The sequence below is a fragment of the Pseudoalteromonas sp. BSi20311 genome, assembly GCF_000239875.1.
Classification (GTDB): domain Bacteria; phylum Pseudomonadota; class Gammaproteobacteria; order Enterobacterales; family Alteromonadaceae; genus Pseudoalteromonas.
The window spans coordinates 1-57,671 of record NZ_BADU01000088.1 but is presented as its reverse complement, the minus strand read 5'-3'; the positions used below and the strand labels follow the sequence as shown (position 1 = coordinate 57,671).

Sequence of the window (57,671 nt, the reverse complement as noted above, 5' to 3'; positions counted from 1 at the left end):
CCGTGCTGGGTATTATCAAAGGTGTACGAAGAAGTGTTATAAATCGGCACCGCCGCCGACTTAGTGGTGGCTTCAGATTCATAACCATGGTGCAACGCTAAAGACTCAAGTTTCATAATTTATTCCTTCAATATAGTTACATCTAACGTAGCATTTAATGGTTACAAAATGCACATGAAATATACTAAAGAATATTGAAGTAATTTGATTGAATGCTGTATTTAACTAAGTGTTCAAACTATCGTTTGCTCATATATTCAATAGAATGAGCCAAGCGCGCATATTACTCCTCTAAGTATTTATTAAAGACAATAAAAAACTTATTGATAGTAATATGTTAGCTAATTTGTTAAAACTATGTATAAAAGAAAAATGAGCGCAGCGCTGGTATAAATATGCGAGATGAGCGCACTATTAAAGTATTAAGTGCTAAAGGAGTATGCGTGAGCCCCTTGAGTTATTTATTTAAGAAAAAACAGCCATCTTTAAAGAAAAAAGATGGCTCTACAAAAACCAGTGGCGAGCTAATCTCTGAAGTAACAGAAGGGGCTAACTTGGTCGACGGTAAGCAAACATGGGAGTTGGTTGAAGAAAATAAAGATGATCTCGATACCATGAAACGTTGCTGTGATGCCGAGCTTAAAACAATGAATAAAGCAGGATTGGTTCCTGCGCCTTATTATTTTGAACGAGTTGCTATTCTTTCTAGAAAAAGCAAAGACTACGCTCAAGAAATATTTTACTGCGAACAGTATATTGAGAAGATCGAATCCTTTTATTCTAAAAACGGCACTAAAGGTATTGCTGATGTAAGAAAAGGCCCAAGATTTAAAGCCATTGTAAAGCGGCTACCAAAAGCAAAAGAACTCTACGCCAAGCAAAGCACTTAACAAGTGCCTATAAACCAAAGGACGCAAAACAGCTGGCTTGCGCTCCTTCGTCGCTAATTTTAGCCTGCTATTTCACGACGGTTAGGCAAGCGTTAAAAGTACAAGGAAATTTATGAGCCTATGCCCTCGCTGTGAACATAAATTAGATGTTTTCAGCTTTTCTTTATCTGCATTCCCGTTTTATTTTAAATGTGCCAATTGTCAGACAAGATTGAAACTTATCAGCTCAAAATTATTTTGGGCTATATTTTTATTCTATTTGGCAGTCGTGTTTACATTGATAATGTATATTCCGATTCTTAACGAATACGGTTTAGGCGTAACATTAGCCGTATCAGGCTGGCTCTTTGTTTACTATAAATCGTCACCTTACATACTCAGCAAAGATAACGTTGCACTATATGGTAGTGACTAGCTAAAAACAGCTTTTTTTTATCTCTTCCTCTAAAAGCGCAGCGTCTCTTCCCCCTCTTTGTGCATAAATCACTTAAGGACTTAATTTAAAAAAGAAAAATGATTGGTAGGCTTCGGGCTACGAGGCGCGAGTAAAATGCACATGCCTATAAATACGCGATATAAAATCGCTGCTACCAAAGACGTTTACTACTGAAAAACAATTTTTGCACCACAGAGAACCCCGAGGCGCTTTGCGCTGGATTTATATCTTTTAAGCATTTCTCTGTGAACTCTGTGTCCTCGGTGGTAAATACTTATTTAGGCTTAACTCTTACGGAATATGAAATTGCTGCTACGAAAGACGTTTACTGCTACAAACAATTTTTGCACCACAGAGGATCCCGAGGCGCTTTGCGCTACACCGAGGTGGATTCATATCATTTAAGCATTTCTCTGTGAACTCTGTGAACTCTGTGAACTCTGTGAACTCTGTGTTCTCGGTGGTAAATACTTATTTAGGCTTAACTCTGACGCGATTTAAAATCGCTGCTACTAAAGACATTTACTGCTAAAAACAATTTTTACACCACAGAGAACCCCGAGGCGCTTTGCGCTACACAGAGGTGGATTTATATCTTTTAAGCATTTCTCTGTGGCCTCGGTGGTCAATACTTATTTAGGCTTAACTCTGACGCGATATAAAACCGCTGCTACGAAAGACATTTACTGCTAAAAACAAATTAGCTCCCCCCGCAACCCGAACCTCGTAGCTCTTAGCCCGAAGCCCCTACCCCTTAGCCCGCATCCCGCAGCCCGCAGCCCGTACCTAAGTTAAATTAATCCAAAAATGTTTAAACCAAAAAAAAGGCGCTTCCGGTTAAGGTGAGCGCCATTTTATTAGTTTAACTGCTACTTATTTTACGATTTTCATTTCGTCTAATAAGTTTTGGGCGTTATCTACTTTATCCATTACCCATAACATGTAGCGTGAATCTACATGAATTGAGCGATTTAGTTCTGGGTTGTAATCCCAATCACCAATAATGCTTTCGTACACACCGTCAAACAGTAAACCCACCAGCTCGGCATTGCCGTTAAGCGTTGGCGAACCTGAGTTACCGCCTGTTGTATCTACATTTGATAAAAAGTTAACCGGAACAGTATTCATGCCACCAGTGTAATCACCATAAAGCTTCGCTTTAATTTGCTCTTGCAGCTTTTTAGGCGCATTAAATGGGTCAACATCGGTGTTTTTAGCCAGTAACCCTTCAAGTGAGGTAAACGGCGTAGCCACTAATCCATCTTGCGGAGAATACCCGCCTACCTTGCCGTAAGTTACACGTAATGTGCTGTTTGCATCGGCGTAAACCGGTTTGTTTTGCGCTTTGTTAAAGGCAATAATTGCACTCATTAACTCTGGGCGAGCAGCTTGTAACTTACCTGCCAAGGCTTTTGACTTATCTTCCTCAGCTTTCATTACTGTGAATATGGCTTTTGCATATTGCATGAACGGGTCTTGGCTTTGGTTAAGCTGGCTAAGTGTTTGTTCAAATAATGAATTACGTACAATTTCGTTATCAAGCGTTGATTTGGCATACATTTCATCTAGCAATGCACTTTGTTTTGCTTTATCAAAACCGTTTTCTAAAGCAAAAGCTTTATCAATTTCACTAAATCGCTCTGCTTTAGGTAATGCTGCATATTGCTCTAAAAAGTGCAGTAATATAGCTTTATCTACATTGGCATCAAAGCGACGTGACATACGCTCAAGAGAAGATTTTATACGCGGTAAATCGCGTTCTTGATAACCTGATTCGCGCTCACTATTTGGCTTTTGTTTTTCAACCGCTAAGCGGTATAAACGACGTGCCGTGCTGATCATTTGTGAACGATGAACATAGCCTACCATACGGTCGCGCTCACTGTGCTCTTGCGATTGAGCTACTAATGCCGATAACTCATTAAGCACATTCCCGTAGCGCTGTTTACGCTCGCTATCGCTGTTTATCCAGCTTGTAAGCTCTTGTTCAAACTGTTTTTTACGCTCAAACATGGTGCCTTTTTTGAAGCTTTCAATCATCGAACCATAGTTTTTAATGTAGTTGTTGTAACCTGCTATGGTGCTTTCGTAAGCAATACGGGCTTTGCTGCCATCTTCTGAGTTTTCTTCAATCAGTGACACGTATTTAGTATTGTGCATGCGCGCTTTAGGGTAACTGTCGTTAAATACGTAATCAACCTCTGCGGCAATACGGTAACGATTAGTACGCCCTGGATAGCCAGTTACCATCACAAAGTCGCCCTCTTGCACGCCTTTAGCACTTACACTTAAGTAAGACTCTGGCACGTAAGGTACGTTATCTTCGCTGTACTCTGCTGGCTTGCCGTCTTTACCTACATAGGCGCGGTAAAAACCAAAATCGCCTGTATGGCGCGGCCACATCCAGTTATCGATATCGCCACCGTATTTACCTACGCCCATGGCAGGTGCATACGCTAAACGTACATCTTTAATTTCCAGTGATTTAATGAGGTAAAACTCTAAACCACCATGAAACGAATACACATTACAACGGTAACTAGCATCAGCTTCACACTGTGCAACGAGTGCTTTTTGATTTTTTTCTAACGCATCATAGCGTGCTTTTGCGCTTAGCTCGTTAGTGCCGCTAATCACTTTATCGGTCACGTTGGTCACTGTTTCGGTTACGTACACACGTGAACCTGGCGCAGCTGGTAAGTCTTCAGCCGGTGTTTTTGCTAAAAAGCCATTTTCTAAAATGTTATTTTCAGGCGTTGAATTATATTGCACCGAACCATAAATACAGTGATGGTTAGTTACAACTAAGCCTTTTGGCGAAACAAACGAGGCTGTACAACCGCCTAAGCTGATAACCGCATTCATTGGAAATTCGGTTAATTTTGAAATTGAATCAACGCTAATTTCAAGCCCTTTGGCTTTTAAAATTGACTCGAGCTCTGGTAGTTGATGAGGTTGCCACATGCCTTCATCGGCATGAGCCGCAAAAGAAAGTGCCAGTGAACAGGTTGCTACCAACGTGGCAACAAGAGGTTTTAAACGCATTATAGAATCCCTTTTATTATTGAACCAGCAGATTACTCATTAAGTATGAGTCAGGTCAACTGCGCTGAGATAAATTGTTACAATATAGCGCCCAATAAACAAAAAAGGAGCCTAAGCTCCTTTTTAAACAATATGATATACGATGTTAGTCGTCTTTTTTCACATCATTTGGATGCGCTACACCCATCCATGCTTTAAACAGCGCTTTTTGCTCAGCAGTAGCATTTTTATTAGCGACTACTTTTTTAGGTTTGTCAAAATCTTCAGACAACACAAGCTCAGTCGACATTAATGCATCACGGCGAATAAAATCAACAGTTACCTTGTCTCCTATTTTAAAGGTTTCTAGGCTCGCGGTTAAGTCTTTCCCTACATGCTTTTTGTTAATAGCGACTAGCTTATCGTCGGTGGTTAAGCCGCCCTGCCATGCAGCACCATCGCGGCGAACATGGGTAAGCGTAAGTAACTCGCCAGTATTTTTAGTAAATGCATCTAAGCTTGGTGTGGCTTTGGCTTTTTCAGGTAGCTCAAAGCTCAAACCTACTTTTGCTAGCAGTGCATCAAAATCTAGGCTAGCTGGTGAGCTAACATTTGTTTGCCACCAATTGCTGTAATCACGCCCTGTTAACTGCTTTAAAATAGCTAATACGTCTTGCTCAGTAAAACCCGCTGGTAGCTTATGCTGCTTATAAAGTTCGTTATGTACATTTTTATAGCTTATTTTACCTTGGCTTTTTTCTAGTAGGTCGATATCTAACGCCATCGACAATAACGAGCCTTCAAGGTAGATATTAGTGCCATAGTTACGAGCATGATCACCACCTTGATTTATCCATTTATCAAAGCTGGTTTCGCTAGCACTTTGCACTTCACGCCCAGGGGTTGTGAGGTGGCGATTAATGGTTTTACTAAAGTTCTTAAAAAACTCATCGGTGGTTTGAATACCTGAGCGCACTAATAAATGGTCTTCAAAATAGCTGGTAGACCCTTCAGCAATCCACAGCAGTTTTGAATAATTTATATTGGTGTAGTCGTATGGCGCAAGCCCTTTAGGACGGTACGCTTTTACATTCCAAGTATGAATAAATTCATGTGCCGCTGTGCTTATAAAAGCTAAGTAATCTTCACGTTTAGCAAAGCGATCGCGTGGGCGTTGAATAATAGTTGAGTTTAAGTGTTCGGTTGCGCCGCCCGCGCCCGATGTAGCATGTACCATAAATACATAACGCTCATACGGGTAGCTGTCCCAAATTACATTGCCCGTTGCTACTAGCTTTTTTAAATCGGATAGCATCAGTTCTATGTCGTAATTACCTTCGCCCCACACCACTAGTTCGTACTCTCGGCCATCAACTTCAAAAGTACGTAGCTCGTTAATACCGGTTTCTATTGGTGAGTCTACCAACACGTCGTAGTCGCTGGCTTTAAAGCTGTGTTTGTTTTTATAGTTTTCCATACCCGACACCGAGCGCCATGCTTTAGGTACGTTTAATTCAACCGTAACTGGCTCTTGGCGAAATGATTCGCTAAACATAAAAAAGCCTGAAGCATCAACAAAGGCATGGCTGTCATCAATATGACGAGCGCGCTTACCTAGCTCATTAGCATACACTTGGTAATCAACATTAACTTGAGTTGGCTCGTTTAAATGAACACGCCATGTGCTGTGATCTATTTTTTCCCACTTTAGTGCATTACCTTCATCATCGCTGGCTTTAAAATAACGTACACCATTAGCAAGATTTAAAATTTCATAGCGGCCAGTGCGCCATGCTGGCAGTTTTACATCTAAATAAGATTGCGCCGTTTTAGGGAATTCTACATTTACATCACCTAGGTGATGTTCTGGCTGGGAGATGTTTAAAGCGTAATTAACGTCGGCAAATGCTGGTGCTGAACAGGCTGCTAAAATTGATAAGGCAAGTAGCTTTTTCATGAGGCTCTTTTTTATATAAGGTATTATTGTACCAAGATTAACAAGACCCTTTTTAAAAGTGAATTAAAAGCGATAAATGCACTTATATTCAAGATCGTTCGTATTTTGTTATTAAAAACATTAAGTTTTTGATCTCATCCCTACTATTAATATGTTTTTGTTGTAAACTAAAACAATAACGGTACTAAAATGATGGTGTGTAGGTGTCTAGGAGCTCCAATACGGTGGAACAAAAATTAAAACAAGCAATCGACAGTAGAAAAGTAATAGAAAGTGCGCGTCAACATCAAGTGAGTACGCTTTCTAACTTTGCAGCTAAGTTATCTTTAAGCTGTAAGGGACTTGATACTGAGCTTGATAACCGTCTGGCCAAGTTCCGCAGTGCACTCAACAAAGGCATGAGTTTTGAGGACTTTTCGCCTTTGGTAGATGATATTTTAGCCTTGCTAAAAAACCAAGAAGCCATTCAACTCGCACATCAACGTGACCTTTTTACCAGCGTTCAAAATGCAGGCAAACAATTACAACAAACTAAAGGTTTGCCTGACGATACGCGCAGAACGCTTCGCCATTTGCTCGATAACGAGCTAGACGATATTCAATCGGTACATGGTTTTATACCCGTATTAAACCAGCTAATTACTTTTTATCATCAAGCCTTAATTGCTAAAAGTAATACCACCTTTGAGCCGCCTAATTTAACCATTCTTACTGACAAACTGTTTAAGTTAGTCAGCGAGTTAGTGCTTGAAGAAAAAGCAAACGAAGCGCTGTATTTAATTAAAAAACGTATTGCTAAAAATAGAGCGGTTGATCAGCTACTTGATGCAGCAATTGATGTAATTGTACTTATTGTACAAAGCATCCAAGTTGAACGTGAATCAGCGCAAAGCTTTTTAACCTCTTTAAACCAAACGCTTGAAGAGCTACATCGCTCATTGGTATCGACCAGTGAACATTCTGAATCGATGACTGTTGAGTTTGACTCAATTAATCAACGAATTGGTGAAAAGCTAAGAAATTTAAATACACAAACAAATAAAGCAACATCAATTACAGAGTTAAAGCAATTGGTTGAAAATGAGTTACGCTCATTAAGTGCTGATATTTTAGAAAAAGAGCAGCTAGAACAAAAAGATCGCCAAATTTTAATTTCTAGCTTTGCACAAATAAACGATAGAATTGGCAGTTTAGAAAACAAAGTTAGTAATTATAAGAAACGTTTAAATGAACAACGTTTTAAAAGTTTACTCGACAGTCTTACCAAATTACCTAATCGCGCAGCTTTTGATGAACGTTATAATCACGAAATCAATGTATTTAACGAACGCCCGTCAGACATAACCTTAGTGGTTATTGATGTTGACCATTTTAAATCAATTAACGATCGTTTTGGCCACACAGCGGGCGACATTACCTTGCAAGTGATTGCCAAAGCGCTGCAAAAATCGATTAGACAAACTGATTTTATTGCCCGTTATGGCGGCGAAGAGTTTGTGTTATTAATGCCGCGAACTTCACTTGATAGTGCAACTGAACACCTTAATAAATTGAGGCAGTCGATTAAAAAGATCCCGTTTAAATTTAAAGACCAGCAAATTCAAATTACCGTTTCATTGGGTGCAACCCAATTTAAAGTGGGTGACACCCCTCTAAAAGCGTTTGATAGAGCCGATGAAGCTCTATACGATGCTAAAAACTCAGGCCGGGATCGTCTGTGTATTAGTAAATAGTGTTATGCACTTTTACCTTTGAGTATAAGGCATAACTACGCAGTAAATTTACCCAAGAAGTTTCAAGGAGAATGTCTATGCTAATACAATTAAACCCTACGGGGGTATTAGATTTATTGTCGCAGCTAGAAGTAGACTTACTCGAGCAATCATCAAACAGCGAACGCTACAGACTATTTAGAAACTGTGTATTGGCCGTGCTTAATGTAGGCAGCCACACCGACGTAAGTAACGATATTTACGATAAACACAAAGATTTTGATATACGTTTGGTTAGCCGTGAACGCGGTATAAAAATTGAATTAGAGAACCCTCCGCAAACGGCCTTTGTTGATGGTCACATAGTAACAGGTATACATGAGCACATATTTTCGGTTATTCGCGATATTTTGTTTATTTGCCAAAAGTATGAAAAGAACCTGCAAGAAACTAAAGCTATTACCCACATGGTTTTTGATATGCTCAGAAATGCCGACGCACTTAAGGTAAATAGCGAACCTAACATGATTGTATGTTGGGGTGGCCACTCTATTAACGAGGTAGAATATAAATACACCAAGCAAGTTGGCTATGAACTAGGTTTGCGTGGCTTAAATATTTGTACCGGTTGTGGCCCAGGTGCAATGAAAGGCCCAATGAAAGGCGCGACCATTGGCCATGCAAAGCAACGTATTACCAATAATCGTTATTTAGGTTTAACTGAGCCCAGTATTATAGCGGCAGAGCCACCCAACCCAATTGTAAATGAGCTGGTGATTTTACCCGACATTGAAAAACGACTTGAGGCATTTGTTCGCACCGCACATGCTATAATTATTTTTCCAGGTGGCGCAGGTACAGCTGAAGAGTTACTGTATTTATTAGGTATTTTATTACACCCTGAAAATGACAAACAGTGTTTACCGGTTATTTTAACAGGCCCTAAACACAGCAAAGCTTACTTTGAAGAACTGTGTAAGTTTATTCAATTGACTTTAGGTGATGCTGCGCTGAGTAAGTTTGAAGTGATAATTGATGACCCTCAATTAGTTAGCCAAAAGCTTAAATCTGCCATGAACGGGGTTCGCGAATATCGTAAAAGCCAAGGCGATGCCTATTACTTTAACTGGACCTTGAAAATAGAAAATGATTTTCAGCAGCCTTTTTACCCTACCCATGAAGCCATGGCATCACTTGATTTACACCTTGAACAACCCAAACAACAGCTCGCCGCTAATTTACGCCGTGCGTTTTCGGGAATTGTTGCAGGTAACGTAAAAGAAGAAGGCTTAAATGCCATTAAAGAGCATGGCCCCTATGTGCTAAGTGGTGAGCCTGATTTAATGAAAGCAATGGACAAGCTTTTACAAGCATTTGTAGAACAAGGTAGAATGAAACTTCCCGGAAGTAAGTATATTCCTTGTTATACAATAAAAGCGTGAGTTTATAATTGAATCCCCATTTACTCCTTATTGATGCGCTTAATTTAATTAGGCGCATTTATGCTGTTGATGCAAACCAAAGCCATCACAGCGAAGAGCACATGTTAAAAGCCTGCTGTGCACGGGTTGCACATGCATGCAAAAAACTTTTAACCACCACCAATGCAACCCATGCAATTGCGGTTTTTGATGGTGAAAAAAGCTGGCGTTACCACTTTTATAAAGACTACAAACATTCCCGTGCCCCCATGCCAGAGACCCTAAAAAGCGCGTTACCACATTTTAAAGCGGCCATTGAAGAAACCGGTATTGTGGTGTTTGAACCGACTAACGATGAAGCCGACGATATTATTGCGACTTTAGCGCATAAAGCCGCGAATAATCAGATAAACAACACCATTGTCTCGACCGATAAAGGCTTTTTACCTCATTTAAATGAGCATATTGAAGTCTACGATTACTTTAAAAAGCAGCACCTGAATGAACAACACATTCAAGAGCGCTTCGCCGTTGAGCAGCATAAACTAATCGACTTTTGGGCACTTGCAGGCGATAAAACCAACGACATTCCTGGTGTTAAAGGCATTGGTGTTAAATCCGCGCAGCAATTAGTTAATAAATATAGCTCTATTGAAGATGCGCTAATTGATGAATCGTTAAATGCGCGGTTACAAAAAAAGCTTAATGAGGATATGGATATGTTTGTTATTTCTAAGCAACTGGTGAGTTTGCGTACAGATATCCATTTAGGCTTTAGTTTAAAGCAGTTAAGGCTTAATTAGTCGCAAGTTAATAGCACTGTACACTAGCAATACGTATACTAGCGATAGTTATTTTGGTCTGGGTAGGCAATGTTTAAAAAGTTTTTTAGGTATTTAATATTAGGATTAGGCTTATATGCACTAGTAGCCACGTCGGTTATTATGTTTTATAAAGACGATCCACAAGCTATGATTTGGCAAGACAGAGAAGCATTTAATAAACGCTATATAGAAAAATTGCGCTTAGAAGATACCTTTACGCTAAATGATGTGCTTGAATATTTAGGTAGCCCAGATTTAACCTATGCTAAACGTGATGGCGAGCAAGTGTGGCAAGTGATTTTTTATCGTACCCAGCACAAAACCTCAGACGGCATCACCACCATGGATGAATGTACTGGGTTGTTATTTAAAAATGGCCAACTATTAATGTGGGGCCCTAGTGCTTATGAAAAATACCTTGAGCATAATGATGGAAAAATTTAATGGAAGCTCCACTGTCGGGTAAATTAAAAAAGCTACTCGAAAGCACGCAACTGCTTTTAAACTCCCATAATAATAAAAGCCAGTGGCATACCTTTTACCCTCTTGTGTGTAAACTATCAGAGCAATACGCAGCGATATACAAACAAAACCCAGCAGCGTTACAAGCTCAGCTTAATCTGTATAAAACACATTATAGCTACGCAACCAATTTAGTCGTTAATCAGTGTGTATTAACCTGTGCTCTGTGTAGCAGTCAAAACTACGACAGTAATTTAACCGAGCTTTACATTAGCGCCTCGTTGGTGGAACACCTTTGTGTTGCCAAGCAATTAAATAAGTTAGCTCAACATCAAACGTTTAACGAAACCGATACAAAAATGTGGCAATTACGCCATAAGCTCGCAGCCAAAGTAATATTAACGGCTAAACAACCCGCGCATCAAATTGCTCATATTTTGGCAAAATTAGGCAAATACAAACACGCATTATTAGATACACCTAAAATTATGCTTTATGACGGTGCCAGTGTGTTGGTTTCTTTAGCTAATATATTAGCACTTAACGTTACTTGTAATGAAAAACAACAACACATAAATTTTTATAAAGCAGTCGCCGATTTATATATAAGAACCCCAAACTCATTTGCACAGGCGTTATTAAAAGCGCTAGTTGCCCACCTAGGGCAATACATACCTGGCAGCCAAGTCGTCTATGCTGACCAAGCCATGGTTTATTTAGCCACTGATAGGCTAGAACGACATATTATTGTTAATAACGCCAATACTAAAATGGCATGGTATCGTATTAAAGCATCACTCACCGATGACTCTAAAGCATGGGAGTGCAATGATAACCGCTTGTTTTTAAAAGTATGGGACAGTGAACATGTTAATATTCCACACAGTGAACACTCTGCACAAACGCCTTTGTACCAATTAGTAAAACAAATAAAAGCTCAAAAAGAATACAGTTTTAAGGCTTTAAATACCTTACTTACCCCCTACCCTGATGTTATAAAGTCAGTATGCATAGCGGTGCAGCACTACAATAAAGAGCGATTACCGGCTAAAGACTTAAGACATAGCTTATCTATGGTGGGTTACGATAAAGCACCGGCTATTATTCAAGGGGTGCTGTTTAAGCAATTAGTAAATAGTATCGCTCATCCTTTACATGCCTTTTTATGCACCCGTATCAGCTGTTTAATTAATATTTTAGCGCTACTAGTAAAACATAATCCTCGCGTACAAAGTGAGCGCATTAGCTTAAGCTTATATGCTTACTTATATTATGTGTTGATACATTACAGCCCAAATATTTCTAGAAAAATTACCATTGACAAAACACCGAATAAATCGCTCGATACACCGTTTAGTGCATTTTTTGGTGTAAACAAAATAGATGCTCCTCATTTAAATAACGAGCTTAACGAATTACTTAGTGGCGATCCGTGGGCATCGGCTTTATTAAATGCTGAGCAACTCCCTAAAAAGCAGCTTAATGATGCCGGTCAATTATGGGCGGCACTAAAGGTAGTGGCACAGCGTATACTTCAACCTAACCTGCCATTAACAGCATGGCAACAGCAAATATTGAATCAACAACTTAGTCGCCATGGTTGGCAAAGTGAAGCCGATTTTAATCAATCGCTGCTGCGCTTAGGGTTACACAATAGTATTTAGCTGACTTATTATCGTTATAACTTAAAGTTATACCCTGTATTGATACTATAAACTGGCAAAATGTCTAATAAATTGGTATAAATGCCGGCTTAAATTTAGCACCCCTGTCATATAAGTAGTCTAAACTCTGTAAGTGTTTATTATTTATGTGTGTATCCAAATCTTTAAAGGAAAAGTTCATGGCCAAACAAACCATAACAGTGATCAAAGGCGACGGCATCGGCCCAAGCATTATCGACTCAGCACTTGAAATACTAAAAGCCGCAGGATGCGATTTTGATTATGAATTTGTTGACGCTGGCCTTGCTGCGCTTGAAAAAACGGGCGAATTGCTTCCACAAGAAACAATTGACACAATTGCTAAAAATAAAATCACCTTAAAAGGGCCATTAACCACGCCAGTAGGCGAAGGTTTTACATCTATCAACGTAACGCTTCGTAAGCAATTTGGTTTGTATGCCAATGTACGTCCGGTTAAATCGTTTGCCGGTACTAAAGCACGTTACGACGATATTGATATCATCACTATTCGTGAAAACACACAAGGTATGTATTCAGGTGCAGGCCAAGTTGTATCTGAAGATGGTACTGAAGCTGAAGCAAAATCAGTGATCACTCGCGAAGGCGCAGAAAAAATTGTAACGTTCGCATACGAACTTGCTGTGCGCGAAGGTCGTAAAAAAGTAACTGCTGTACATAAAGCAAATATTTTAAAATCAACCTCTGGTTTATTCTTAAAAGTGGCGCGTGAAGTAGCTGAGCGTTACCCAGAAATTGAATCAACTGAAATGATTGTTGATGCAACATGTATGAAGCTTGTAATGACCCCTGAAGAGTTTGACGTTATCGTTACAACGAACTTATTTGGCGATATTTTATCTGACTTATGTGCAGGCTTAGTAGGCGGTTTAGGCATGGCACCTGGTGCAAACATTGGTGAAGATGCTGCTATTTTTGAAGCTGTTCATGGTAGCGCACCTGATATTGCTGGTAAAAACCTTGCAAACCCTACGTCAGTGATTTTAGCCTCTATTCAAATGCTAGAGCATTTAAACATGGGCGATACAGCTGAGCGTATTCGTAGCGCAGTGGCTGATGTAATTAAATCAGGCGACCGTACTACCCGCGATTTAGGCGGCAGCCACGGCACTACTGATTTCACACAATCAGTAATTGACCGTCTGTAATTAGGACTGTTAAATTAAAAGCCAGCTAATGCTGGCTTTTTTTATGCCAGAAACACAGCATTTAAATTTTCTCTCTGACCATCCCCAACCCTAAGTGAACACGCAAAACTGCATAATTTCTGCTTATAAAGTGAAAATAACTCATATCAAATAGATTATTAGATTAAAAAACATTTAAAAATGAATTTTTAATCCAAAAATCAGTTTAATGGGTTGACATGTGCGTTCAAAAGCCTTAAAAATAACCACATACAAAAATTGTTATTTAAACAGCATTTTATTTTAAAGAGCAAAACATCATGAATACACAATTTCGCCTTTTAGTCTTACTCGTACTGGTCTTAGTGATAAGCCCAGCGGGGATGTATTAAAAGGTGAAAAATGCTTTTTAAAACCCTCGCACTACGCGGGGGTTTTTTTTTGCATGTAATCAACAGAGGAATGAGGATGAGTAAACAAGAATATAATGGCTCTGAATTGGTTGTTAAGTCATTAAAAGAGCTAAAGGTAAAGTATATATTTGGTTATCCCGGCGGCTCAGTATTAGATTTATACGACGCACTTTTTCAGCAAGACGATATTGAGCACATTTTAGTACGCCATGAACAAGCGGCTACACACATGGCCGATGGCTATGCAAGAGCCACCGGTGAGGTAGGTGTTGTACTTGCTACATCAGGCCCTGGTGCAACAAATTGTGTAACAGGCATAGCAACTGCGTATATGGATTCAATTCCTATGGTGGTGTTATCAGGTCAGGTACCAACAAACCTAATTGGCGATGACGCGTTTCAAGAAACCGATATTGTTGGCTGCTCTCGCCCCATTGTAAAGCATAGCTTTAATTGTAGAAGCGCTAGTGAAATACCTAATATTCTTGCCAAAGCCTTTTATATTGCCAGCACTGGCCGCCCAGGCCCGGTGGTAGTAGAACTTCCTAAAGACATGCTTAACCCAGAACTGACTTTTGCTTACAACTTCCCGCCAGCAACCGAACTTAGAACCTATAACCCTAATACCAAGGGTCACTCTAAACAAATTCGTAAGGCCGTTACTGCGATTTTAGAAGCGAAGAAACTGGTTATCTATTCTGGTGGCGGTATTGTGCTTTCAAACACCTCAGAGCAACTAACTCATTTAGTCGAATCGCTTAACGCCCCTATAACCAACACCCTAATGGGACTGGGCGGTATATCGGGCATACACCCCAACTTTATTGGTATGTTGGGTATGCACGGTACATTAGAAGCCAATAAAGCAATGGCCAATGCCGATGTTATTTTAGCGCTTGGCGCACGATTCGATGATCGGGTTACTAATAACGTTCAAAAATTCTGCCCTAATGCCACTATCGTGCATGTTGATGTTGATCCAACCTCTATTTCTAAAACCATTAAATCACATATTCCTGTTGTTGGCTGTTTGGCAACGGTACTTGAGCAATTACAAACTGCCATAGATAAAAGTCCAATTAAAATTGATCGCAGTGCACAAGAAGATTGGTGGCGACAAGTGATCAGCTGGCGTGAACAAAAATGCCTTAGTTACAATAGCGATGGTGACAAAATAAAACCTCAGGCAGTTATAGAGGCAATATATGAAGCGACCAACGGAGATGCTTATGTCAGCTCTGATGTTGGCCAACACCAAATGTTTGCCGCGCAGTATTACCCATTTAAACACCCTCGACAGTGGATCAATTCCGGTGGTTTAGGCACTATGGGCTTTGGTTTACCTGCAGCAATGGGCGTTAAACTGGCTTTTCCTGAAAAAGAGTCTTTATGTGTAACTGGCGACGGCTCTATACAAATGAACATTCAAGAGCTATCAACCTGTTTACAGTATAACTTAGCAGTAAAGGTGATCTCCTTAAATAACCGCTCACTGGGGATGGTAAGACAATGGCAAGACATGATTTATGGCGGCAGACACTCTTCATCGTATATGGAATCTTTGCCTGATTTTGTAAAGCTTGTTGAAAGCTATGGCCATGTGGGTATCAGAGTAAACACCCTTGATGAGTTACAACCAGCGATAGACAAAGCCATGTCGATCACCGATAGATTGGTATTTTTAGATATTTTAGTAGACGAAAAAGAACATGTTTATCCGATGCAAATTAAGCACGGTGGCATAGATGAGATGTGGTTAAGAAAAGGAGTGAAGGCATAATGCGTCGTATATTATCTATATTATTAGAAAATGAACCCGGTGCGTTATCACGTATAGTGGGACTATTTTCTCAGCGAGCCTACAATATTGATAGCTTAACAGTGGGTACCACAGACGATGAATCACTTTCTCGCATTACGGTAACCACTAAGGGCGATGACAGAATTGTTGAACAAATAACGAAGCAAGTGAACAAACTGGTCGATGTGCTTAAAGTGATTGATTTAACTGACATGAGCCACATAGAGCGTGAACTACTATTAGTAAAAGTATTTGCCAAAGACGAAGCAACTCGTGCGGCAGTAACCCGCGTTGTTGATGTATTTCAAGGGGCTATTTTAGATATGGGTCGCCAGAGTTATAGCCTACAACTGGTAAGCAGCACCGATAAAATAGAGTCGTTCTTAGATACCTTACGCCACGAAACCGACATCATAGAAGTAGTACGCTCAGGCGCGGTCGGCATTGGCCGAGGTGATAAAGCGCTTAAAGCTAAATAAGCTGATCTAAGGTTAAATAGCGTAAATTAAATAACCAAAAATTTACGATAAAAAAAAAGGGCTTAATAGCCCTTTTATTATATTTTATAAACCAAAAATTATAGGTTTACTTGGTCTTTAAGACCTTTACCTGGTTTAAAGCTTGGGATAGTCGCTGCTGAAATTTGGATTTCTGCACCCGTTTGTGGGTTACGACCCGTGCGTGCAGCACGTTCTTTAACTGAAAAAGTACCAAAACCAACTAATGCAACAGAGTTGCCTTCTTTTAATGAAGAAGTTACAGCGCCTGTGAATGCATCAAGTGCACGTGTAGCGGCTGCTTTAGAGATTTCTGCGTCAGTAGAGATTTTTTCAACTAGTTGAGCTTTGTTCATTATTAGATTCCTATTCGTTATTATTTTGCCTTCGCAAATCCTATCTTTATGCATTTTCGAAGAGTTAGCAACAGCAAATTACGTTTTTTATCTAAAATACTAAAAAATTAGTAAAAATAGTAAAATTCACTGTAAATTACAGCGAGTTGAGTTAACAAAAGCTTAATTTAGGCACACTATTAGTGCAGCTTTGCACCTTAATGACTCACTCTACCTTCTCTATTACTAAGATCACTTCCCCAACCTCAACACCAAACTTAACAATAGACGTACGGTTTATCAAGCGGGTATTTGTTACTAGGTACATCCAATCGTCAAAATTAACTTCCAACGTGCTGCCATCGTAAGGGATCTCTACATTATAATTCCAATGAAACACACTGCCGTCACTTTCACCTGTGGCTATTCCTAAAACATCTGAGGCCGTTCCAGTTAAAGTGTTATCGTCGTTTAAGGTTATTTTCCAGATGCGTTTTTGTGTTTCCCCATCATCGTAAACAAAATCTTCTTCAATAATGCCCTTATTGCCGTCCCACGTAGCGCTTAAATCCACAACAAGCTTACGGGTTAATTCACCTTTAAAGTCTTGTACAACGCCATAGGCTTTCAAATCGCCACTAAAGAAGGTCTTAAAATCGAAATTTGGCTCTGAACCTTTGTAATGTTCAACACTTGGGGCTGAACAACTGGCAATAAAAAAGCTAACGGCCAATACCATGGCGACTTTAACGCGTTTTAGATTAATCATATTAAATCCCTAGTAGTTGATTTCTAATTGATGGTTCCGACGTATTTTCACTTAACCAAATAGCTAAAAAATCTTCAGCAAACGTGGCATCATCAATACGGCCTATTGGGTTATCGTTATGAAAAAAAGTACTGTGTCCTTGCTGATCAGTCAGCAAGGTTAACGATTCACCTTTTTTAATATTTGGCCATATCGAGAGTAATTTATCTGCATAGCGAGCTGAAAGTTGAGGTTTGCCTAAATGTTGCCACTGTTCATTAGTCGCTTTTACAATGTCTTTAGCGTCAAAATCGCGCAAGTAAGTTAAGGTAAATTTAACAGGCGTTTGCTTGGCAGTATAAGTACCAGAGGGTGTGTAAAGCGTTGCATCATAAACATCCCAAAACAGATATTCCATGCGGGCTTCGCCCACCTTATTAAATTGGGTGTCAGCGTAAGCAACGGAGTTGATTAAAGCATAGACCATAAGTAAATTTAAAAGCGTTTTCATCGTTACCTCCAAGCAGTATCATTTTATTGCTTAACAAACGCGCCTATTTTACCGTTTATAAATAAAATAAGGGTAAATGTTGCAGCCCATAAAGCACCGTAAAGTGGCCAAAACTGCCACAGTGGCATCCCTAATTCTAGTACATCAAATCGCGAACCAGCCCAATAACTGCCTGGCGCGAATAACAAACACACACAAAATGCTTGCCACGGTTTAAGCTTAGTTAGAAACGACATTGAGGTGTTAATACACAGCACTAATGCGATCCATAAAAACACCAGCCATAATGGAAACGGATCAACTTTAAACTCAAATAGCCCTAACTGAACCGCAATAAACTCACACAATAGAGCCAATGGCAGGGCTTTAAAAACCAGTAAAGCATCTTGTTTTTTTTGTGCTGATAAGTAAAACATCAACGCTATGACTACAGCAGAAAAAACTAATGAGTCCTGTTCAAGTAGCAGGCACATAAACCACACTACCTGAAACAGCAAAAAGTTAATAAGCGAGTGCAATCTCATCATTACTACTCGTAAAGCGGGGTTTACGTGCCATTAAATGCACAGTACTGGTGGCTCGAGTTCTGAATGCCCCCTCACAATAGGCAAGGTAAAATAGCCATAAGCGATAGAAACGATCATCAAACTTATCGCTATCAAGCTCTGGCCAGCTGGCAATAAAACGCTCACGCCAATCGGCAAGAGTGCGGGCATAGTGAGCACCAATATCATTGATGGTGTGGATATTCATATCGGTGTTATTTTTAATTTGTTCACTCATTTCATTAAGCGAAGGCAAACACCCACCAGGGAAAATATACTGTTGTATAAAGTCTGAATTTTTTAAGTAATGTTGATAACGCTGATCGCTAATCGTAATTGCTTGAATAAGCATGGCACCGTCATCTTTTAATAACTCACCACACTTGGTAAAGAAGCTAGGTAAGTAGTCATGACCTACTGCCTCAATCATCTCTATTGAGACCAGCTTATCGTATTTTCCAGTCAATAGACGGTAGTCTTGTTTGAGTAAAGTGATTTTGCTTTCGAGTCCAAGCTGTTTAACTTTGTTAGCAACATAGTCGTGTTGTTCATCAGAAATAGTGGTCGTGGTTACATGACAGTCATAATGAGTTGCGGCATAAATGGCAAATGCCCCCCACCCTGTACCAATTTCAATAACTGTGTCACCTTGCTGTAATTCAACTTGTTCACAAATACGTTGAAGTTTGTATTGCTGCGCTTGTTCAAGAGTGGCGTCTTTGCTTGGGTAGACCGCGCTCGAATATAGCATTTCTTTACTTAAGAAAGACTCATATAAGTCGTTGCCTAAGTCATAGTGAGCAACAATATTCTTTTTTGAACCTGCATGAGAGTTTTTGTTTTTTATATGGTTTATACGGTGGGCGATATTGCTAAAGAACGCAAATTTCTTTTCAAACGCATCTAACTGATCTTGGTTAATCGCAAAAATTTCGATTAAGCGAGTTAAATTGTCACATTGCCATTGCCCTAAAATGTATGACTCACCTGCACCCACACTACCTGAAAGTGCGAACGCTTTATACATGGCGTTATCGTTTACAGTTACCGTTACTTTAAGCTCTGAAGACGCATCTCCAAATACAGACTGCTGGTTATTCTCAACCAGTACTATTTGGCCCGTTTCAATTGACGAGAACGCTTTAAACACTAACTTTTTATACAAGTTAGTAAACCAACTAGTGCGTTCCTGAACGCGTAAGCTCGATACCTTTTCCATATACTTACCTATATTATTGTTATTACTTGTTAAACAACATAAATTAAAATTTTAAAGTTTGCCTGAATGACCTAAAAATGGGACTTTTTTAACAAACAATTTAAATGCCTGATAGTAAATACCTCTGAAAATAGACCAAGTCATCGCAGGAAAACGCTTTAACAGCTTGCTCATTTGAACATTGCACAATGGTTGACGCTGTAACCTTAATGAAGCATCAAAAAGCAGTTCTTCATCGCGCTTATTTTCTATACGAATCAGTATATTGTCTTTCTTTTGACGTACTGTCCAATGATAGTTCATATCTAAATTCATAAAAGGTGATACGGAAAATACTTTCTTAAAGTTCACTTTTTTTTGTAGGGGAACCAAGTAGTAATGTCGCTCATTCCATGGAGTATTACTCACCTCAGCCACCATGTAGCTAAATTCATTATCTTGATGACCAAAAAAATAAAAGTTTACAGGGCTGAAATAAATGCCCAAACAGCGTAATTGCCCTAGCAGGTATACATGGCTAAATTTTTCATCTACGCCCAGCTGGGCTAGCTGCGCATGGGCACGCTCTATAATGGGCTGATGTTGACTATCGAGTAACCCCTTTAAATAATCAGATTGCTCAAACTTTAATGCTTTAAATCCTGAAGTACCGAGCTGTTTGTGGACGCCATTGAGCGCGTGAGTATTATTTAAATCAACCCACATCATATAAAGTGGGTAATTAAACGCATGGTGTTTTACAGCAAAACGGCGATGCTTTACATCGCCTAAATACACTGCATTAGTCAAACTCTACTCCAAGTTGTTTTGAAACATCAACGGCACTACGTACGCCATCTTCATGAAAGCCGTTATACCAATAGGCACCACAAAAATAGGTATTGTTTTGACCATCAACCGTACTCTTCAGTTGCTGAGCAGCAATTGATTGTTGATTAAACACGGGGTGGTGATAGGTAAATTCACGTAAAATCTTACTTTGGTTGATCCCTTCTAAGTGATTTAAAGTGACACAAAATTGGGTATCAGAGTCTATCCCTTGCAGTATGTTCATTTGATACGTAACCACAGCGGCTTTGTCGGTATTATTATTTAGTAAATAATTCCAACTCGCCCACGCAGCTTTCCTATCTGGTAATAATGATACATCTGTATGTAACACCACCGAATTCTCTGTGTATGGGATAGCACCCAACACTTTGCTTTCTTGCTCGCAGGCATCACCAAGTAACGCTAACGCTTGATCTGAATGACACGCGAAAATAACTTTATCAAACACAGCTTGCTCACCATCAGCAAAAGTAATTGTTGCACCCTGCTCATCTCTGGTTACCGATTTTATGTGAGTGTTTAGTTGTATTTTATCAGCAAAGCCGGCGATCAGAGGTTTGATGTATTCACGAGAACCACCCGGAATAACATACCATTGTGGACGATTAGTAATATCTAATAAACCGTGATTAAAAAAGAATTTTACAAAAAATTCCACGCCCACGTTTTCCATCTCTTTAATACTAGTAGACCAAATAGCTGCACCCATTGGCAAAATGTAGTGGTATTTAAAGAAGTCATTAAAGCGATGCTGTTTTAGCAACTCACCGAGTGATTGCTCAGTGTATTGGCCTTTTTCATACAAAGCCTTACACAGTTTGTTAAAACGCACGATATCGTATAACAAACGCCAAAACTTAGGTCTAACTATGTTTCTACGCTGAGCAAACAAACTTGTAAATGTATGCCCATTGTACTCAAAGCCCGTAGCTTCGTTGTGAACGCTAAAGCTCATTTGTGTTGGTTTACGTTTTACACCGATGCGCTCAAGCAGCTTTTCAAAGTAAGGATATGTTCTATCGTTAAATACAATAAAACCGGTATCAACCGCATAGTTGATACCACTGTGATTTACATCTACCGTGGCAGTGTGGCCACCAATATAATCATTCTTTTCAAATAGAGTGACATCATAATGCTTGTGCAATAGGTGTCCGCAGGTTAAACCTGATACGCCAGTCCCAATTATTGCTATTTTTTTCAACGGGTTAATCCTTTTGCAATTTTAAGCCAAAGCGAAAGTGGCAATATTCGCAATGCTTTTAATATAAGTGTGAAACGATACGGAAAATGAACTTCTTTACGACGCTTTTTAACGCCTTTTATAATGTAATCAGCCGCTTTTTCAGCGCTAACAGCCATAGGCATAGGAAAATCATTTTTATCAGTAAGCGGGGTTTTTACAAAACCAGGATGAACTAGTGTGACATCAACATCATTTAAATCCACTGCCAAGGTTTTAGCTAAATAACTCACGCCCGCCTTTGATGCGCCATAAGCTTCTGACCGAGGTAAAGGTAAGTAAGTAACACTCGAACTAACCATCACTAACTGGCCGCCTGATGTTATTTTAGGTAGTAGTGCTTCTAAGCAATAACCCATAGAGAGTAAGTTAACATTGATAACACGTTCAAAAAGAGCACTATCAAAATTACGAGCATCATCAACATACTCGCAATTACCAGCGTTAAGAATAACACGGTCAAATTGTGGGTAACCTAGGGTCGCAGCTTTAATATCTTGCAAGTTAGTTGCATCAAATTGGCAGGTTTCTATGTTGTTATGTTTTGCAAGTTCAGCGAGCTTTTGCGTATTTCGTCCACACGCAATGACTGTGTCGCCCTCCTCAGCATACTTTATTGCAAGTTGTTCACCTATACCTGATGTTGCACCTGTAATAAGCGTAATCATAATTAACCAGCCCTTTTATCAATAAAATTAATAATGTTGCCCAGTAATGGAATATGCTTATACAAAAGCTCTCCAGCGTTAAAGTAATCTCGGTGATTAATAATTTTTTCACCTTCGAAAACGAGTTTACTGTGCCCTTGCACTGAAATTGTATTACCTGCATTAAGTTTTGGGTGAGAATAATGCATTGTCCAGTATACAAATGCATTATTATCGTTGGTAAATGAATCGGTTATGTCAAATCGACAATGCTTAACATTACTATATAAACCACAAAAATAACGTCTTAAATCTTCAAGGCCATTAATCTCATGCAGCGGATCTATAAAGTGAATGTTTTGAGCGTAAATTTCAGTTAATAAGTCTAGGTTATCTTTATCAAGCTTTTGGTATATTTCTACAAATTTATCGACTGATAATTGGTTATCCATATCACACCTTAAATGCAGCTAAAGCCCTCGCTCGTGCCGCTTTATGATCAACAATTGCCGGCCAGTAACAGTGTTCATTTTGCCCCGTTGCTGCTAAGTAAGTATGTGGGAAATGAATGTGTTTATCTGGCACTTTTTCTAATTCAGGCAGATATTTACGAATAAAATCACCACTTGGATCAAAGCGTTCACTTTGGGTGATAGGATTGAATACTCTAAAGTAAGGTTGAGCGTCACATCCGGTACTTGCAGCCCATTGCCAGCCGCCATTGTTTGAGGCTAAATCGCCATCAATAAGATGCTGCATAAAAAACTGCTCGCCTTTACGCCAATCAATCAGTAGATGTTTAGTTAAAAAACTTGCAACTACCATTCTCAAACGATTATGCATCCAGCCTGTTTGCAAAAGCTGTTGCATAGCGGCATCAACAAGCGGATAACCCGTGCGACCTTCGCACCATTGCTTAAAATCAGCGTCACTGTCACGCCAACGCACACTATCGTACTTTTCGTTAAAGTTAGCACCGCGTGATAATTTAGGAAATTCGGCAATTAAATGTTTATAGAATTCACGCCAAATGAGTTCGTTAACCCAGGTAAATGTTTTACTTTTAGAAGTAGTGAGTATATCGGGATAATGTTGTTGTATATTAACCATTAATTGCTTACTACTAACAACCCCGAGGGCTAAGTAGGGGCTTAAACCCGAGGTCCCTTTTACGCTTGGTATGTCACGTACATCATCATAACTTGCTAATTTATCGTGAATAAAATTATCAACTACGGTTGATAAGGTCTCATCGTCGACAGGCCATTTTTTTGAGCTTTCATCACCACAGAGTGACTCACATGGTTCGATTTCTATCGGCTCTTCAGATAACGGCCACTGCAATAAACTAAAATGTGTATCTTGATACTGCTTTAACCACGCGCGTTTGAACGGTGTAAATACTTTATACATTTCATTATTTTGAGTACGCACACTGCCTACGGGAGCAATTATTTCACCCTCGTATAAAGTAAACGTTATTTGCTGTTGATCGCACTGTTCTCGAATCGCTTTGTCCCTATTAAACTCATTAAGCTCGTACTCAGTATTGGCTATAATATGTTTAATCTCATGCTGCTGACAAAAATCGAGAAGTTTAGTTTGGCAATCGGCAAAAAGAGGAGCGTTTATTACATGTAAATTAACACCGTATTTGGCAAGTTTTTCGCGAATATAACTCACTCTGCGTTTTAATAAGTCAATTTGAATGGCTGCGGTATTATGCTCTGCCCATTGTTTTTCGCACACAAAAAAAATGGCGTGTTTAGCACCATTATTTAACGCTTCAATAAGCGCTTCGTTAGAAAAAAGGCGCAAATCGCGCCTAAACCAAAATAGTGTTTTCATTACAAACCGTAACGTAACTTAAGTTCATTAGGATAAGGGTTAAAGTAAATTTGCTTGCTTAAATACTCATTTGGATGAACCTTTAAATGGTGTTTAAGCAAAGTCAGTGGTACATAAAGCGGCACTAAACCCTGGCGATATTCTTCAATCGCTTCACGCATTTCTTCTTTTTCGATTTTTGATAAATCTTTCTTGAAGTATCCTTGTAAATGCATTAGCGTATTTGAATTATTTTTTCTTGAAGCAGGTCGTTTAAGCGCTGTCATTAAACCCAGAATGTACTCATCGGCGAGTGCATTTACGTCATCACCTACAAACGTACCAAGTAAGTGGCCTAAATCACGGTAAGCCTGATAGTTATGAGCCATTAACAAGTATTTGTATTGAGCATGAAACTGAGTAAGGCGATGAACTGTAACAGGCTCTTTAACGAGTTGCTGCCAGTTATGCAACGTAAAAACACGCATTACAAAGTTCTCGCGTAAATGAACATCATTTAAGCGACCATTTTCTTCACAAGGTAATAAAGGATTATGCTTCATAATCTGTTCAGCAAAAAAACCAATTCCCTCAGACGTGTTACCCGTTCCTGCCTCATTGTATATTTTGACGCGTTCCATTCCACAGCTTGGACTCTTTGCACAAAAAACGAACCCGCTAAGATGGCCTGCTTGTTCTGTGGCTATTTTTTTACCATATTCTGTCAGTTGAGGGCCAACATCACCGGTTCCATCTGGTCGACACACTTTAATAGTATCAGCAGTTCTTACTTGACGAATTGTCGGGCGAGGTATGGGTAAACCTACAGCAACCTCAGGACAATACATTTTATATTCAACATGCTTGGCCAGCTCTTCCATACAAAAATTGGATTTTTTATGACCACTGTCAAATCTAACCTTTTCGCCTGCTAAGCAGGCACTAATGCCTATTTTTATTGTATCTGTTTGCATATATTCTCTTAATAGATCAAGCCACCAATTGGGTTAAGTAACTTGCTAAGTCCTTTATTGAAATGTAGCGCACTGCTAACAACAGTAAAGCACAAACATCCCTCTTTTGTTAGGGGAGTGTGTTGGTGACGGCCATCTTGCCAAATAAAATCACCAGGCACATAGCTACCCTCTTCGTCTGTAAATTCACCATCAAGAAGTAGGGTAACCTCAAATCCAGTATGCGTATGCTCTGGAATTTCTCCACCAGCATCTATATGTAACAAACTTGAACGTAAATGACCATCATCAAGCGCTATACGAGAACGCGCAAGCTTACCCACTTGAGTAAATTTGCCATGCGAAATCCGTGTAAGAGCCCTCGGTAAGCTGTAGTTATGTTCGTTGACGCTAATACTAACCGGTTCAACAGAATATACTTCATCAATCGAGTCATCGGCAGTGATCATATCAAGTAAACTTGATTCAATTATATCGTCTGTTTGTTCAACAGTTGTCACATCCATATTGTCACTAAAAACTGCATGCGCATTACTTGCCTCAAGTTTTTCAACTTTTGCTTGGCACACAGGGCACATATCAACATGTATTGATACTGCAAGGCTAAGTGATGCTGGAAGTGTTGCTGCACAGTATTGTGTCAGTAGTGTTTCACTCGGGTGATGTTTAATCATGCTGATCTCCCATTTCATTACGTAATTTCTGCAAGGCTAAACGTAATCGTGATTTTACCGTGCCTACTGGAATGTTTAATTGTTGAGCAAGCTGCTCTTGCGACATATCTTGAAAATAAACACCGCGTACCACTTCTCTTTGCGCTTGTGGCAATTTATCTAGGTAACGCTTTATTTGTTGATCTTCAAGGTGGTCACTATACTCGTGGTTTGTATCTTCAGATTCGTTCAATAACGGCCAGATATCTTCGCTTATGTTTTCTTCTTTGTTACTTTTCATTTTACGAAGCATATCAAAAGAAGCATTACGCATTACTGTGTAAACCCATGTAGTAGCCGCACCCTTGTCGCTATTATACAGGTGGGCTTTACGCCACACTGACGTAAGTGTTTCTTGCACTAATTCCATTGCTTGGGCTTCAACACCAAACTGCTTTATGCCAAAGCGTTTGATTTTTGGTGCGAAATACTCAAACAAGTACGCGAATGATTTTTTATCGCGAGATTGAGCAACATTAACTAATGCTTCCCTGAGTTCCGTACTTGGCGTTTCTGGCATGGCAGCGTACTTACCTGTGTTAGGTTCACAACGTAGTGATTGTTGTTGACTTACCATAGTAAAATGTCCCGTTATTGCTTTAGTAGATACCATTACGAGCAAAGATTATAAGCGGATCATAATTATTTTAGGCAAATTCGTTATTAATCACAGTATGGAGGAAACTGAGCAAGTTATCAAAGTTAGTCTCAAATGCAAGTTGTTGTTTTTTCTCTATAGAAATGGGGAGTAATTCAAGCCATCGTGCAACAATCCACGTGAGCTGATTAAACTTGGTAGTTTTGTACAGCGATTGCAAATCGGGGTTATTTGCAAAGACTTCTTCCAGTGCCACTTGTAAAAGGTGGTGCTGACCAATTTCGTGGTTATCTTTGTTATACCAATACGGTGTGTTGCAAGCGGATACATCACCGTGGCGAAGTTCCTGCTCATCTTGATACACGTTATCTATTTGTACACTTTTCGATGCAAAAACATCAATCAATAGCATACCGCTTTCGTCTTGATCAAAGTCAATCACATCCATTAAGCAACCTTGGGCACTTATGTTCAAAGGGGTGTCATGCTCAAACGTACATAAAACAAAACCGCTACTGGTTTTTAATGCGTTTTTTACCATCGTTAAATAACGAGGCTCAAATATGCGTAATCGCGTATAGCCTTCAGGTAGTATAAATATAGGTAATGGGAAAATCGCACGTTTCATAAAGTCTACTTCTTTCAAACACTCTGCCTTTATTTACGTGCGCTTTATTCAAGTCGATCAGCTTTAGTTACATCGATTGCTTTACAGGGTAAATGCATCTACTAATTTAACCTCGTTCCCACATTTTTTATCATGTAAACCAAGTAATAAACACTTAGTATACTTGCCACAGGCGCCAACATAATGGCTAATAGTTCGAACTCACTGTTCATTACTTTATTCCCTTTTTTTACTGCTTTGGTTGTGCTTTTACTACACGTTGTTTTTCATCCATGTTGTTATTATTAACTACAGGATTAGTTTCAAGTAAGCCATCAAGGATGAGCTGCGCATCAAAAGAAACGGCTTCCTTAACGGACTTTTCAAGCTCATTGCTTGCTTGTGATACATAAGTAGACACTGTTTTAGTTAGCATATCTGTAATATTTAAATCGACTTCTGTCGCGTTAACCTGAGTTGAGCCTAATACAAGTAAGCTAGCGATTGTCATGTTGATTGAAGTTTTCATAATGATATTCCTTGTTTGTTTATTGGTTAGTACACTTAGTTACTATCAAGGGCTATGCCATAAAGAAAAAAATAGTTAAGTTATTGTTTTTAAATTAAATAAAATAATAAAAATGAAAAGCTTAAAATCTAAATTAGTAAATTTGACCAACAATTTAAAAAATAAAACCAAATAATAGTGTGTTTGTTAATGCTCAGTAAATTAAGGGAAGTTATTTCTCAATTGAAAATTCTAGCGTACACGTGTACACTGAAAACAATCTAGTTAAGTGGTAGGATCTGTTATGTCTGTTGAAGCCCCCTATTCTAAAAAAGAAGAGCTGTTAAATGTTATTAGTCATGCTTTAGGTATTGTATTTGCTGCTTTTGTTTTTTGGGATTTAGTTAAACAAACTAACAGTGTTAAAAGTTATGCAAGTACTTTGATATATGGCAGTAGCTTATTTATTTTATTTTTATCTTCAACGCTTTATCACGCCAGTGTGCGCCCTAGGTTGAGAGCGTTTTACAAAAAATGTGATCATTGCGCCATCTATTTATTGATTGCAGGCACCTACACGCCCTTTTTGTTGCTGTCGTTATCTGGGCTCTGGTCTTGGGCTACCTTAGCCTTTATTTGGACAGTAGCGTTTGCAGGCATCGCTTATAAGCTATTGGTTAAAAATGGCAATAAGAAAGTATCACTGGCTACTTATTTATTAATGGGATGGTTTGCATTAGCCATTGTGTATCCGCTTTATTTAAACGTGCCTATCAATGCACTTTATTGGCTATTAGCTGGCGGCTTATTTTATAGTGTAGGTACTATTTTTTATAGTGCTAAAAGTACTCAATATAGCCATGCTATTTGGCACCTCTTTGTTATTGGTGGATGTGTTAGCCATTATATTGCCATTACCCGCTATGTGTATTAAGCAACAATACACATAGTCTTTTTAAATATCCCCTCATTACCTGCGTTTTTAACTAATACCCTGCAAATGTACTTATTAATGACAAAGTATAACAAAATCTATCTCATGATCTAAAACCTGTTTGCTATACTGTTTCTAGGAACTGAAAACGCCATTGATTTAAATGGACGCGGCTCATACCAACTCGCTTAATTAAGTATTATTGCGGGTTGGTATCAAACAACGCTAGGTGTTATTAATATTGTCATTATCTAAAACACGCCCACAAATATTAAGCTTGTTTATCTATGCAAGACTGGTGTTGATCACTTTTTTAATGTCAACGCTTGCCGCTGTGTATTCAATTTACTTACTTGATCAATACATTTATCAGCAGAAGCAAATCTCTATTAGAGAGGTTTCAGGTAGTTACGTAAACCACATTAGAAATAACCTAAATCAAGCGCTTTCTGCCGCCTACCCAATTGCGGCCTTAATTCGTACTCAAAATGGTAAAACAGAAGGCTTTGAAGAGCTTGCATCTGAAATGTTAGCGCTCTACCCTGGCCTTGCAGCTTTACAGCTTCACAAAAACGGTATCCTTACACACGTAGTGCCACTCAAAGGCAATGAAAGCGCCATAGGAAATAATGTATTAGAAAATCCACTGCGAACTCAAGAGGCCTTTTTGGCCAAAAAAACCGGGAAATTAACCCTTGCAGGGCCGTTTGAGTTATTTCAAGGAGGAATGGGGGCTGCTGCTAGGTTACCTGTCTATCTTGACACTCAAGACGGTAATAAGTTTTGGGGGTTTGCTACTGCGCTTATACGCTTTCCTGATATTCTCCAAAGCGTTAACTTAGCACAACTGCCACAGGCAGGTATTGGCTATGAGCTTTCAAAAGTCATGCCCGATACAAATGATGTGCAAATTATTGTTACCTCAAAAAAACAAAAAATAAAAAATACTGTCGACTTTAATATACAAGTACCAAATGGGGTTTGGGTATTTAAAACTTATCCTATCAATGGCTGGAAAGATAGTAGCATGCTGTTATTTGGTGTTGCCATTGCAACCCTGTTCATCTTTTTAACCACAGTCACTGCTTATTTAGTGACTCGCTTAAGAGCCAGTCACCTAAAACTAGAAAAAAAAGTAACGCAACGTACTCATGCACTACAAAATAATATTAAAGCACTTACCGATACCGAAAGACGGCTTCTTCTGAGTCAAAAAGTAGGTGGGATTGCGACTTGGGAATGGGATATAAAAACCAATATAATCCGTTTTTCTGAACATGGTATTAGATTAATAAACGGCAATGTTAAACAACTAGAAATGACTAAAAATGAATACCTGGCCATTATTTACCCTGATGATCGTGCCGATATCATAAAAAATATAGAACAGTGCATTGACGATGCAAAGGAATATAATGTTGATCATCGTATTGTTAATAAACGTGGCAAAATTCGTTGGTTTAATACCAAAGGAACACTCGTAAGAGATAATCAAGGTAGTGCAGTCACTATGTTGGGTGTATCAATCGATATTACTGAGAGAAAGTTAATTGAAGAAAAGCTGCACTTATCCTCACGCGTATTTAGAGATACCCATGAAGGCATTATCATTACCGATGTAAATCGTCATATTGTTGATGTTAACCCTGCTTTTTGTCGGATAACTGGTTATAGCCATGAAGAGGTCATTGGTCGCACCCCTGCATTTTTAAACTCAGGTAAACAATCAGACTCTTTCTATAAGGATATGTGGCTACAATTAAATAAGTTTGGCCATTGGCAAGGGGAGATTTGGAATTGCAAAAAAAATGGCGAATTATATGCAGAGCTACTCACTATTTCTGTGTTAACAGATGATAACGACGTTACCTTTTATTTAGGGATATTTACCGATATAACCCAAGCTAAACGCCAACAAGAGCAACTTAGCCGGATTGCTCATTATGATTTATTAACTAACTTGCCAAACCGTGTGCTGCTTGCCGATAGGCTTAGCCAAACTATGTTGCAATGCCGTCGTCATAACAATTCATTGGCTGTGGTGTTTCTAGATTTAGATGGATTTAAACAAGTAAATGACTCACATGGCCATGATATTGGCGATAAGTTACTTGTTGCAATTTCTATCCGTTTAAAAGATGCACTGCGTGAAGGTGATAGCTTAGCCCGTATTGGTGGCGATGAATTTGTTGGCGTATTAACTAATCTAGAATCAATTGCCGATTGTGTTCCTGTGCTCGAGCGGCTATTAGCTGCAGCAGCTAAACCGGTGACAGTGAATGACATTGTCTTAAATGTTTCTGCAAGTATTGGGGTGACCGTATACCCTGAAGATAATTTTGATGCCGATCAACTAATGCGCCATGCAGATCAAGCCATGTATATAGCTAAACAAATGGGCAAAAACCGCTATCACTTATTTGATACTAGCCAAGGTGATACCGTTAAGACACAGCAAAAAGGCATAACGCTTATTCGTGAGGCCTTAGCTAACAATTGGTTTGTACTTTATTATCAACCTAAGGTTGATATGCGAACCGGCGATATGATTGGCGTAGAGGCGTTAATACGCTTGCAACATCCCGAGCGTGGCTTACTAAGCCCTATCGAGTTTTTACCAGCCATTGAAAACAATCAACTAATGATAGACGTTGGCGAGTGGGTTATTGATACCGCCTTGACTCAAATTAATCAATGGCAATCATTAACGCCAAGTTTAACTATAAAAGTGAGTGTTAATGTTGCTGCAGTACAATTACAACAACCTGAATTTACTTCAAAGTTAACTGAATTACTATTGGCGCACCCACAAGTGAATGCAACCAATTTAGAGCTAGAAGTGCTAGAAACCAGTGCACTGAGCGATGTGACCCATGTATCTAAAACTATGCAAGATTGTAAAGCGTTAGGGGTTGATTTTTCGTTGGATGATTTTGGTACCGGTTACTCCTCACTCACATACTTAAGACGTTTACCTGCAAGCTTAATAAAGATAGATCAAAGCTTCATTAGAGATATGCTGGAAGATTCTGACGACTTAGCAATAGTAAAAGGCGTTATTGCACTGGCTAAATCATTTAAACGCAAGGTAATTGCTGAGGGGGTAGAAACGCCTGAGCATGCAGCAACTCTTATGCTTCTTGGCTGTCATTTAGCACAAGGTTATGGCATTGCCAAACCCATGAAAGCTGAGGATATTCCTATTTGGTTAAACGAATGGACTGCTGATGAAATTTGGGCTTTAACTGACTTACATAAAATGGATAATTAGTTTATTGCCAGCGGTGTTTTGCCATATTAATTCGTTGATTGTTAAAAGTAACGCCCTCAGAAAGTAGCTTTTCTCGTTGCGTTTGATACTGCGCACTGCCCTGTACAAACGCTATTTTACCTTGGCTGTTAACCACTCTATGCCAAGGGATCGTCGAATCTTTTGCCATCTCTTTTAATAAACGACCTACCAACCTAGCATTATTAGGATACCCCGCAAGCGCCGCTACTTGGCCATAACTGACAACACAGCCTTTAGGTATACTGGCTATAATAGTGTAAATAACCGTTTCTTTATTAACGTCCATTCTTGTTTAAGTACTCCTGGCTGAGTAATTCAAATTGTTGCCAAATTTTGCGCGCAACAGGCCCATGGTGCATAGCATGTTGACGAAAAGCTCTAATTTGTGCGCTAAATTGATGCTCTCTGTCGGTTACAATGATTTGCTGTAATGAGCCAGCGGCAATTTCTTTTTTACAATGGCCTAAACTCATCATTGCCCAACCCGCTCCTGAAAGTAAAAACGACTTTAAGGTAGATATGTCATCTATTTTCATTACCGCAGCCCCTTTCGAATAAGAAAGCCTGTCACTGTCGATACTCAAGCCACTTTCAAACATCGCCAAACACGGATAAAGCTGTAATTCATCATAGCTAAGCTGCTTAGGTAAAACCCCTTTAGCACCCACGATACCAATATCTAATTTACCTATAGGTAAACTTTCCAAATCACCCGTAGCATGAAATAAATCAAACCATGGCCCAATTCCAAGCTCGGCTTGACCGGTATTCACTTGTTCTAAAGACACAAACCGCTTACCACTGGTTAAACGAAATTCGGTACTCGAAAAATGCTTAAAAGTATTACTTATGATCTCGTTATAACTTTGCATATGACAAATTTGCTCGTAGCAGACTCTATATTGCGCTTCATTGCCTAATGCCAGCTCTGTTGCGAGCTGAGTAAGCTGATCGTTAGCGGTTAACAAATGTTTAGCCTCTCGGTGAAAAATACGCCCTTTTTCGGTGAGTTGTAAACGGTATTTAGAACGATCCAGAAGGTCAAAGCCTAACTTAGACTCTAAGTTTTTAATCGCCAATGTTAACGCCGGTTGCGTTTTATGTAGCTTTAATGCCGCTCCACTCAAACTCGCGCTTTGTACAATAGCATCTAATATTTGTAATTGATTAAGTTTCATTGGCCACACAACACATCATAAGTAAAACTTATTGAGTTTCTAAAATTTAATGAATTTTATTTTATATGTTTGCAGCGTATGCTGCACTGACTTATTTAGCCTTTTTTTATCATGGAGATATCATGCCACTGTTTCGCTTATGTTTACTATCTGCGACATTACTAAGTTTAATAGGTTGCTCGGAGCCCGAAAAAGTAGTTAAAGAAGCGCCTATTCGCCCCGTTAAATTATTTAGTATTGGCCATGATTCGCAAACAAACATTCGGAGCTTTCCTGCAGAGGTGGTTGCAAACCAAGGCTCTTATCTTGCTTTTAGGGTCAATGGTGAACTGATTGAGTTTCCTGTTCTAGCTGGTGAACAAGTTGAAAAAGGGCAACTATTGGCTAAATTAGACCCTGAAGATTTTCAATTGCAATATAACGAGCGTAAAGCACGATATGAGCTAGCTAAGTCGCAGCTGAAACGAATAAAGCAGCTGTTTGAAAAAAATATCACCAGTCAATCAGAGCTTGACCAAGCAGTTGCTAATGAGCAAGTCGCCGAATCAGCCTTTAAAATTGCAGAAACAAACTTAGAATATAGCGAACTACGTGCACCGTTTGCAGGCATTGTGGCTAAAGTGTTTGTAAAAAACTTTGAGAGTATTCAGGCTAAACAGAATGTTCTGCGTTTAGAAACCCGCGACTTTATGGATGTAGAAATACAGGTTCCGGAAAAAATTGTGGCGCGTATTCAAAAAGATACCCAATATCAACCTATGGTTGAATTTGATGGCTATCACGACAAGCAATATAAACTGACACTAAAAGAATGGGATACTCAAGCTGATCCTGCAACACTCACCTACAAAGTCGTATTTTCATTACCGGTACCAAAAGATTTTAATTTGCTTGCGGGTATGTCGGGGCAAGTAGTCATAGATTTAAGCAAAGTAACCCGCTCACAAACGCCTTACACCATTTTACCCATTGAGTCGGTATTTTCAGATCCTAACAAAAGCCTTAGCGATAACGCCTATGTATGGGTTTTTAATCAACAAACCAGCACAGTGCATAAACAAGCCGTGAACGTGGGGCAATTACACCACGACACCATTGAAGTACTCAGTGGCGTAAAAGAAGGCCAACAAATTGTGTCTGCTGGTGTTCACTCTTTACAAGAAGGCATGTCTGTTCGCCCTTGGAATAAAGAGCGAGGCTTATAATTATGGGCTTTGCGCAACTATCCATCGAGAAAAAGGTCATTAGCTGGATGTTTACGTTGTTGCTATTGATTGGCGGCAGTGTTTCCTATTTTGATTTAGGACAACTAGAAGACCCTGAATTTACTTTAAAAAAAGCCATGGTGATCACTCTATACCCGGGAGCATCCCCGCAGCAAGTAGAAGAAGAAGTGACATTTCCAATTGAAAATGCCATTCAGCAGCTCCCCTATGTTGATTATGTCACCTCCATTTCATCCAACGGTAAATCGCAAATTACCGTAGAGATGAAAAGCAGCTATCGTAAACAAGAGCTAAGACAAATATGGGATGAAATGCGTCGTAAAATTAACGACCTCAGTCCCTCACTACCAAGTGGTGTTTATCCCAGTAATGTAATTGATGATTTTGCTGATGTTTATGGCGTGATGTTTGCGGTGACTGGCGATGGTTATTCATATGATGAATTAAAAGACTACGTTGATTATTTAAAACGAGAGCTGGTTTTAGTCAAAGGCGTCAGCAAAGTCGCTATCGCAGGGCAACAGCAACCACAGGTTATGGTTGAGGTATCAACCCAAAAGCTGGCACAGCTCGGTATTGCCCCAGGTCATATTTATGACTTGCTGCAATCACAAAATACGGTATCTAACGCTGGACGTATTCGTGTCGGTGATGAGTCTATCCGCCTGCATCCTACCGGTGAATTTAAAGATGTAACAGAGCTGGAAACTTTATTAATTTCAAAACCAGGTGCCAGCGAACTCATTTATTTGGGCGATGTTGCACAGGTTTATCGTGAATACGCAGAAGTGCCCACTAATGTCATTCACTATAATCAACAGCAAGCACTGCTGATTGGTGTTTCGTTTATGTCTGGAGTGAATGTTGTTGATGTGGGTAAACACATAGATGAGCATTTAGCATCTCTTGAATACCAACGCCCTCATGGCATTGATATAAGCTCGGTGTATAACCAGCCAAAAGAAGTAGAGCAGTCTGTAGATGGTTTTATTGTTAGCTTAATAGAGGCCATTGCAATAGTCATTGTGGTACTGCTTATTTTTATGGGCTTAAAAAGTGGCGTTCTCATTGGCGGTATTTTATTACTGACTGTATTAGGCACCTTCATATTTATGAAGCTGTTTGCAATTGACCTGCAACGTATTTCTCTGGGCGCGCTAATAATCGCATTAGGGATGTTGGTTGATAATGCTATTGTTGTCACTGAAGGCATCTTGATCAACTTAAAGCGCGGACAAACAAAGCTTAAAGCAGCGGTTAATATCGTAGATCAAACGAAGTGGCCATTACTTGGCGCAACAGTAATAGCAATTACTGCTTTTGCACCTATTGGTTTAAGCTCAGATGCCAGTGGTGAATTTGCCGGTAGTCTATTTTGGGTGTTATTTATATCGCTGTTGTTGAGCTGGATCACCGCAATTACCCTCACGCCATTTTTTGCTCACTTAATGTTTAAAGAAACTGAATTTAAACACGAGCAGAACCAACAGCATGAGGACCCGTATCAAGGTATTATTTTCAATGGCTACAAAGCAACCTTAAATTTAGCCATGCGTTTTAGAAAAACTACCTTGATCCTTATGCTCGCACTTTTATGCTCTGCCGTTGTTGGTTTTGGCTCGGTAAAACAATCATTTTTTCCAGCCTCGAACACACCGATGTTTTATGTCGATTACTGGCAAGATCAAGGCGCTGATATTCGCGCCACTCTTGAGGGCATAAAACAGCTCGAAGCCTATTTACAACAAAATGAACTGGTTACAGAAATTACCAGTACGGTTGGCCAAGGTGCGCCGCGCTTTATGCTGACTTATGCACCAGAAAAATCCTACCCTGCTTATGGGCAGTTAATTATTCGTGTAACCAATCGTGAAGCGGTCGCTAAAGTAATGCGAAAGGTGCGCGATTACGCACAGCAGCATCCACTTTCAGCAAAGTTGAAAGTCAAACCGATGGAAATTGGCCCATCAACCGATGCTAAAATAGAAGCGCGCTTTTCTGGCCCCGATCCAATCATATTAAGACAGCTATCATCTCAAGCTAAAGAGATAATCGCCAAAGATGAGGGTGCGTTTAATATTCGCGATGACTGGCGGGCAAGAACCAAAATGATTCGCCCACAATTTAACGAACAAAAAGCCCGCCGGTTAGGGATCACCAAGTTTGACCTCGACCAAGTACTGCTGACTAGCTTATCAGGTAAACAAGTGGGTGTTTATCGTGATGGTACGCAACTGTTACCAATTATTGCCCGCTCACCGGCTAGCGAGCGCTTAAACGTAGACAGTGTTCACGATTTACAAATTTATAGCCCTGTTTTAGGGGTGTTTGTACCGGTTACTCAAGTGGTTGATGAATTTATTGTTGAGTGGGAAGACAGCTTAATTATGCGTCGCGACCGCAAGCGTACTATTACTGTTATGGCGGATCATGATGTACTTGGAGATGAAACACCTGCTAAATTATTTGCTCGAGTTCGTGCTGAAGTCGAAGCAATTGATTTACCGCGTGGCTATGAAATGCAATGGGGTGGCGAGTTCGAATCATCAAGTAAAGCCAAAAAGGCTATTTTTGGTTCGTTACCACTGGGCTATTTAGCGATGTTTGCGGTTACCGTATTACTGTTTAACTCAGTGAAAAAGCCCTTAGTTATTTGGGCCACCGTGCCACTGGCTATTATTGGTGTTAGTGCAGGTTTATTGGTGATGAATGCCCCCTTTAGCTTTATGGCACTACTTGGTTTATTAAGTTTGAGTGGTATGTTGATTAAAAACGGCATTGTTTTAGTCGATCAAATAAACTTAGAGCTCAGCGAGGGTAAATCTCCCTATCAAGCAGTGTTTGACTCAGGCGTAAGCCGTGTGCGCCCTGTTGCCATGGCCGCTATAACCACAATACTTGGCATGATCCCATTATTATTTGACGTATTCTTCCAATCAATGGCGGTCACCATTATGTTTGGTTTAGGCTTTGCCACCATACTGACTCTGATTGTGGTACCGGTTTTATACACTGTGGTATTTAGGATTGATTACCCTAAACAGTAGGCTAACAAAAAACGCAGCCAAGGCTGCGTTTTTATTATTAATACAAAACAATTAAGCTTACTTTTTTAAGCTTAATGTTCCACTGCTGCGGGTTTTATTTCCTGTGGCAGGATTTGCTTTGTGAGTATTTGATTTTCCTACATACGTGGTTGAACGCTTTTGATAAGGGGTATTTCGGCTACTTTTTTTAGCGTGCTTTTGTTGCTCGTCATTATTTTCACGACGTGGATTCCCGCCCTGAAAATCATGTTTGTGAGCAGGTTTAGCATGACTCTTTTTAGCTTGTTCAGTGTAATTGCTCTGTTCAGCATCATCATAAAGTGAGTGTTCTTGCGTTTTGCCAGAATCAGCAATCGAGTCGTTAATTACCGCCATTTCTGCGTCACTTAAATGCCGCCATTGCCCTACTTTTAACCCTTTGAGAGTGACATTCATAATGCGAACACGTTTAAGTGTGACTACCTCGTAACCTAAATATTCACACATACGACGAATTTGACGATTTAAACCTTGAGTCAAAATAATAGTGAATTGCTGGGCACCTGTTTGCGTCACTTTACATTTTTTGGTCACAGTATCTAAAATAGGAATACCATTGGCCATTTTATTCACAAACTGACGGTTAAGTGGTTTATCAACGGTAACCACGTATTCTTTTTCATGATTATTACCGGCACGTAAAATCTTATTAACGATGTCGCCTTCGTTGGTTAAAAAAATCAGCCCTTCAGAGGGGCGATCAAGACGACCAATAGGAAAAATACGGTCAGGGTAATTAACCGCTTTGACAATATTGCTTTGAATTTTTCGCTCTGTGGTACAGGTAATACCCACTGGTTTGTTATAAGCAATGTAAACCCGTTTTGGTGGCTCTTTTAATGGCTTACCATCAACCAATACCACATCGTCCTGTGCAACTTTAACACCCATTTCAGGTAATTCGCCATTAACAGTAACACGACCTTGCTCAATATATTTATCGGCTTCGCGGCGTGAGCAAAACCCTGTTTCACTAATAAATTTATTTAAACGCTTTAAGTCTGTCATATGGCAAATCTTCTTAAATATAAAGGCGCATAGTTTAAACTACTCAAGCTATTTTTTCGCGCTTAATTTGCGCTAATTTACGCCATAAGTATTCAAGAGGGCCTTGCTTAAAATAACGACAGTAGAGTGCAGTAAACATAAGCTGTACAACTACTAAGCAAATAGCGACAAGCCAATAATCAATGCGGTTAAAACTAAGCGCCCACTGAGGGAAAAGCACTTTAAACAATAATAACTGCATAATGGTTTGGCTTATGTATAAAGTAAACGCTAACCGCCCTACCTGTTGGATAAGCCCCCCTATTTGCGCGCTGTTGTTGCATAGTTTAACGATTAAATGAATATAAAGCAGCGCCACGCATAAAGCAGCCAATTCATTAACCGGCTCTTGTAACGCATAGCCAATACCTTGTTCATATGGCGTTAACACTAATCGTAAGCTAGTCAGTAACACACTTAACACAACTAACTTAATTAGCCCCGACCTGCTAAATCCATTACTAAATACATTACATTTGTAAGCAACGATACCAATTAGCATAAAGCCAGCACTTGCCCACAGTAATAAAATAGGCACTGTTAGCAACATATAAATGCTCATTGTAATATTTTGGCTAAAATGAGCACCAATACTTTGATAATAACTATTATATATCTGGTAAAATTCGGGAGAATCTCTATAGAGTGGCTCCTCATTAAGCCCTAACATGAACAGAGCTGTGGCAAGTAAAGCAATAAAAGTAAAAAAGGCCGCTTTGTTTTTAAGCTCTTCATCCGTGTAATTTAAATAGCGTAATACCAGTAATGCTGACACTGCATATAAAAACAAAATGTCACCCGCCCACAGTAAAAAACCATGTATTAAGCCAAACACAATAAGCCAATATAGGCGTTTTTTTAATGGCTCGATGCATTGCTGTCGCTGAAACTGAATATAAAGACCAGCACCAAATAATAACGTAAATAATGTGCGAAACCGCCCTTCAACAAATATAAGGCTTAAGGTCTGTAAAATCTTATCGCTAAGGGGTGGTGTGGTGAGTGACGTGTAATTGAGTTCAAAAATTGCGAAGGAATAGCAGTTAATAAATACTAGGCCGAGTACTGCTAGGCCCCTTATAAAGTCCATATTATAATTGCGCAAACCCTATCCCTTTAAATATTATCTTTGTAGCTATCGGCCCATTTTACTGCTTGTTTATAGAGTTTTGGCAAAAAAGCACTGTCTAAATTAATCAATAAGACTGCTTTCTCAAGTGCCCACCAACTTCCTGTTTCATACGCTTTTACTGTTTCCAGAATATAATATAAGTTATTTTTTTCGCCAGTTAATGCAGCTTTAATTTCATCCGGGAATGGCAGTTTATCAACCAACAACGCCATTGGCTGATCTAAGATAGCATCAAGCAAAGAAAACAGCCCAGTTAAAAATGCCTCACCCTGCACTTGTTTTGCGACTTTGCTGGCTATTAACTCACAAAAACGAGCGCGAATAACACACATTTGCATAAGCTCTATCGGTTTATCACGCGCGGTGTGTGCCGTAACAATTAAGCTAACAAACTTTTTCAAACGGGCTTGGCCTAAGTATACCAGCGCTTGTTTTAATGATGATATTTGGCTTTGCAGCGGAAATACACCGCTGTTTAATAATCGTAATAGCTTGTAGGCCAATGCTGCATCAAGCTCAAATAAACCGGTGATCACTTTAACATCAGGATCTGGCTTCATTACTTCTGAGTAAATAGCGATGACAAGGCCATAATTATAATGGATATCCTTTTGCTCTATCATTGCGGGACGCGCAAAGTAGTACCCTTGGAAATAATCAAACCCCATTTTTCGCGCTAATTTATATTCTTCATCGGTTTCTATTTTTTCAGCTAACAGTTTAATATTTTTGTATTTTTTAAGCTTATTGACCACCAGCGGAATTTCAGCCAGTGGCGTAAGCCGAATATCAAATTTAATTAAATTAACCAGCTTTAAGAAGCGTTCCCACTGTGGAGAGTAAACAAAGTCGTCGAGGGCTAATTTATAGTTACTGTGAAAAAGTTTACGGCATAATTCATAAGTGTCGTCGTTGGGCTCTATGGTTTCGAGTAATTCAATAACTACATCTTTGCAGGGTAAAAATTCGCATAAATCGAGTTTTAACGATTCAGGACCAATATTGATCAACGCTTTTTTTCCCGAAGTAATGTGTCGAGTACCTAAGTTGAGCTGGTTTTCCATGATAAGCCGAGCTGTTGCTTGACCATCAGATACACCAGGAAAGCAATTTTCTGGGCTATCGCGAAAAAGTAGTTCATATGCAACTACATTTTGATTACGATTAAGGATTGCTTGCCTTGCCACAAATACAGACACATTACCTACTTTTAATTATTTCCACCAGACTAAGTAATTAAAGCGCAAATAGGAACGGATGTCACTGAACTTTAATAAATTTTTTAATATAAGTATGTAATATAATCAGTTACAACGCTATCCCAACCAAAGCGGGTATTTTTAGCGCTACTTTTTATTGCTTGCCATTGCTTAGGATTAGTTTGTTTTACATGCAAAGCCTCAGATAAACTAACCAAAAGAGCTTCTGCCTGAGTCAGTAAGGTATCACCAGTAAAACAAAATCCAGTCACATTATGCTCAACCGTATCTTTTAAACCGCCCACACTATGGACCAAACACGGCTGACCTGCTCGCATTGCTAACATTTGGCTAATACCGCATGGCTCAAAAGAACTGGGCATTAAAAATAAATCCCCTAATTGATACATTAAATCGCCTATGCTTTGACCATAGCCTTTTAAAAACAATAAGTTGTTATTACGTGCCATTGCACTAGTAAATAATTGCTCCAGTTTTCTATCACCCGAGCCTAATACAATCAAACGACCACTAAATTGATTTATAACCCTGCATACCGCATCGATAGTCAAACCATCATTGTGTGACTGGCACAGCAATAATACTTTTTGCTCGGTGAGCCGCCCTACACTGGTCAGTAAAGGTCCTTGTTGCTCAGATGCCATAAATTGTAAAACGCGTTGGTGAGCAATATAGTGGCTGCTGTCTAAGTGTACATTTTTTGCCATCCAGCTAAAGAGCGTAGCTTCTATCTGCTCTAAAAGCTGGCTAAGCGTTGTCTGATGCGGGTGCAGAGCGGTGTAATCACAGCCGTTAAGTATCCCAATCAGTTTGCCCTGCTCAGCCGCTTGTTGTAAATCACGCTCAAGACCTTCGCCACCAAAAAAGCCGCCTGCGTCATTACTCGCTATTTGCACTTCTTGGCTATAACTTGGTGAAACCACATGTACTTTATCAGCTAGGTTAATGGCACTGCGCATCGGGTTAAAACAATGGGGATAACGAGGATCACAAAGCAATTGCCCGTCATAACTTAATGAGGGAAACCATGCTTCTAAGCTAGAAACATCGCCTTTAAAAGGGCGAATACCTTGTAAGGCTAAATTGTGAACCGTGTATACTAAACGCAGCTTAGCAAGTTTGCGATAGCGAGGGTCAAACTTAAGTAACACGGCCACACACGCACTGTGCCAGTCGTGTAAATGTAACGTGTTTGGTTGTTTTAATATCCCTTGCAAAAGGGCTTCACAAATAGCGGCATTAAACAGTGCAAACTTACTCGCATCAGTAGCGAATGGACGATTGTCATCATCGTTGCAATACACACTATGTGATTGGCTAAACAAAGGATGGCTTATTACTATTTGTCTCACCCCTTTTTGCGCCTGTGGAATTTCAAACAGAGATAAAACGTGCGAGGCTGAGTTAAACGCAACGTTTACTTCACCAATAAAACAGCGCTCCCCCAACTCAAATCCATAGTCTGGGATCACCACATCGACCGTTAAACTCTGCGCAGCTAAGGCTTTTGGTACATCACGAATGACATCGGCAACACCACCGACTTTGGCATTAGGTAACGCATCATTTTCTGCGGCAACCATTAATACATGCATTTAGTTACTCTTATGGTTAGCAGCAAGGCTTTCACCTTGCTATTTAATTATTGATTTAACTTTGTCAGCATCTCGCGGGTCACCAAAACAATTCCCTTTTTAGAGACTCTAAAGCCATTGGCTTCGTCGGTTTTACGATCATAACCAATTTCTAATCCCGCTGGGATCTCACAGCTTCTATCAATAATAGCGCGCTTTATTTTACACCCGCGATTAACAATAACACCGGGTAAAACCACCGACTCTTCAATAGTACAATATGAGCGGATATGTACATTAGAAAACAGTAATGACTTTCTGACTAATGAACCTGAAATAATACAGCCACCGGATACGGTTGAATCAACAGCCATACCCCGGCGATCGTCGTCATCAAAAATAAACTTAGCCGGAGGAAGCTGTTCTTGGTATGTCCAAATTGGCCAAGTAGGGTCGTATAAATCTAGTTGAGGCTCAGGCATAACCAGTTCCATATTCGCTTCCCAAAACGAATCTAAGGTTCCTACATCTCGCCAATACGGCTGTCCAGCTTGTGCAGGATCTCTAAAAGGGTAGGCAAATACATTATGCTCTTCGATAATGGCAGGAATAATGTCATGACCAAAATCACGTCCTGAGCCTTCGGTTTGTGAATCTTTTTGTAATTGCTCAAATAAAAACTCAGTATTGAATACGTAATTACCCATTGACGCTAAGCATGTACCAGGTTTACCAGGGACAGAGGTAGGTTCGGCTGGTTTTTCGTCGAATCTTCTCACTCGGTTCTCTTGATCTACGGTCATTACACCAAAGGTACCTGCGGCTTCTTCAACCGCAACTTCTAAACAACATACGGTCATATCGGCACCATTTTCTACATGCTTTGCTAATAAACCGCCGTAATCCATACGATACACATGATCGCCTGACAAAATCATTACATATTTAGGTAGTTCATGACGAATAATATCCATATTTTGAAATACCGCATCGGCAGTACCGCAATACCATTCATCACCATGACGCTGTGATGCAGGTAAAATCTCAACTGACTCGCCTAACTCCTTTTTAAAGTGTCCCCATGCACGATTCACATGGCGTATCAGCGAGTGAGATTTATATTGCGTTGCAATCCCTACTCGTCTGACACCAGAGTTAATACAATTTGATAGTGGAAAATCAATAATACGGTGCTTACCGCCAAAATAAACGGCTGGTTTTGCACGCCAGTCTGTTAGCTCATGCAGGCGAGAACCTCGCCCTCCAGCTAGAATGAGTGCATAGGTGTCTCTGGTTAAATTACTTATATAGCGATTTGCATAACTGGGCATATTACTCTCTCCGTTTAGTGTCAGCTGTTAGTGTCAGTGTTCGTTTTAACTGTTTGGTGTGTGGTATCTAGTGGGGTTAAATGCCATATGTCATCACAATATTGACCAATCGTTCTGTCACTAGAAAATAAGCCACTGGCCGCGGTATTTAAAATACTCATTTGAGTCCAGTAGGTTTGATCAGCATAGGCTTTATCCACTTCACGCTGCGCAGCAATGTAACTGGTAAAGTCATGTGCGGTTAACCACGCATCGTCTTTACTCTTAATACTGCTAATCACATCGTCAAATAAGCCTGGTTCAAATAGATTAAAATGGCCACTTTCAAGTAGGTGCATCACGCTGTTTAGCTCTGGGTTATTGGCAATGATTTCGCAGGGGTTATAATGCGCTTTAATTTCGTCAACATGCTCGGCTTGGGCGCCAAATAAAAAGAAGTTTTCAGCCCCCACTGCATCGCGTATTTCAATATTTGCGCCATCTAGGGTGCCTATTGTGAGCGCACCATTCATCATAAACTTCATGTTGCCGGTACCCGATGCTTCTTTGCCTGCTGTTGAAACTTGCTCTGACAAATCTGTTGCTGGGCAAATAGTTTCCATGGCGGTTACATTATAATTTGGTAAAAAAGCGACCCTTAAATACTGTGACACTTCAGGGTCTTTGTTGATCACCTCTGCAACATTATTAATTAGTTTAATAATTTTCTTCGCCATCATATAACCTGGTGCGGCTTTACCACCAAGTAATACACAACGGGGAACCATGCCTTGTGTATCGCCACGACGAATACGGTCGTATAAGTGAATAACATGGAGCACATTGAGTAACTGGCGCTTATATTCGTGAATGCGTTTTACTTGCACATCAAATAGCATGTTGATATCAAACTCTACGCCGCATCTTTGTTTTACTAAATCAACTAAACGTTGTTTGTTTTCTCGTTTTGCTTGCTGCCACGTTACATGAAACTGCGGATCATCATAGAAACGGCGTAATTGAGCTATTTGTGCAAAATCGCCTACCCAGTCTTTTCCTATCTTCTCGCTAATGATATGACTAAGACTCGGATTACAATAAGCCAGCCAACGCCTCGGTGTCACCCCATTGGTTTTGTTATTAAACTTTTCAGGCCATAATGCGTAAAAGTCTTTAAACAAACCCGCGGTTAATAACTTAGTGTGGAGCGCGGCCACGCCATTGACTGAATAACTGCCCACAATGGCTAAAAAAGCCATGCGTATTTGCGGCTCCCCGCCCTCTTCAATTAATGATAAATCTCGTTGTTTTTGCACATCACCCGGCCAATGTCTTGCAACCTCTGCTAAAAAGCGGGCATTGATCTCATAAATAATCTCTAAAATACGTGGTAATAATTTAGCAAATAACGACACTGACCACTTCTCTAACGCCTCCGGCAATAAGGTGTGGTTTGTATAAGCCATGGTTTTGGTTGTGATGCTCCATGCTTGATCCCAATCGAGCTCGTGGTCGTCAACTAAAATTCGCATCAGCTCTGCCACAGCAATACTTGGGTGGGTGTCGTTAAGCTGAAAAACATGATGCTGAGCAAACTCAGTAAAATTATCCCCATATTGGTCAATCCACTGACTAAGCACATCTTGTATGCTTGCCGATGATAAAAAGTATTGCTGGCGTAAACGCAGCTCTTTACCATTTTCACTGCTGTCGTTAGGGTACAACACCATGGTTATTTGCTCTGCGAGATTTTTTTGTGCCACCGCTTCTGAATAACTACCGGCATTAAACTCGGCTAAATTAAATTCATCGGTTGCTTCAGACTTCCAAAGCCTAAGCGTATTAACAATATTATTTTTATAGCCAGGAATGGGCACATCGTAAGGAACCGCTAGCACATCTTGAGAACTTACCCACTGGCGGTGTTCACGACCAAATTTATCGGTATAACTTTGTACATAACCCGAGAACTTAACTCGTTTAGCTTGCTCTGGTGCGCTCAATTCCCAAGGGTGACCTTCGCGTAGCCAGTTATCTGGCTGCTCAATTTGGTTGCCTTCTTTGATTGATTGATTAAACATGCCGTATTCATAACGAATTCCATACCCGACTACTGGCAGCGCTAAACTCGCGCAACTATCTAAAAAACAAGCAGCTAAACGCCCTAAGCCACCATTACCTAAGCCGGCATCATGCTCTGCTTGCTCCACATTTTCCAGCTCAGTACAGTAAGCTTGCAGTGCCGTGGTTACCTGCGACTCTAAGTCAAGGTTGAGTACCGCATTGCCCAGCGCTCTGCCCATTAAAAACTCTAGCGATAAGTACGCTGTTTTACGGCGTTTTTGTTGTTTAATTTGCTGATTAGTTTCTCTACAGCGTGCGACTAGCCTATCTCTTATTGTCAGCGCCAATGCATGATACAAATACAACTGCGACTCACCCACCACATCACGCCCTAAGGTGTAATAAAAGTGACGAGTTAAATCATCACTTAAGGTACTTTCGTCAATCACCGGGCCTTCTTGCCAGCCTTTTACCACACACACTTGCTCGTCTTGCTTAGTCATAATCATCGCCTTCTAAATTGGCACTAAAAACCCAACTACTTTGTGCTGAAATATTCACGGTTGCATCATCTTCAACAACAGATGAGGCGTTATTTATGCTTGATAACACTAACGTCCATGGCGCGATAATGGGCGATTGTGGTAATTGGCAGACCACAGGCTGTTTACTGGCGTTTAAAATAATTAATAACGCATGCTTATTTTGCTTATCAAGCAGGCTGTACATTAAAAATTGTCGCGTATCTTCATGCCAATGTGTTTCATCCATTTTTTTACCTTGTTCGGTAAACCACTTAACGGTAAAACGTTCATCAATATCATCTAAAAACACACTGTGTTTAAACGCACTATGCGCGCGCCTAATTTTTAATGCATCATCTATAAACTGAATCAAACAATGATTCAGTTGTGAGTCTTTCCATGCAAGCCAACTAGTACGATTATTTTGACAATAGGCGTTATTATTACCGCCTTGAGAGTGCGCCATTTCACTGCCTGAGGCTATCATTGGCACCCCTTTAGAAAGCAGTAAGGTAAGTAAAAAGTTTTTTTGTTGTTGCAGGCGCAAGCTCATTATTTCAGGGTCGCTACTAAATCCCTCAACTCCGCAGTTGAATGAGTAGTTAGCGCTGTGGCCATCTTGATTATTTTCACCATTCGCTTGGTTATACTTTTGCTCATAACTGACTAAATCGGCAAGGGTAAAACCATCATGACTGGTAATAAAATTAATACTATTAAGCGGGCCGCGGTTACTGTGTTCAAAAATATCAAACGAGCCATGTAAACGCTTAGCCACATCACTAATAATGCCTTTTTCACTTTGCCAAAAGCGTTTAATCACATCACGGTATTGATCATTCCACTCACGCCAAGGAGCAGGAAAAGCACCTAACTGATACCCACCAGGGCCTATATCCCAAGGCTCACTAATCAGCTTCACTTTATTCAACACAGGGTCTTGTGCAACGGTTTGTAAAAACGTATGAGACGCACTAAAGCCCGTGCTTGAACGCCCTAAAATGGTGGCTAAATCAAATCGAAAGCCATCAACGCCCATAACTTCCACCCAATAACGCAAGCTATCTAGAACCAGTTGCAAGGTTTTTGGATGGTCAATATTTAAGGTGTTACCACAGCCAGTATCGTTTATGTATACATTGGGTTGCCCATTGATAGTGCGATAATAAGTGAGATTATCGAAGCCACGTAAAGACAATATCGGTCCATCACTGCCGCCCTCAGCAGTATGGTTGTATACAACATCTAAAATAACTTCAATATTGGCGCGATGTAATTCGCTTACCATCTGTTTAAATTCGTTTATATCGTCATTAACCAAATAGTCTTTGTGTGGAGTAAAAAAATTGATGCTATTGTAGCCCCAGTAATTTTGCAGACCTTTAGTAATTAAAAACTGTTCACTTATAAACGCATGTACAGGCAAAAGTTCAATAGCGGTCACCCCTAAACTTTTTAAATGCTCAATAAAGCGTGGATGGCTTAAGCCTAAAAACGTACCTTGCTGTGTTTTTGGAATATCCGGGTGGCGACACGTAGCACCTTTTACATGGCACTCATAAATAACCGTATTGGCCCAGCTGTGCTGCGGCTTATTATTAGTATAGGCAACCGGTGTCGTTACTTTAGATTTAGGCATATCTATCGCATTATTGACCATGCTTTTAGTGCCTATTGGCATTTGCCCGTAATGGCGCTCGCTCCAAGTAAATTCGTTAAATAAGTCTTTTGCATATGGGTCAATCAGCAACTTATGTTCATTGAATAACATGCCCTTTTCATGGTTATATTCCCCATCAACCCTAAAGCCATATAGTGCGCCAGTGCTAAGTGGCGCAACATGAATACTCCACACCCCGCCTTCGTTAATATTCATCGCTATTTTTAATATTTCTGTATGGCCACTTTTATCGAATAAACAAACAAAAGCTTGGCTTGCATTTGGAGCGTATAAGGCAAAGTTGACACCGTTGTTTTGTACAGTCGAACCCAGTGGCAAAGGTGCACCATGGGTAACCTCAAAGCAATTACTCATCATTCACCTTTTGCAAATAAATCGTGGTTAAGCCACCCATGTGTAATGTAATACTGTGATCAAAGCCATGACTTGGTTGTTCAATTGAATGAATAAGTTGATTTGGTTCATCAGTGACATTGCAGCCTGAGCCAAAAAAACATGACTCATCAGTATTAAATATCACCTTATAGCTGCCTTTAGCAGGCACGCCTAAAGTAAAGTGTTGATATGCTGTAGGGGTAAAATTAGCGACAATAACCATAAAATCGTCAGCACTTTTGGCATAACGAATAAAGCTAAATATACTTTGCTGATTGTTATTATTATCTATCCATGAAAAACCAGTAGCACAACTATCAAGCTCATAAAGTGCTGGATGGGCTTGATACACATGATTAAGGCGTTTAACCGTATCTTGAACACCTTGATGGCTTTGGTGTTCAAGCAAGTGCCAATCTATTGAATGGTCATGATCCCACTCTTTTCGCTGTGCTATTTCGGCGCCCATAAACAGTAGTTTTTTTCCTGGATGCGCCCACATAAACGCATAATAAGCCCGTAAATTAGCAAATTGTTGCCAGTCGTCACCAGGCATTTTGTTCAGTAGTGAGCCTTTGCCGTGAACGACTTCATCATGACTGAGTGGTAAAATGTAATTTTCACTAAAGGCATACACCATAGAAAATGTCATTTTATGGTGGTGGTATTTCCTAAATAGTGGGTCTTGCTGCATGTAATGCAGGCTGTCGTTCATCCAGCCCATATTCCATTTATAACCAAAGCCCAAACCATTGTGCTCAACACTTTGCGTCACCCCTGGCCACGCCGTTGACTCTTCTGCCACCATCATAATACCGGGGTTATTTTTATAACTGCGCATGTTCACTTGTTTAAGGCACTCTATCGCCCCTAAATTTTCTCTGCCGCCATAGCAATTAGCCACCCATTGCCCTTCTTTTCGGCTGTAATCAAGATACAACATAGACGCCACTGCATCTACTCGCAGTCCATCTATGCCAAATTGACTAAGCCAATACATCGCATTCGATATTAAAAAGCTTTTAACTTCAGGGCGATCATAATTATAAATATAGGTATTCCAATCAGGGTGAAACCCTTGACGCATATCAGCATGTTCATATAAATGGGTGCCATCAAAACAATGTAACCCATGAGGGTCGCTTGGAAAGTGCCCCGGCACCCAATCGAGTAAAATACCGATATTGGCTTTATGGCATTGCTCAACTAAGTATTTAAAGCTGTTGTAATCACCAAAGCGACTTGTTGGTGCAAACAAGCCTACCGGCTGATACCCCCATGAGCCATCAAACGGGTATTCACTAATAGGCATAAGTTGTAAGTGAGTAAACCCCATATCCGTCACGTAACTTACAAGCTTATCTGCCAGCTCAGTGTAGTTTAAGTAACGATTATGTTCAGCGCGTTGCCATGAGCCTAAGTGCACTTCATAAATACTAATAGCGGCATCAATATGATTGCGCTTTTGTCTATTTATAATCGCTTGTTCACTGAGCTTAATAGGGGCAGGCTTGTACTGTAATATACTTGCCGTGCCCGGCGCTTGCTGCATTTTGAACGCAAATGGATCGGCTTTATCTAAAACTTCACCACTAAGTGTGGTGATGGCAAATTTATAGCACATATCGGCGCATAACCCCGGGATAAATAACTCCCACACTCCACTGGCAGGATGAAACCGCATGAAGTGACGATTGGCCTGCCAAAAGTTAAATTCGCCAATCACTGAGACACTGGCGGCATTTGGTGCCCACACACAAAAACGAACACCGTCTACGCCCTGTTGAGTAATAAATTGCGCACCTAAGTGCGCATATGCATGCTCAAGACTCCCTTCGTTAAACAGGTACATCGCTTGCTCATCAAGCGTACTACTAAAACTGTATTCATCGTAAAAAGTAATATTATTGTTTTCGTAACGAACATGGCACTGGTAAACATTGCTAGGCATGCTTGATAACTCAGCTATAAATAAATCACTTTGTTTATAGCGTAATGTGCTAACGGCTTGACCATCAATTAACAGTTCAACCTGCAGTGCTGCTGGCAAATACACTCGTATTTCTATGCCACTTTGTGTGCTGTGCGCCCCTAAAAAACTAAACGGGTCTTTAAATCGCCCTGCGGCGAGCGCCGTGACTTGTGCGTCATAATCAGCCAAAGGCGCTGATTTCATATTTTTAATACTGCCCATTTACTCATTCCTTATTGAATGTATTGCAGTCAAAAGTGACGCATTATCAGTAAAAATATCCTTGCAAGTATGTGTTAACACCCGTCGCCAATTGGGGTACTCTTTATCTGTGCCAGGAATATTAACTGGGTAGCGTTGCTTGTCTAAGTCATCAATTTGTAAAGCAAATAATCGCGACGGCGACTTTGCTAAACACAAAGCCAGCGCACTATAAACAGCAAAAGCATCGGTGCTTAATGACATATCAGAATGTGTGTCTTGTGTATTAATAAAACCGAGAAGTCGCTGCTGCTCTTGTTGACGTTGCTGCACTAGTTGCTGATATTCAACAGCATCAATCAGTTGGTACTGTTGTTTGAGGTTCAAATCGCTATGCTGCCACCAGCCAACAAATGGTGGTACATCATGATTGGCAATCATCAGCAGGCATTGTTCGCTAAGATCATCGCGATGAACAAATTCATCATTTTGTTGTTTTTCAAAATAAAATAAGCTGTTTGAAAAAATACCGCTGCTCACCAGCGCTTCTTTTACCTCCAGCGGCACAACTCCTAAATCTTCACCTATCACGACGGCCTGATTAAGGTGAGATTCAATTTTCAAAATAGCTAACAAATGCTCGAATGGGTAGTAAACATAGCAACCATCTTGGTTATTATTATTGTTAAAACACCACCATAAACGCCTAATTGCCATAACATGATCTATGCGTAATCCACCCACAGACTCCATATTGGTGCGTATCAGTGAGCGGTAAAACTGATAGTTATTGTCAGCAAGTCGCTGAGGATTTATTGCTGGCAACCCCCAATTTTGACCACTCTCAGCCCAAGGGTCCGGAGGAGCTCCCACAGTCGCATCTTGGCTAAACAACGCCTGTTGGTGTTTAAATTCACTGCCCTCTTTGGCACAACCCACCGCTAAGTCGTTAATCAAACCAATCGCCATGCCTTGGTCAATACAATGCTGTTGGCATCGTGCGAGTTGGCTATGTGCTTGCCATTGCAGGTAATAGTCGAATGTCGGTTCTGTGGTTTCTAGCATAGCAAGTACATCACTGTGCTGTTTACAAAAGGCAGTAAACTCGTCTTGCCGAGCTTGACTACCCTGTTGTTGAAACTGCACAAAAAGTAATTTAAAGGCATTATATTTATGCTCAGTAACCGATTTATAATCAATAAATGTTACATCTTGCTCGCTTTGCGACGTTAAGCAGCAAGAGGATAAATAATCGTTTAATGCGGGGTTGTTAATACTATCGGGCGATAAGTTGATTGCTATATATAATGGGTTAAGTAAGGCGCGGTTACTTGGATTATAGGGACTAGCGCACTCTGGATTATCTGCAAATAATAAGTGCAGTGGATTAAGTAAAATATAATCCATTTTTTGTTTTGCACACAGCGTGGTTAATTCTAGTAAATCATTAAAGTCGCCAATCCCCATTCCAGCTTGGTTTTTTAATGTATATAACTGAATTGATAAGCCAAAGCGTTTTTTATCCGCAATTTGATACGCCTTTTCTGGTATAGACCAAATTTGTGTACTTGCTGATTGTTCACCCATGGTTAGCAACGCATCATAATAACCCGTAGGTAAATGGGTAAGTGGTAGTGCTATTTCAATATAGCGACAGCCATTTAAAAAATATTCACCTAATGGTGCATAGTGAGCAATTTGATCAAATTGCAGCTTTATATTTAATGCCGCTATATTAAGCGTAATTCTTTGGTGCGCGTCGGTTTCTTTAATACGTACTTTTAGCACATTGCTCAGCTGATTTACTAAGCTAATAGCCGGTGTAAGCGTTAACCAAGTAGCCGCATCTAATTGATAATTTAACTGTTCTATGAGCCCAGTATCATTGGTGTCAACGCCACAGCACTGCAGCGCTAACTTGCGAGTTTGTTCACTAAAAACAACGTGTTCGCCCGTATATTTAGTGTACTCATAGCCTATTCCATGCAAATAAAATAATTGCGATAGTGCGTCCATTCACCAACCTTAATTAATGCGCTGTGTATTTACTATACTATTTTCTGTACCAAAATTATTGGCGCTATAGCCATCAGCATGATGATCATTATCCCACTGCTTACCATTAATTAAATAACGAAAATGAAACTCTTTATCAACAGGCAAACGTTGTTTACATTTAAACACACCCAGCTTCTTATTGAGTTTCATCGGCATGGGCTGCCAATCATTAAACTCCCCAAGTAAACAGACATTATCAGCATCAGGGTGAGAAAATTCAAACGTGACTTCTGCTTCATTTTTTGTTTTAAAAAAGCGTTTATTCAACATAACAGGCTCCAACTAAACCGTAAGGGTTATTCATCTTTGCCACAGGCCAAACAGCTTAAATAGGCGATGTGGAATCCATTCATTCACATAAAAACAAGCTTAAAGTTAAGCAAAACTTTATTTACGCATTATTACAGTGCGGTATTTATTTTACCGCACCAGATTGGTGCAGTTTTTAACCATTTAAACAGGTTTTTAGGTAAGCTACTCTACTGAGCAATTATTAAACCAACTACACCCAATTACATTACTTTAACTACAATACACGCGTTATTATTTTTATTACTGCACTGAGGTTATAAAAACCTTTAGCTTAACAACATCATCAGCGATAATAATTATCTAACTAGCCAATGCGATGAATATTTAAAGACTATGATTAAAAAAAGCATTCTTATTACCTCTGTTATTGTTTTTATTACCATCATCGCTGTTGTTGGCAGTTCAATTTATACACTATATAGTAAAAAACTAGTTTCTGTAGACCCAAAGCTAAAAGAAATTTCAGGCATTGAGTTTGATAAATATAAACGTCTGTGGGCTATTAACGACAGCGGTGATGAGCCAAAGCTTTATCGTCTAAATAAAGACGGCTCTATTGCTAAAGAAATTTTAGTCAGCAACGCAAAAAACATTGATTGGGAGGACATGACGCAAAATAAGTTTGGTCATTTTTTCTTAGGCGACTTTGGCAATAATAAAAATGAACGTAAGTGGCTAACCATTTATAAAATAGAAAACCCTATTGATATCAAAACAAATACCACCGAAGCTGAAATTATCAAGTTCACTTATCCAGAATTAGACGGCAGCCCAATACAGCCTGAACAACGTAATTACGACTTAGAAGCTTTTGTGGCTTATGGTCGGCATTTATATTTATTTACTAAAAATCGTACAGAGCCATTCGATGGTATTACTAACGTTTATAAAGTAGGCGATCACGCAGCAAATTTTGACGCCCAGCTGATAGACTCGTTTAAAACCTGCACCACTATGGAAAAGCTATGCTGGATCACCTCTGCAGCGCTCAGCCCAGATAGAAAAAAACTAGCACTACTAGATTCAACCAGCATTTGGCTGTTTGAAAACTTTAAAGGGGATAAATTTTTCTCTGGCGATGTTTATAAAATCGATCTTGGTATTGTGACTCAAAAAGAAGCGATCACCTTTTATGATGATAATACAATCGCCTTCACTGATGAGGAATTTAAAGGCATTGGTGGTAATGTTTATTTTTTAAAGCTCGACCAAGTGTCTAAAGTAAAAGTGCAGCGAAATCATACTCAACCGCAGTAACTTAAAATAGATCTATCTCTGAAGAATTAACTTGTACATTTATTAAGTTCTCGGCAAGCAAATCTTCATAGATACAATATTTATCTCGGCCATTATTTTTCGCATAATAAAGTGCTTTATCAGCGCTCTCTAGCACGGTGATGGGAAAATCATAAGGACTGATACGTGCTAAACCAGCACTGATGGTCATATTTTCAACAAAAGGAAACGATGTATTTCTGACAAGCTGAAGAAATTCAGCCATTTTATTACTAATAGACTCTGCATCTGTGGGCTCAAAAACAATCACAAACTCTTCCCCACCAAAGCGAAAAATTAAATCTGTTGCACGAAAAAAATGACGCATTTTTTGCGCTAATATCAGCAGTACTTCATCGCCACAGATATGACCATACTTGTCGTTTATATTTTTAAAGTGATCGATATCTAAAATAGCCAGCCAAGATGTTGATGCCTGTTTTGGCCGTCTTTTTTCTTCCTCTCGGACTGATCCATGTACTTTTAATACTTGCTTTTCAATCAGCTGTTTTATTTTTTTCTCAAATGTTTGTCTATTTAACAGCCCTGTTAATTTATCTCTTTCATTTTCATGAAGAATCACTAAATAGTTTTCAAAAATACGACAAAAAGCGTTCAATATTACCTGAGCTGAACTATCTAAACTATTTGAAACCACAAAAATTGCGGCAACTGTTTTTTCTTGGCGGGTAATGGGGAGCCAACGGCGTTCAATTCCATCGGCAGACTGAACAGTAATAATACAGGCAGAACGTAAACACGATAGAAGTTCATCCTCAGGCTGTGCAACAATTTGTCGTTGTACCCACTCGAATTGCTTTTCACCCGTGACTTTTAAGCAAAGACTTTGCTCAATAGTCAGTTGGCCTTGAACTTCTATATCTTTATAAACTGAGACTTCTTTACAGCCTATAAATTCTTGGATGGTCGATATCAAACTATATTCAAGAGAATCTACATCTCTATTTTTTGTTATTTTGATGACTGAATTCAGTAAATTTTCTTGCATTGTACTCCCTAAAGCAAACTGGGCGTTTGAGCATTAATAAAATTTAGCATAGACCACGCAGTGGAATATGCTAAATAAAAATTAAAGCATCAATGCTCATCCAGTTTAGGAGCCGCATTTTAATAGATTAAGAACTGTAAGTGCTATTTTAGCTATTGGTCATGCAATTAATAAACTTCTCAGAGAGCTGTGTTATAGCCACTTTATCAGTGTACATAGGCTCATTATTTTTTATTATAAACTCAGCACATTGTGCTTGAGATTGTTTGAATTTTTGCTTACATGAGTTTACCGATTCGCCAATTACTTCTTGGTAGATGCTTTCATCACACAAGCTATCGGCAAATTGACTCGCCCCAGTAATAATTTCATTAATGCTGACAGGAGAGGATTCTAATTTGAAGAATATATCGCTGTAAGTTTCAACCGTTATGCTCTGTGCAGGGTCAAATAAAGTCGCTTTTGCACTTAAATATGAGCCACCTATTAATAATGCCACAGCAGCCATTGTTGTGTATTTCATAACATTTCCTTGTAAAGTCTTAGCCCAGTGGTGCCAAAAACGTCCTATTTCACTCACACCTTATTAGCCAATGCTAATAAGATTAATAACTGTATTGATGAGATTTATTAAGTACTGGAAGATTGCAACAAATGCAGGGCAATAAGCCTATTGATTTGGTTAAAAACATTCCTTGTTCCTAATATCAAGTAGACTACAATCAAGTTAGCTTAAATGCAAATAATTAATGCTCACTGAATGTACTAAATAAATCGAATTAACGCTTAAATTTAGTCTCTAAAATAACCGATGAACGGGTACGCTCTACCCCATCTAAGTTACCAATATCATCCAGCAAGTGGCTCAGCTGCTCAAGATTTTGAGCCTCAACAATGGCAATTAAATCAAACTCACCACTAATTGCATACAACTGCGATATAGCATCTATTTGCTTTAACTCCACGTTGGTTTTAGTGGTTAGTTTTTGTTTAACCTTTATAGAAACATGTGCAGAAACTAAGCTATTTAAAAAGTCATCTCCAAAGTCAACGTTATACCCTTTAATTACCCCATTTTGCTCTAACTTAAGCATACGGCTTTGCACTGTTGAGCGGGATAAATTTAAATGCCTTGCCAAGTCAGAAATACTCGCACGAGCGTTCGTTTTTAGTACAGACAGTAGCTTTTCGTCTTGGGGAGTTATCATAATGCTAATAAATTTCGTTAATTTGGCTATTATTCTAATCATTTTTCACAAAATAGCACTGCAAATTTAATTCATAACCTTTGATAATGACTTTTTTAACAAGTAAAACGCATTGTATTGCTGAATAAGCCTGTGCTTATCGTTTTTTTCAGCAACGTATTTTTTAAGTGATTAATTTAGGTGTAAAAATGCAAGTAACCAGAGATTTATTTAACGACGTAATGGTCCCTAACTACAACCCATCAGCAGTTATTCCCGTTCGTGGTGAAGGCTCACGCGTGTGGGATCAAAATAATAACGAATTTATCGATTTTGCCGGTGGTATTGCGGTTAATTGTTTAGGTCATTGCCACCCTGCATTAGTAGCCGCACTTAAAGAGCAAGGTGAGAAAATTTGGCACTTAGCAAATGTAATGACCAATGAGCCCGCACTTCGTTTAGCTAAAAAAATGGTTGATGCGACCTTTGCTGAAAAAGTTTACTTTGCAAACTCAGGGGCTGAAGCAAACGAAGCAGCTTTAAAATTAGCGCGTCGCTTTGCACTGGACAAATTTGGCGCTGAAAAATCTAAAATTATTGCTTTTAATAAAGGCTTTCATGGCCGTACTTTTTTCACTGTAACAGTGGGTGGCCAAGCCGCTTACTCTGATGGTTTTGGTCCAAAACCTGCTGATATTGTTCATTGTGATTACAATGATATTGCCGCTTTTGAAGCCTTAATTGGTGATGATACTTGTGCGGTAATGATGGAGCCATTACAAGGTGAAGGTGGTATTGTGCCACCAACCAATGAATTTGCACAAAAAGTACGTGAGCTGTGTACTAAACACAACGCACTGCTTATTTTTGATGAAGTGCAAACTGGCGTTGGCCGTACAGGTCATTTATACGCATACGAAGGCCTAGATGTTATTCCTGACATTTTAACAACGGCTAAAGCATTAGGTGGCGGGTTCCCAATTGGCGCTATGATCACCACGACTGAAATTGCAGCACACCTAAAAATAGGGACTCATGGTTCTACCTACGGTGGTAACCCATTAGCATGTGCTGTTGCAGAAGCGGCATTTGATACAGTAAATACTCCTGTGGTTTTAAATGGTGTAAAAGAGCGTGAGCAAATGTTCCGTGATGGTCTAAATGCCATTAACGAAAAATACCATGTATTTAGTGAAATCCGTGGTAAAGGCTTACTGATTGGTGCGGTATTAAATGAGAAATTTGAAGGCCGTGCTCGCGACTTTTTAGTCGCAAGTGCTAACAACGGTTTAATGAATTTAGTAGCCGGAATGAACGTTATCCGCTTTACGCCTTCATTAGTGATCCCATTTGAGGATATTAAAGAAGGCTTAGCTCGCTTTGAAAAAGCAGTGAGTGAAGTTGTAAACGGTTAATCACTAAGTAAAACAAATAAAGCCTC

The 57,671-nt window shown here is 39.6% G+C and carries 48 protein-coding genes (1 of these 48 running past the window's edge); 15 read left to right on the top strand and 33 right to left on the bottom strand.

Going from position 1 to position 57,671, the window contains the following annotated elements; genetic code table 11:
* Positions 1-116, bottom strand: partial view of an O-acetylhomoserine aminocarboxypropyltransferase/cysteine synthase family protein gene (locus P20311_RS10635; RefSeq protein ID WP_008112587.1) — the 5' portion only. Its footprint begins 1,156 nt before the window's first position; only the first 116 of its 1,272 coding nucleotides appear in the window; its start codon is at positions 114-116; its stop codon lies beyond the left edge, outside the window.
* Between the two features lie 327 nt (positions 117-443).
* On the opposite strand from P20311_RS10635, the gene P20311_RS10630 reads away from it, so the two are divergent.
* Positions 444-890, top strand: a complete 447-nt coding sequence (locus P20311_RS10630) for a hypothetical protein (protein ID WP_238529444.1) — start codon at positions 444-446, stop codon at positions 888-890.
* Between the two features lie 1,309 nt (positions 891-2,199).
* Here the strand turns inward: P20311_RS10630 and P20311_RS10620 are convergent.
* Complete coding sequence (locus tag P20311_RS10620) at positions 2,200-4,371, bottom strand: S46 family peptidase (protein WP_008112581.1); 2,172 nt, start codon at positions 4,369-4,371, stop codon at positions 2,200-2,202.
* 145 nt (positions 4,372-4,516) lie between these two features.
* On the bottom strand, positions 4,517-6,307 hold the full coding sequence (locus P20311_RS10615; protein ID WP_008112579.1) for a M61 family metallopeptidase: 1,791 nt from the start codon (positions 6,305-6,307) through the stop codon (positions 4,517-4,519).
* Between the two features lie 224 nt (positions 6,308-6,531).
* Between P20311_RS10615 and P20311_RS10610 the strand changes: the two genes are divergently transcribed.
* From P20311_RS10610 to ilvN, 8 genes are all read left to right on the top strand, one after another.
* Positions 6,532-8,040 (top strand): GGDEF domain-containing protein, encoded by a 1,509-nt coding sequence (locus P20311_RS10610; protein ID WP_008112577.1) that lies wholly within the window; start codon positions 6,532-6,534, stop codon positions 8,038-8,040.
* Positions 8,041-8,117: 77 nt separating this feature from the next.
* Positions 8,118-9,461 (top strand): nucleotide 5'-monophosphate nucleosidase PpnN, encoded by a 1,344-nt coding sequence (gene ppnN / locus P20311_RS10605; protein ID WP_008112574.1) that lies wholly within the window; start codon positions 8,118-8,120, stop codon positions 9,459-9,461.
* 8 nt (positions 9,462-9,469) lie between these two features.
* Entirely contained in the window at positions 9,470-10,243 is a 774-nt protein-coding gene (xni, locus tag P20311_RS10600) for a flap endonuclease Xni (RefSeq protein ID WP_008112573.1), read from the top strand.
* A gap of 69 nt (positions 10,244-10,312) precedes the next feature.
* Positions 10,313-10,708 (top strand): DUF3192 domain-containing protein, encoded by a 396-nt coding sequence (locus P20311_RS10595; protein ID WP_008112571.1) that lies wholly within the window; start codon positions 10,313-10,315, stop codon positions 10,706-10,708.
* On the top strand, positions 10,708-12,390 hold the full coding sequence (locus P20311_RS10590) for a hypothetical protein (protein WP_008112569.1): 1,683 nt from the start codon (positions 10,708-10,710) through the stop codon (positions 12,388-12,390). The genes P20311_RS10595 and P20311_RS10590 overlap by 1 nt, the downstream gene beginning before the upstream one ends.
* A 179-nt stretch (positions 12,391-12,569) precedes the next feature.
* A complete protein-coding gene (locus tag P20311_RS10585; RefSeq protein WP_008112567.1) occupies positions 12,570-13,577 on the top strand; it encodes an isocitrate dehydrogenase in 1,008 nt (335 codons plus the stop codon).
* Between the two features lie 447 nt (positions 13,578-14,024).
* Positions 14,025-15,749 carry an acetolactate synthase 3 large subunit gene (locus P20311_RS10580; RefSeq protein ID WP_008112564.1) on the top strand — a complete coding sequence of 575 codons (1,725 nt, stop codon included), beginning with the start codon at positions 14,025-14,027 and terminating at the stop codon, positions 15,747-15,749.
* Positions 15,749-16,249, top strand: a complete 501-nt coding sequence (ilvN, locus tag P20311_RS10575; protein ID WP_008112561.1) for an acetolactate synthase small subunit — start codon at positions 15,749-15,751, stop codon at positions 16,247-16,249. Before P20311_RS10580 ends, ilvN begins: the two co-directional genes overlap by 1 nt.
* Positions 16,250-16,347: 98 nt before the next feature.
* Here the strand turns inward: ilvN and P20311_RS10570 are convergent, their stop codons facing one another.
* The 15 genes from P20311_RS10570 to P20311_RS10500 form a co-directional block, all read right to left on the bottom strand.
* Entirely contained in the window at positions 16,348-16,623 is a 276-nt protein-coding gene (locus P20311_RS10570) for an HU family DNA-binding protein (RefSeq protein ID WP_008112559.1), read from the bottom strand.
* A gap of 205 nt (positions 16,624-16,828) precedes the next feature.
* Positions 16,829-17,371, bottom strand: coding sequence for a DUF3833 domain-containing protein (locus tag P20311_RS10565; protein WP_008112557.1), 543 nt, complete (start codon positions 17,369-17,371; stop codon positions 16,829-16,831).
* A gap of 1 nt (position 17,372) precedes the next feature.
* The gene (locus tag P20311_RS10560; RefSeq protein ID WP_008112555.1) at positions 17,373-17,861 is read right to left on the bottom strand and encodes a chalcone isomerase family protein; all 489 of its coding nucleotides are present in this window, start codon (positions 17,859-17,861) and stop codon (positions 17,373-17,375) included.
* A gap of 23 nt (positions 17,862-17,884) precedes the next feature.
* Positions 17,885-18,385 carry a DUF2878 domain-containing protein gene (locus P20311_RS10555; RefSeq protein ID WP_036933577.1) on the bottom strand — a complete coding sequence of 167 codons (501 nt, stop codon included), beginning with the start codon at positions 18,383-18,385 and terminating at the stop codon, positions 17,885-17,887.
* Positions 18,363-19,625 (bottom strand): cyclopropane-fatty-acyl-phospholipid synthase family protein, encoded by a 1,263-nt coding sequence (locus P20311_RS10550; protein ID WP_008112553.1) that lies wholly within the window; start codon positions 19,623-19,625, stop codon positions 18,363-18,365. The genes P20311_RS10555 and P20311_RS10550 overlap by 23 nt, the downstream gene beginning before the upstream one ends.
* 51 nt (positions 19,626-19,676) lie before the next feature.
* Positions 19,677-20,414: a DUF1365 domain-containing protein gene (locus P20311_RS10545; protein WP_008112552.1), complete on the bottom strand. Its 738-nt coding sequence runs from the start codon at positions 20,412-20,414 to the stop codon at positions 19,677-19,679.
* Positions 20,407-21,660, bottom strand: a complete 1,254-nt coding sequence (locus P20311_RS10540; protein ID WP_008112551.1) for an NAD(P)/FAD-dependent oxidoreductase — start codon at positions 21,658-21,660, stop codon at positions 20,407-20,409. Before P20311_RS10540 ends, P20311_RS10545 begins: the two co-directional genes overlap by 8 nt.
* Positions 21,657-22,367: an SDR family NAD(P)-dependent oxidoreductase gene (locus tag P20311_RS10535; RefSeq protein ID WP_008112550.1), complete on the bottom strand. Its 711-nt coding sequence runs from the start codon at positions 22,365-22,367 to the stop codon at positions 21,657-21,659. The genes P20311_RS10540 and P20311_RS10535 overlap by 4 nt, the downstream gene beginning before the upstream one ends.
* Before the next feature lie 2 nt (positions 22,368-22,369).
* Positions 22,370-22,798: a nuclear transport factor 2 family protein gene (locus P20311_RS10530; protein ID WP_008112549.1), complete on the bottom strand. Its 429-nt coding sequence runs from the start codon at positions 22,796-22,798 to the stop codon at positions 22,370-22,372.
* Between the two features lies 1 nt (position 22,799).
* A complete protein-coding gene (phrB, locus tag P20311_RS10525; protein WP_008112547.1) occupies positions 22,800-24,194 on the bottom strand; it encodes a deoxyribodipyrimidine photo-lyase in 1,395 nt (464 codons plus the stop codon).
* Complete coding sequence (locus tag P20311_RS10520) at positions 24,194-25,147, bottom strand: DUF523 and DUF1722 domain-containing protein (protein WP_008112545.1); 954 nt, start codon at positions 25,145-25,147, stop codon at positions 24,194-24,196. The genes phrB and P20311_RS10520 overlap by 1 nt, the downstream gene beginning before the upstream one ends.
* An 8-nt stretch (positions 25,148-25,155) precedes the next feature.
* On the bottom strand, positions 25,156-25,821 hold the full coding sequence (locus P20311_RS10515; protein ID WP_008112543.1) for a ChrR family anti-sigma-E factor: 666 nt from the start codon (positions 25,819-25,821) through the stop codon (positions 25,156-25,158).
* Positions 25,814-26,437: a sigma-70 family RNA polymerase sigma factor gene (locus tag P20311_RS10510; RefSeq protein ID WP_008112542.1), complete on the bottom strand. Its 624-nt coding sequence runs from the start codon at positions 26,435-26,437 to the stop codon at positions 25,814-25,816. Before P20311_RS10510 ends, P20311_RS10515 begins: the two co-directional genes overlap by 8 nt.
* Before the next feature lie 70 nt (positions 26,438-26,507).
* Positions 26,508-27,086, bottom strand: coding sequence for an LON peptidase substrate-binding domain-containing protein (locus tag P20311_RS10505; RefSeq protein WP_036933580.1), 579 nt, complete (start codon positions 27,084-27,086; stop codon positions 26,508-26,510).
* A 229-nt stretch (positions 27,087-27,315) separates the two neighbouring features.
* On the bottom strand, positions 27,316-27,594 hold the full coding sequence (locus P20311_RS10500) for a hypothetical protein (protein WP_008112538.1): 279 nt from the start codon (positions 27,592-27,594) through the stop codon (positions 27,316-27,318).
* Positions 27,595-27,877: 283 nt separating this feature from the next.
* Between P20311_RS10500 and P20311_RS10495 the strand changes: the two genes are divergently transcribed.
* Both P20311_RS10495 and P20311_RS10490 read left to right on the top strand, forming a co-directional pair.
* Positions 27,878-28,507 carry a hemolysin III family protein gene (locus P20311_RS10495; RefSeq protein WP_008112536.1) on the top strand — a complete coding sequence of 210 codons (630 nt, stop codon included), beginning with the start codon at positions 27,878-27,880 and terminating at the stop codon, positions 28,505-28,507.
* Between the two features lie 241 nt (positions 28,508-28,748).
* Positions 28,749-31,778: an EAL domain-containing protein gene (locus P20311_RS10490; protein ID WP_008112534.1), complete on the top strand. Its 3,030-nt coding sequence runs from the start codon at positions 28,749-28,751 to the stop codon at positions 31,776-31,778.
* Position 31,779: 1 nt separating this feature from the next.
* Here the strand turns inward: P20311_RS10490 and P20311_RS10485 are convergent, their stop codons facing one another.
* Positions 31,780-32,085, bottom strand: a complete 306-nt coding sequence (locus P20311_RS10485) for an MGMT family protein (RefSeq protein ID WP_008112532.1) — start codon at positions 32,083-32,085, stop codon at positions 31,780-31,782.
* Positions 32,075-32,977: a LysR family transcriptional regulator gene (locus tag P20311_RS10480; RefSeq protein WP_008112530.1), complete on the bottom strand. Its 903-nt coding sequence runs from the start codon at positions 32,975-32,977 to the stop codon at positions 32,075-32,077. Before P20311_RS10480 ends, P20311_RS10485 begins: the two co-directional genes overlap by 11 nt.
* Positions 32,978-33,099: 122 nt before the next feature.
* On the opposite strand from P20311_RS10480, the gene P20311_RS10475 reads away from it, so the two are divergent.
* Together P20311_RS10475 and P20311_RS10470 are read left to right on the top strand one after the other, a co-directional pair.
* Positions 33,100-34,182, top strand: a complete 1,083-nt coding sequence (locus P20311_RS10475; protein WP_036933566.1) for an efflux RND transporter periplasmic adaptor subunit — start codon at positions 33,100-33,102, stop codon at positions 34,180-34,182.
* A 2-nt stretch (positions 34,183-34,184) separates the two neighbouring features.
* A complete protein-coding gene (locus tag P20311_RS10470; RefSeq protein WP_008112527.1) occupies positions 34,185-37,250 on the top strand; it encodes an efflux RND transporter permease subunit in 3,066 nt (1,021 codons plus the stop codon).
* Between the two features lie 57 nt (positions 37,251-37,307).
* Here the strand turns inward: P20311_RS10470 and rluF are convergent, their stop codons facing one another.
* The 10 genes from rluF to P20311_RS10420 all read right to left on the bottom strand — a co-directional run bounded on the left by rluF (position 37,308) and on the right by P20311_RS10420 (position 52,717).
* Entirely contained in the window at positions 37,308-38,297 is a 990-nt protein-coding gene (gene rluF, locus P20311_RS10465) for a 23S rRNA pseudouridine(2604) synthase RluF (RefSeq protein ID WP_008112524.1), read from the bottom strand.
* 43 nt (positions 38,298-38,340) lie between these two features.
* Positions 38,341-39,426, bottom strand: coding sequence for a DUF418 domain-containing protein (locus P20311_RS10460; RefSeq protein WP_008112522.1), 1,086 nt, complete (start codon positions 39,424-39,426; stop codon positions 38,341-38,343).
* Between the two features lie 26 nt (positions 39,427-39,452).
* A complete protein-coding gene (locus P20311_RS10455; RefSeq protein ID WP_008112521.1) occupies positions 39,453-40,667 on the bottom strand; it encodes an EAL and HDOD domain-containing protein in 1,215 nt (404 codons plus the stop codon).
* An 83-nt stretch (positions 40,668-40,750) separates the two neighbouring features.
* Positions 40,751-42,283 (bottom strand): glycogen synthase, encoded by a 1,533-nt coding sequence (locus P20311_RS10450; protein WP_008112519.1) that lies wholly within the window; start codon positions 42,281-42,283, stop codon positions 40,751-40,753.
* Positions 42,284-42,330: 47 nt separating this feature from the next.
* Complete coding sequence (gene glgC / locus P20311_RS10445; protein ID WP_008112516.1) at positions 42,331-43,593, bottom strand: glucose-1-phosphate adenylyltransferase; 1,263 nt, start codon at positions 43,591-43,593, stop codon at positions 42,331-42,333.
* A 20-nt stretch (positions 43,594-43,613) separates the two neighbouring features.
* Entirely contained in the window at positions 43,614-46,139 is a 2,526-nt protein-coding gene (locus tag P20311_RS10440) for a glycogen/starch/alpha-glucan phosphorylase (protein ID WP_008112515.1), read from the bottom strand.
* A complete protein-coding gene (gene glgX / locus P20311_RS10435; RefSeq protein WP_008112513.1) occupies positions 46,132-48,195 on the bottom strand; it encodes a glycogen debranching protein GlgX in 2,064 nt (687 codons plus the stop codon). The genes P20311_RS10440 and glgX overlap by 8 nt, the downstream gene beginning before the upstream one ends.
* Positions 48,188-50,410, bottom strand: coding sequence for a 1,4-alpha-glucan branching protein GlgB (glgB, locus tag P20311_RS10430; protein WP_008112511.1), 2,223 nt, complete (start codon positions 50,408-50,410; stop codon positions 48,188-48,190). Before glgB ends, glgX begins: the two co-directional genes overlap by 8 nt.
* Entirely contained in the window at positions 50,411-52,405 is a 1,995-nt protein-coding gene (malQ, locus tag P20311_RS10425; RefSeq protein ID WP_008112508.1) for a 4-alpha-glucanotransferase, read from the bottom strand.
* Between the two features lie 9 nt (positions 52,406-52,414).
* Positions 52,415-52,717: an isoamylase early set domain-containing protein gene (locus tag P20311_RS10420; protein ID WP_008112507.1), complete on the bottom strand. Its 303-nt coding sequence runs from the start codon at positions 52,715-52,717 to the stop codon at positions 52,415-52,417.
* Positions 52,718-53,092: 375 nt separating this feature from the next.
* Here P20311_RS10420 and P20311_RS10415 point away from each other — a divergent pair, with 375 nt between their 5' ends.
* Positions 53,093-54,016 (top strand): hypothetical protein, encoded by a 924-nt coding sequence (locus P20311_RS10415; RefSeq protein WP_008112504.1) that lies wholly within the window; start codon positions 53,093-53,095, stop codon positions 54,014-54,016.
* Between the two features lies 1 nt (position 54,017).
* Here P20311_RS10415 and P20311_RS10410 read toward each other — a convergent pair whose 3' ends face one another.
* From P20311_RS10410 to P20311_RS10400, 3 genes are all read right to left on the bottom strand, one after another.
* Positions 54,018-55,043 (bottom strand): GGDEF domain-containing protein, encoded by a 1,026-nt coding sequence (locus tag P20311_RS10410; RefSeq protein ID WP_008112503.1) that lies wholly within the window; start codon positions 55,041-55,043, stop codon positions 54,018-54,020.
* Positions 55,044-55,191: 148 nt separating this feature from the next.
* Positions 55,192-55,566, bottom strand: coding sequence for a hypothetical protein (locus tag P20311_RS10405; RefSeq protein ID WP_008112502.1), 375 nt, complete (start codon positions 55,564-55,566; stop codon positions 55,192-55,194).
* 256 nt (positions 55,567-55,822) lie between these two features.
* Complete coding sequence (locus P20311_RS10400; RefSeq protein ID WP_008112501.1) at positions 55,823-56,251, bottom strand: Lrp/AsnC family transcriptional regulator; 429 nt, start codon at positions 56,249-56,251, stop codon at positions 55,823-55,825.
* 188 nt (positions 56,252-56,439) lie between these two features.
* On the opposite strand from P20311_RS10400, the gene P20311_RS10395 reads away from it, so the two are divergent.
* On the top strand, positions 56,440-57,645 hold the full coding sequence (locus P20311_RS10395; RefSeq protein WP_008112500.1) for an aspartate aminotransferase family protein: 1,206 nt from the start codon (positions 56,440-56,442) through the stop codon (positions 57,643-57,645).
* Positions 57,646-57,671 lie beyond the last annotated feature (26 nt).

Excerpts from the sequence above, each read along its gene's own strand:
- rluF (WP_008112524.1), bottom strand. The coding sequence starts at position 38,297 with ATGACAGACTTAAAGCGTTTAAATAAATTTATTAGTGAAACAGGGTTT.
- P20311_RS10470 (WP_008112527.1), top strand. The coding sequence starts at position 34,185 with ATGGGCTTTGCGCAACTATCCATCGAGAAAAAGGTCATTAGCTGGATG.
- P20311_RS10505 (WP_036933580.1), bottom strand. The coding sequence starts at position 27,086 with ATGAAACGTGCGATTTTCCCATTACCTATATTTATACTACCTGAAGGC.
- P20311_RS10410 (WP_008112503.1), bottom strand. The coding sequence starts at position 55,043 with ATGCAAGAAAATTTACTGAATTCAGTCATCAAAATAACAAAAAATAGA.
- P20311_RS10475 (WP_036933566.1), top strand. The coding sequence starts at position 33,100 with ATGCCACTGTTTCGCTTATGTTTACTATCTGCGACATTACTAAGTTTA.
- glgB (WP_008112511.1), bottom strand. The coding sequence starts at position 50,410 with ATGGGCAGTATTAAAAATATGAAATCAGCGCCTTTGGCTGATTATGAC.
- P20311_RS10565 (WP_008112557.1), bottom strand. The coding sequence starts at position 17,371 with ATGATTAATCTAAAACGCGTTAAAGTCGCCATGGTATTGGCCGTTAGC.
- P20311_RS10520 (WP_008112545.1), bottom strand. The coding sequence starts at position 25,147 with ATGCAAACAGATACAATAAAAATAGGCATTAGTGCCTGCTTAGCAGGC.
- P20311_RS10560 (WP_008112555.1), bottom strand. The coding sequence starts at position 17,861 with ATGAAAACGCTTTTAAATTTACTTATGGTCTATGCTTTAATCAACTCC.
- P20311_RS10595 (WP_008112571.1), top strand. The coding sequence starts at position 10,313 with ATGTTTAAAAAGTTTTTTAGGTATTTAATATTAGGATTAGGCTTATAT.
- P20311_RS10405 (WP_008112502.1), bottom strand. The coding sequence starts at position 55,566 with ATGAAATACACAACAATGGCTGCTGTGGCATTATTAATAGGTGGCTCA.
- malQ (WP_008112508.1), bottom strand. The coding sequence starts at position 52,405 with ATGGACGCACTATCGCAATTATTTTATTTGCATGGAATAGGCTATGAG.
- P20311_RS10415 (WP_008112504.1), top strand. The coding sequence starts at position 53,093 with ATGATTAAAAAAAGCATTCTTATTACCTCTGTTATTGTTTTTATTACC.
- P20311_RS10530 (WP_008112549.1), bottom strand. The coding sequence starts at position 22,798 with ATGGATAACCAATTATCAGTCGATAAATTTGTAGAAATATACCAAAAG.
- P20311_RS10460 (WP_008112522.1), bottom strand. The coding sequence starts at position 39,426 with ATGGACTTTATAAGGGGCCTAGCAGTACTCGGCCTAGTATTTATTAAC.
- glgC (WP_008112516.1), bottom strand. The coding sequence starts at position 43,593 with ATGCCCAGTTATGCAAATCGCTATATAAGTAATTTAACCAGAGACACC.
- glgX (WP_008112513.1), bottom strand. The coding sequence starts at position 48,195 with ATGAGTAATTGCTTTGAGGTTACCCATGGTGCACCTTTGCCACTGGGT.
- P20311_RS10620 (WP_008112581.1), bottom strand. The coding sequence starts at position 4,371 with ATGCGTTTAAAACCTCTTGTTGCCACGTTGGTAGCAACCTGTTCACTG.
- P20311_RS10480 (WP_008112530.1), bottom strand. The coding sequence starts at position 32,977 with ATGAAACTTAATCAATTACAAATATTAGATGCTATTGTACAAAGCGCG.
- P20311_RS10500 (WP_008112538.1), bottom strand. The coding sequence starts at position 27,594 with ATGAAAACTTCAATCAACATGACAATCGCTAGCTTACTTGTATTAGGC.
- P20311_RS10550 (WP_008112553.1), bottom strand. The coding sequence starts at position 19,625 with ATGGAAAAGGTATCGAGCTTACGCGTTCAGGAACGCACTAGTTGGTTT.
- ilvN (WP_008112561.1), top strand. The coding sequence starts at position 15,749 with ATGCGTCGTATATTATCTATATTATTAGAAAATGAACCCGGTGCGTTA.
- P20311_RS10400 (WP_008112501.1), bottom strand. The coding sequence starts at position 56,251 with ATGATAACTCCCCAAGACGAAAAGCTACTGTCTGTACTAAAAACGAAC.
- P20311_RS10590 (WP_008112569.1), top strand. The coding sequence starts at position 10,708 with ATGGAAGCTCCACTGTCGGGTAAATTAAAAAAGCTACTCGAAAGCACG.
- P20311_RS10615 (WP_008112579.1), bottom strand. The coding sequence starts at position 6,307 with ATGAAAAAGCTACTTGCCTTATCAATTTTAGCAGCCTGTTCAGCACCA.
- P20311_RS10510 (WP_008112542.1), bottom strand. The coding sequence starts at position 26,437 with ATGGTAAGTCAACAACAATCACTACGTTGTGAACCTAACACAGGTAAG.
- P20311_RS10420 (WP_008112507.1), bottom strand. The coding sequence starts at position 52,717 with ATGTTGAATAAACGCTTTTTTAAAACAAAAAATGAAGCAGAAGTCACG.
- P20311_RS10450 (WP_008112519.1), bottom strand. The coding sequence starts at position 42,283 with ATGCATGTATTAATGGTTGCCGCAGAAAATGATGCGTTACCTAATGCC.
- P20311_RS10440 (WP_008112515.1), bottom strand. The coding sequence starts at position 46,139 with ATGACTAAGCAAGACGAGCAAGTGTGTGTGGTAAAAGGCTGGCAAGAA.
- P20311_RS10515 (WP_008112543.1), bottom strand. The coding sequence starts at position 25,821 with ATGATTAAACATCACCCGAGTGAAACACTACTGACACAATACTGTGCA.
- P20311_RS10555 (WP_036933577.1), bottom strand. The coding sequence starts at position 18,385 with ATGAGATTGCACTCGCTTATTAACTTTTTGCTGTTTCAGGTAGTGTGG.
- P20311_RS10395 (WP_008112500.1), top strand. The coding sequence starts at position 56,440 with ATGCAAGTAACCAGAGATTTATTTAACGACGTAATGGTCCCTAACTAC.
- ppnN (WP_008112574.1), top strand. The coding sequence starts at position 8,118 with ATGCTAATACAATTAAACCCTACGGGGGTATTAGATTTATTGTCGCAG.
- P20311_RS10535 (WP_008112550.1), bottom strand. The coding sequence starts at position 22,367 with ATGATTACGCTTATTACAGGTGCAACATCAGGTATAGGTGAACAACTT.
- P20311_RS10580 (WP_008112564.1), top strand. The coding sequence starts at position 14,025 with ATGAGTAAACAAGAATATAATGGCTCTGAATTGGTTGTTAAGTCATTA.
- P20311_RS10485 (WP_008112532.1), bottom strand. The coding sequence starts at position 32,085 with ATGGACGTTAATAAAGAAACGGTTATTTACACTATTATAGCCAGTATA.
- P20311_RS10495 (WP_008112536.1), top strand. The coding sequence starts at position 27,878 with ATGTCTGTTGAAGCCCCCTATTCTAAAAAAGAAGAGCTGTTAAATGTT.
- P20311_RS10570 (WP_008112559.1), bottom strand. The coding sequence starts at position 16,623 with ATGAACAAAGCTCAACTAGTTGAAAAAATCTCTACTGACGCAGAAATC.
- phrB (WP_008112547.1), bottom strand. The coding sequence starts at position 24,194 with ATGAAAACACTATTTTGGTTTAGGCGCGATTTGCGCCTTTTTTCTAAC.
- P20311_RS10585 (WP_008112567.1), top strand. The coding sequence starts at position 12,570 with ATGGCCAAACAAACCATAACAGTGATCAAAGGCGACGGCATCGGCCCA.